The sequence below is a fragment of the Nonomuraea sp. C10 genome, from assembly GCF_008017515.1.
Classification (GTDB): Bacteria; Actinomycetota; Actinomycetes; order Streptosporangiales; family Streptosporangiaceae; genus Nonomuraea; species Nonomuraea ferruginea.
In genome coordinates this window covers 57,672-110,822 of the sequence record NZ_VPFF01000001.1, presented here as the reverse complement: position 1 = coordinate 110,822, position 53,151 = coordinate 57,672, and the positions used below count along the sequence as shown (strand labels likewise).

The 53,151-nt window shown below is 69.9% G+C and carries 63 protein-coding genes and 1 tRNA gene (2 of these 64 running past the window's edge); 29 read left to right on the top strand and 35 right to left on the bottom strand.

Annotated elements, in window-relative coordinates; translation table 11 throughout:
• Window positions 1–245 carry the 3' portion of an NUDIX domain-containing protein gene (locus tag FR742_RS00530; RefSeq protein WP_222708808.1) on the top strand. Its footprint begins 205 nt before the window's first position, so 245 of the gene's 450 nt are visible here — the last part of the coding sequence; its start codon lies off the left edge, out of view; it ends in the stop codon at window positions 243–245.
• A 6-nt stretch (window positions 246–251) separates the two neighbouring features.
• On the opposite strand, the gene FR742_RS00525 is transcribed toward FR742_RS00530, so the two are convergent.
• The 5 genes from FR742_RS00525 to FR742_RS00505 form a co-directional block, all read right to left on the bottom strand.
• Window positions 252–1,088, bottom strand: a complete 837-nt coding sequence (locus tag FR742_RS00525) for a hypothetical protein (RefSeq protein WP_246640920.1) — start codon at window positions 1,086–1,088, stop codon at window positions 252–254.
• Window positions 1,089–1,477: 389 nt separating this feature from the next.
• Window positions 1,478–2,059 (bottom strand): dienelactone hydrolase family protein, encoded by a 582-nt coding sequence (locus FR742_RS00520; protein WP_148029072.1) that lies wholly within the window; start codon window positions 2,057–2,059, stop codon window positions 1,478–1,480.
• A gap of 53 nt (window positions 2,060–2,112) precedes the next feature.
• The gene (locus tag FR742_RS00515; protein WP_148029071.1) at window positions 2,113–3,060 is read right to left on the bottom strand and encodes a helix-turn-helix domain-containing protein; all 948 of its coding nucleotides are present in this window, start codon (window positions 3,058–3,060) and stop codon (window positions 2,113–2,115) included.
• A 66-nt stretch (window positions 3,061–3,126) separates the two neighbouring features.
• Window positions 3,127–4,575, bottom strand: a complete 1,449-nt coding sequence (argG, locus tag FR742_RS00510; RefSeq protein WP_148029070.1) for an argininosuccinate synthase — start codon at window positions 4,573–4,575, stop codon at window positions 3,127–3,129.
• A gap of 81 nt (window positions 4,576–4,656) precedes the next feature.
• Window positions 4,657–5,763, bottom strand: a complete 1,107-nt coding sequence (locus FR742_RS00505; protein WP_187280928.1) for an SMI1/KNR4 family protein — start codon at window positions 5,761–5,763, stop codon at window positions 4,657–4,659.
• Between the two features lie 76 nt (window positions 5,764–5,839).
• Here FR742_RS00505 and FR742_RS00500 point away from each other — a divergent pair, with 76 nt between their 5' ends.
• On the top strand, window positions 5,840–6,757 hold the full coding sequence (locus tag FR742_RS00500) for a pentapeptide repeat-containing protein (RefSeq protein WP_148029068.1): 918 nt from the start codon (window positions 5,840–5,842) through the stop codon (window positions 6,755–6,757).
• Here the strand turns inward: FR742_RS00500 and FR742_RS00495 are convergent.
• The 4 genes from FR742_RS00495 to FR742_RS00480 all read right to left on the bottom strand — a co-directional run bounded on the left by FR742_RS00495 (window position 6,684) and on the right by FR742_RS00480 (window position 10,163).
• Entirely contained in the window at window positions 6,684–7,076 is a 393-nt protein-coding gene (locus tag FR742_RS00495) for a hypothetical protein (RefSeq protein WP_148029067.1), read from the bottom strand. The two genes, FR742_RS00500 and FR742_RS00495, sit on opposite strands and share 74 nt — an antisense overlap.
• A gap of 63 nt (window positions 7,077–7,139) precedes the next feature.
• Window positions 7,140–8,519, bottom strand: coding sequence for a glycoside hydrolase family 6 protein (locus FR742_RS00490; RefSeq protein WP_261808287.1), 1,380 nt, complete (start codon window positions 8,517–8,519; stop codon window positions 7,140–7,142).
• Window positions 8,520–8,620: 101 nt separating this feature from the next.
• Window positions 8,621–9,610, bottom strand: a complete 990-nt coding sequence (locus tag FR742_RS00485; RefSeq protein ID WP_148029066.1) for an NAD-dependent epimerase/dehydratase family protein — start codon at window positions 9,608–9,610, stop codon at window positions 8,621–8,623.
• Between the two features lie 43 nt (window positions 9,611–9,653).
• The gene (locus FR742_RS00480) at window positions 9,654–10,163 is read right to left on the bottom strand and encodes a DinB family protein (RefSeq protein WP_148029065.1); all 510 of its coding nucleotides are present in this window, start codon (window positions 10,161–10,163) and stop codon (window positions 9,654–9,656) included.
• A gap of 83 nt (window positions 10,164–10,246) precedes the next feature.
• Here FR742_RS00480 and FR742_RS00475 point away from each other — a divergent pair, with 83 nt between their 5' ends.
• Window positions 10,247–10,903, top strand: coding sequence for a TetR/AcrR family transcriptional regulator (locus tag FR742_RS00475; RefSeq protein WP_148029064.1), 657 nt, complete (start codon window positions 10,247–10,249; stop codon window positions 10,901–10,903).
• A 112-nt stretch (window positions 10,904–11,015) separates the two neighbouring features.
• On the opposite strand, the gene FR742_RS00470 is transcribed toward FR742_RS00475, so the two are convergent.
• The 3 genes from FR742_RS00470 to FR742_RS00460 all read right to left on the bottom strand — a co-directional run bounded on the left by FR742_RS00470 (window position 11,016) and on the right by FR742_RS00460 (window position 14,198).
• Window positions 11,016–11,750, bottom strand: coding sequence for a phosphotransferase family protein (locus FR742_RS00470; protein WP_148029063.1), 735 nt, complete (start codon window positions 11,748–11,750; stop codon window positions 11,016–11,018).
• Window positions 11,751–11,782: 32 nt separating this feature from the next.
• A complete protein-coding gene (locus FR742_RS00465; RefSeq protein WP_148029062.1) occupies window positions 11,783–12,913 on the bottom strand; it encodes an NAD(P)/FAD-dependent oxidoreductase in 1,131 nt (376 codons plus the stop codon).
• A gap of 286 nt (window positions 12,914–13,199) precedes the next feature.
• Window positions 13,200–14,198 carry a MerR family transcriptional regulator gene (locus FR742_RS00460; RefSeq protein ID WP_148029061.1) on the bottom strand — a complete coding sequence of 333 codons (999 nt, stop codon included), beginning with the start codon at window positions 14,196–14,198 and terminating at the stop codon, window positions 13,200–13,202.
• A gap of 83 nt (window positions 14,199–14,281) precedes the next feature.
• Between FR742_RS00460 and FR742_RS00455 the strand changes: the two genes are divergently transcribed.
• From FR742_RS00455 to FR742_RS00440, 4 genes are all read left to right on the top strand, one after another.
• Window positions 14,282–14,956 carry a hypothetical protein gene (locus tag FR742_RS00455; protein WP_222708807.1) on the top strand — a complete coding sequence of 225 codons (675 nt, stop codon included), beginning with the start codon at window positions 14,282–14,284 and terminating at the stop codon, window positions 14,954–14,956.
• A gap of 99 nt (window positions 14,957–15,055) precedes the next feature.
• Window positions 15,056–15,592, top strand: a complete 537-nt coding sequence (locus tag FR742_RS00450) for a site-2 protease family protein (protein ID WP_187280927.1) — start codon at window positions 15,056–15,058, stop codon at window positions 15,590–15,592.
• 64 nt (window positions 15,593–15,656) lie between these two features.
• Complete coding sequence (locus tag FR742_RS00445) at window positions 15,657–16,358, top strand: DUF2975 domain-containing protein (protein ID WP_187280926.1); 702 nt, start codon at window positions 15,657–15,659, stop codon at window positions 16,356–16,358.
• Complete coding sequence (locus FR742_RS00440) at window positions 16,358–16,600, top strand: helix-turn-helix transcriptional regulator (protein ID WP_148029059.1); 243 nt, start codon at window positions 16,358–16,360, stop codon at window positions 16,598–16,600. Before FR742_RS00445 ends, FR742_RS00440 begins: the two co-directional genes overlap by 1 nt.
• 25 nt (window positions 16,601–16,625) lie before the next feature.
• Here FR742_RS00440 and FR742_RS00435 read toward each other — a convergent pair whose 3' ends face one another.
• A complete protein-coding gene (locus FR742_RS00435; RefSeq protein WP_148029058.1) occupies window positions 16,626–17,243 on the bottom strand; it encodes a LysE family translocator in 618 nt (205 codons plus the stop codon).
• Window positions 17,240–17,989 (bottom strand): phosphodiesterase, encoded by a 750-nt coding sequence (locus tag FR742_RS00430; RefSeq protein WP_148029057.1) that lies wholly within the window; start codon window positions 17,987–17,989, stop codon window positions 17,240–17,242. Before FR742_RS00430 ends, FR742_RS00435 begins: the two co-directional genes overlap by 4 nt.
• A 90-nt stretch (window positions 17,990–18,079) precedes the next feature.
• On the opposite strand from FR742_RS00430, the gene FR742_RS00425 reads away from it, so the two are divergent.
• From FR742_RS00425 to FR742_RS00405, 5 genes are all read left to right on the top strand, one after another.
• Window positions 18,080–18,685, top strand: coding sequence for an ABATE domain-containing protein (locus FR742_RS00425; protein ID WP_148029056.1), 606 nt, complete (start codon window positions 18,080–18,082; stop codon window positions 18,683–18,685).
• A 78-nt stretch (window positions 18,686–18,763) separates the two neighbouring features.
• Complete coding sequence (locus tag FR742_RS00420) at window positions 18,764–20,188, top strand: hypothetical protein (RefSeq protein WP_148029055.1); 1,425 nt, start codon at window positions 18,764–18,766, stop codon at window positions 20,186–20,188.
• A gap of 252 nt (window positions 20,189–20,440) precedes the next feature.
• Window positions 20,441–21,091, top strand: a complete 651-nt coding sequence (locus tag FR742_RS00415) for a hypothetical protein (RefSeq protein WP_148029054.1) — start codon at window positions 20,441–20,443, stop codon at window positions 21,089–21,091.
• Window positions 21,092–21,126: 35 nt separating this feature from the next.
• Window positions 21,127–21,732, top strand: coding sequence for a DUF2975 domain-containing protein (locus tag FR742_RS00410; protein ID WP_187280925.1), 606 nt, complete (start codon window positions 21,127–21,129; stop codon window positions 21,730–21,732).
• Window positions 21,732–21,956, top strand: coding sequence for a helix-turn-helix transcriptional regulator (locus FR742_RS00405; RefSeq protein ID WP_148029052.1), 225 nt, complete (start codon window positions 21,732–21,734; stop codon window positions 21,954–21,956). Before FR742_RS00410 ends, FR742_RS00405 begins: the two co-directional genes overlap by 1 nt.
• A gap of 40 nt (window positions 21,957–21,996) precedes the next feature.
• Here FR742_RS00405 and FR742_RS00400 read toward each other — a convergent pair whose 3' ends face one another.
• Window positions 21,997–23,055, bottom strand: a complete 1,059-nt coding sequence (locus FR742_RS00400; protein ID WP_222708806.1) for a hypothetical protein — start codon at window positions 23,053–23,055, stop codon at window positions 21,997–21,999.
• 110 nt (window positions 23,056–23,165) lie between these two features.
• Window positions 23,166–23,738, bottom strand: a complete 573-nt coding sequence (locus FR742_RS00395) for a TetR/AcrR family transcriptional regulator (RefSeq protein WP_148029050.1) — start codon at window positions 23,736–23,738, stop codon at window positions 23,166–23,168.
• Between the two features lie 72 nt (window positions 23,739–23,810).
• On the opposite strand from FR742_RS00395, the gene FR742_RS00390 reads away from it, so the two are divergent.
• Entirely contained in the window at window positions 23,811–24,383 is a 573-nt protein-coding gene (locus FR742_RS00390; RefSeq protein WP_148029049.1) for a dihydrofolate reductase family protein, read from the top strand.
• Between the two features lie 68 nt (window positions 24,384–24,451).
• Here FR742_RS00390 and FR742_RS00385 read toward each other — a convergent pair whose 3' ends face one another.
• A complete protein-coding gene (locus FR742_RS00385; RefSeq protein WP_148029048.1) occupies window positions 24,452–26,008 on the bottom strand; it encodes an alpha/beta hydrolase in 1,557 nt (518 codons plus the stop codon).
• 188 nt (window positions 26,009–26,196) lie between these two features.
• Between FR742_RS00385 and FR742_RS00380 the strand changes: the two genes are divergently transcribed.
• Together FR742_RS00380 and FR742_RS00375 are read left to right on the top strand one after the other, a co-directional pair.
• Complete coding sequence (locus FR742_RS00380) at window positions 26,197–27,372, top strand: sensor histidine kinase (protein WP_148029047.1); 1,176 nt, start codon at window positions 26,197–26,199, stop codon at window positions 27,370–27,372.
• Entirely contained in the window at window positions 27,369–28,034 is a 666-nt protein-coding gene (locus FR742_RS00375; RefSeq protein WP_148029046.1) for a response regulator transcription factor, read from the top strand. Before FR742_RS00380 ends, FR742_RS00375 begins: the two co-directional genes overlap by 4 nt.
• A 39-nt stretch (window positions 28,035–28,073) precedes the next feature.
• Here the strand turns inward: FR742_RS00375 and FR742_RS00370 are convergent, their stop codons facing one another.
• Window positions 28,074–28,958, bottom strand: a complete 885-nt coding sequence (locus tag FR742_RS00370) for an NAD(P)-dependent oxidoreductase (protein WP_148029045.1) — start codon at window positions 28,956–28,958, stop codon at window positions 28,074–28,076.
• Window positions 28,959–29,007: 49 nt separating this feature from the next.
• On the opposite strand from FR742_RS00370, the gene FR742_RS00365 reads away from it, so the two are divergent.
• A complete protein-coding gene (locus tag FR742_RS00365) occupies window positions 29,008–29,415 on the top strand; it encodes a MerR family transcriptional regulator (RefSeq protein ID WP_148029044.1) in 408 nt (135 codons plus the stop codon).
• Window positions 29,416–29,518: 103 nt separating this feature from the next.
• On the opposite strand, the gene FR742_RS00360 is transcribed toward FR742_RS00365, so the two are convergent.
• Window positions 29,519–30,142, bottom strand: a complete 624-nt coding sequence (locus FR742_RS00360; RefSeq protein ID WP_148029043.1) for an NAD(P)-dependent oxidoreductase — start codon at window positions 30,140–30,142, stop codon at window positions 29,519–29,521.
• Between the two features lie 102 nt (window positions 30,143–30,244).
• On the opposite strand from FR742_RS00360, the gene FR742_RS00355 reads away from it, so the two are divergent.
• The gene (locus tag FR742_RS00355) at window positions 30,245–30,631 is read left to right on the top strand and encodes a helix-turn-helix domain-containing protein (RefSeq protein ID WP_148029042.1); all 387 of its coding nucleotides are present in this window, start codon (window positions 30,245–30,247) and stop codon (window positions 30,629–30,631) included.
• A gap of 93 nt (window positions 30,632–30,724) precedes the next feature.
• Here FR742_RS00355 and FR742_RS00350 read toward each other — a convergent pair whose 3' ends face one another.
• A complete protein-coding gene (locus tag FR742_RS00350; RefSeq protein ID WP_148029041.1) occupies window positions 30,725–32,194 on the bottom strand; it encodes an MFS transporter in 1,470 nt (489 codons plus the stop codon).
• Window positions 32,191–32,910: a class I SAM-dependent methyltransferase gene (locus tag FR742_RS00345; protein WP_187280924.1), complete on the bottom strand. Its 720-nt coding sequence runs from the start codon at window positions 32,908–32,910 to the stop codon at window positions 32,191–32,193. The genes FR742_RS00350 and FR742_RS00345 overlap by 4 nt, the downstream gene beginning before the upstream one ends.
• A gap of 180 nt (window positions 32,911–33,090) precedes the next feature.
• Here FR742_RS00345 and FR742_RS00340 point away from each other — a divergent pair, with 180 nt between their 5' ends.
• Window positions 33,091–33,591 carry a TetR/AcrR family transcriptional regulator gene (locus FR742_RS00340; RefSeq protein WP_222709089.1) on the top strand — a complete coding sequence of 167 codons (501 nt, stop codon included), beginning with the start codon at window positions 33,091–33,093 and terminating at the stop codon, window positions 33,589–33,591.
• Between the two features lie 31 nt (window positions 33,592–33,622).
• On the opposite strand, the gene FR742_RS00335 is transcribed toward FR742_RS00340, so the two are convergent.
• The 3 genes from FR742_RS00335 to FR742_RS00325 form a co-directional block, all read right to left on the bottom strand.
• On the bottom strand, window positions 33,623–34,192 hold the full coding sequence (locus FR742_RS00335; protein ID WP_148029038.1) for a hypothetical protein: 570 nt from the start codon (window positions 34,190–34,192) through the stop codon (window positions 33,623–33,625).
• A gap of 222 nt (window positions 34,193–34,414) precedes the next feature.
• On the bottom strand, window positions 34,415–34,984 hold the full coding sequence (locus FR742_RS00330; protein WP_148029037.1) for a DUF6461 domain-containing protein: 570 nt from the start codon (window positions 34,982–34,984) through the stop codon (window positions 34,415–34,417).
• A gap of 493 nt (window positions 34,985–35,477) precedes the next feature.
• Complete coding sequence (locus FR742_RS00325; RefSeq protein ID WP_148029036.1) at window positions 35,478–35,750, bottom strand: hypothetical protein; 273 nt, start codon at window positions 35,748–35,750, stop codon at window positions 35,478–35,480.
• 394 nt (window positions 35,751–36,144) lie between these two features.
• On the opposite strand from FR742_RS00325, the gene FR742_RS00320 reads away from it, so the two are divergent.
• The 5 genes from FR742_RS00320 (at window position 36,145) to FR742_RS00300 (ending at window position 39,237) form a co-directional block, all read left to right on the top strand.
• A complete protein-coding gene (locus tag FR742_RS00320) occupies window positions 36,145–36,570 on the top strand; it encodes a hypothetical protein (RefSeq protein WP_187280923.1) in 426 nt (141 codons plus the stop codon).
• Entirely contained in the window at window positions 36,567–36,884 is a 318-nt protein-coding gene (locus tag FR742_RS00315; RefSeq protein WP_222708802.1) for a transposase, read from the top strand. The genes FR742_RS00320 and FR742_RS00315 overlap by 4 nt, the downstream gene beginning before the upstream one ends.
• Window positions 36,881–37,804 carry an IS3 family transposase gene (locus FR742_RS00310; protein WP_148028989.1) on the top strand — a complete coding sequence of 308 codons (924 nt, stop codon included), beginning with the start codon at window positions 36,881–36,883 and terminating at the stop codon, window positions 37,802–37,804. Before FR742_RS00315 ends, FR742_RS00310 begins: the two co-directional genes overlap by 4 nt.
• Window positions 37,805–37,901: 97 nt before the next feature.
• Entirely contained in the window at window positions 37,902–38,144 is a 243-nt protein-coding gene (locus FR742_RS00305; RefSeq protein WP_187280922.1) for a hypothetical protein, read from the top strand.
• A 127-nt stretch (window positions 38,145–38,271) separates the two neighbouring features.
• Window positions 38,272–39,237 (top strand): hypothetical protein, encoded by a 966-nt coding sequence (locus FR742_RS00300; RefSeq protein WP_261808286.1) that lies wholly within the window; start codon window positions 38,272–38,274, stop codon window positions 39,235–39,237.
• A gap of 146 nt (window positions 39,238–39,383) precedes the next feature.
• Here the strand turns inward: FR742_RS00300 and FR742_RS00295 are convergent, their stop codons facing one another.
• The 9 genes from FR742_RS00295 to galU all read right to left on the bottom strand — a co-directional run bounded on the left by FR742_RS00295 (window position 39,384) and on the right by galU (window position 46,116).
• A complete protein-coding gene (locus FR742_RS00295; protein WP_148029034.1) occupies window positions 39,384–40,514 on the bottom strand; it encodes an NADAR family protein in 1,131 nt (376 codons plus the stop codon).
• 535 nt (window positions 40,515–41,049) lie between these two features.
• Window positions 41,050–41,517, bottom strand: coding sequence for a hypothetical protein (locus FR742_RS00290; RefSeq protein WP_148029033.1), 468 nt, complete (start codon window positions 41,515–41,517; stop codon window positions 41,050–41,052).
• Between the two features lie 86 nt (window positions 41,518–41,603).
• Window positions 41,604–41,677, bottom strand: a tRNA-Ala gene (locus FR742_RS00285).
• Between the two features lie 50 nt (window positions 41,678–41,727).
• On the bottom strand, window positions 41,728–42,291 hold the full coding sequence (locus FR742_RS00280) for a hypothetical protein (RefSeq protein ID WP_148029032.1): 564 nt from the start codon (window positions 42,289–42,291) through the stop codon (window positions 41,728–41,730).
• Window positions 42,292–42,415: 124 nt separating this feature from the next.
• On the bottom strand, window positions 42,416–43,048 hold the full coding sequence (locus FR742_RS00275) for a GNAT family N-acetyltransferase (RefSeq protein ID WP_187281380.1): 633 nt from the start codon (window positions 43,046–43,048) through the stop codon (window positions 42,416–42,418).
• A 51-nt stretch (window positions 43,049–43,099) separates the two neighbouring features.
• Entirely contained in the window at window positions 43,100–43,576 is a 477-nt protein-coding gene (locus tag FR742_RS00270; RefSeq protein ID WP_219551122.1) for a molybdenum cofactor biosynthesis protein B, read from the bottom strand.
• A complete protein-coding gene (gene moaC, locus FR742_RS00265; protein WP_148029030.1) occupies window positions 43,573–44,043 on the bottom strand; it encodes a cyclic pyranopterin monophosphate synthase MoaC in 471 nt (156 codons plus the stop codon). Before moaC ends, FR742_RS00270 begins: the two co-directional genes overlap by 4 nt.
• Complete coding sequence (glp, locus tag FR742_RS00260) at window positions 44,040–45,227, bottom strand: gephyrin-like molybdotransferase Glp (RefSeq protein WP_148029029.1); 1,188 nt, start codon at window positions 45,225–45,227, stop codon at window positions 44,040–44,042. The genes moaC and glp overlap by 4 nt, the downstream gene beginning before the upstream one ends.
• Window positions 45,214–46,116, bottom strand: a complete 903-nt coding sequence (gene galU, locus FR742_RS00255) for a UTP--glucose-1-phosphate uridylyltransferase GalU (RefSeq protein ID WP_148029028.1) — start codon at window positions 46,114–46,116, stop codon at window positions 45,214–45,216. Before galU ends, glp begins: the two co-directional genes overlap by 14 nt.
• Before the next feature lie 24 nt (window positions 46,117–46,140).
• Here galU and FR742_RS00250 point away from each other — a divergent pair, with 24 nt between their 5' ends.
• The 3 genes from FR742_RS00250 to FR742_RS00240 all read left to right on the top strand — a co-directional run bounded on the left by FR742_RS00250 (window position 46,141) and on the right by FR742_RS00240 (window position 48,609).
• Window positions 46,141–46,710 carry a 5-formyltetrahydrofolate cyclo-ligase gene (locus FR742_RS00250; protein ID WP_148029027.1) on the top strand — a complete coding sequence of 190 codons (570 nt, stop codon included), beginning with the start codon at window positions 46,141–46,143 and terminating at the stop codon, window positions 46,708–46,710.
• Window positions 46,711–46,734: 24 nt separating this feature from the next.
• The gene (locus tag FR742_RS00245) at window positions 46,735–48,240 is read left to right on the top strand and encodes a potassium/proton antiporter (RefSeq protein WP_148029026.1); all 1,506 of its coding nucleotides are present in this window, start codon (window positions 46,735–46,737) and stop codon (window positions 48,238–48,240) included.
• A 69-nt stretch (window positions 48,241–48,309) separates the two neighbouring features.
• Window positions 48,310–48,609, top strand: a complete 300-nt coding sequence (locus FR742_RS00240) for an FmdB family zinc ribbon protein (protein ID WP_148029025.1) — start codon at window positions 48,310–48,312, stop codon at window positions 48,607–48,609.
• Here the strand turns inward: FR742_RS00240 and FR742_RS00235 are convergent.
• On the bottom strand, window positions 48,606–50,573 hold the full coding sequence (locus FR742_RS00235; protein WP_148029024.1) for an MDR family MFS transporter: 1,968 nt from the start codon (window positions 50,571–50,573) through the stop codon (window positions 48,606–48,608). The two genes, FR742_RS00240 and FR742_RS00235, sit on opposite strands and share 4 nt — an antisense overlap.
• 143 nt (window positions 50,574–50,716) lie before the next feature.
• Here FR742_RS00235 and FR742_RS00230 point away from each other — a divergent pair, with 143 nt between their 5' ends.
• Together FR742_RS00230 and FR742_RS00225 are read left to right on the top strand one after the other, a co-directional pair.
• Window positions 50,717–51,523, top strand: coding sequence for an S-methyl-5'-thioadenosine phosphorylase (locus FR742_RS00230; RefSeq protein WP_148029023.1), 807 nt, complete (start codon window positions 50,717–50,719; stop codon window positions 51,521–51,523).
• Complete coding sequence (locus FR742_RS00225; RefSeq protein WP_148029022.1) at window positions 51,520–52,086, top strand: SAF domain-containing protein; 567 nt, start codon at window positions 51,520–51,522, stop codon at window positions 52,084–52,086. The genes FR742_RS00230 and FR742_RS00225 overlap by 4 nt, the downstream gene beginning before the upstream one ends.
• Here FR742_RS00225 and FR742_RS00220 read toward each other — a convergent pair.
• Window positions 52,073–52,951, bottom strand: coding sequence for an alpha/beta fold hydrolase (locus FR742_RS00220; protein ID WP_148029021.1), 879 nt, complete (start codon window positions 52,949–52,951; stop codon window positions 52,073–52,075). The two genes, FR742_RS00225 and FR742_RS00220, sit on opposite strands and share 14 nt — an antisense overlap.
• Before the next feature lie 85 nt (window positions 52,952–53,036).
• Here FR742_RS00220 and FR742_RS00215 point away from each other — a divergent pair, with 85 nt between their 5' ends.
• On the top strand, window positions 53,037–53,151 hold the 5' portion of the coding sequence (locus tag FR742_RS00215) for a MarR family winged helix-turn-helix transcriptional regulator (RefSeq protein WP_187280921.1). Its footprint extends 362 nt past the window's final position; the window shows 115 of its 477 coding nt (coding positions 1–115); the start codon lies at window positions 53,037–53,039; the stop codon falls past the right edge of the window.

The window sequence follows — 53,151 nt, the reverse complement described above, 5'->3', positions numbered from 1 at the left end:
AGATCGGCGTCGACCTGACCGGCGTTCCCCTCACCTACGCCTCCAGCGGGTTCTTCGTCACCGACGACGGCGACCCGGTGGTCAACGTGGTGTTCGCGGCCCCGATGCCACCGCACGCCGAACCGGTCGCGGCCGCGCCCGCCGAGGTGGCCGGGTTCGTCTGGCTGACGACGGCGGAGGCGGAGGCCGACCCCGCCTGCCCGCCCTGGGTGCTGAGCAGCCTGCGCGACGCCGCGACGGCCTGACGCCCCTCAGCCGGCCGGGCGGAGCAGCGCCCAGCTCCGCTCGTCGCCCCAGACCGAGGCCGGATCCACGTACGGGCGCAGCAGCGCGACGAGTTCGGGGTCGCCGTGCCCGCCCAGCTCGTCCTCCGCGATCCGCCTGGCCACCCCGGCCAGGAAGTCGGCGACCTGCACCCGCGGCTCGTGGAAGGAGTCGGCCAGCCGCAGCCCGGCCAGATCCACCACCCGCTTCAGGTGCGCGACGCGCTCCTCGGTCAGGCCGTTGTGCTCGTCGTGCAGGATCGACACCGGCCGCCGGTCGCGTCCCCAGTGCACGACCGCCCGCATGATGGCCGGGATGAGCGGGTCCAGCGCCGGCATCTCGCCCGGCCGTTCCAGGAAGTCCTCCAGCGGCTGCCTGGACCGGTCGAGCAGGCGCATGATCTCCCCCACCCGCCCGCCGGCCCCGGCGAGCTCCTCGACGGTGAGGAAGAACCGCTCGGCGGGGGCCCGCCGGCGCATCACGTCGTTGAACGACTCCAGGAACGCGGTGAACCGCTCCGGGCCGAGGCTGACCGGCCCCTCACGGTAGAGGTCCGCGGCGAGCGCCCGGTCCCCGCCTGCGCCTGTGTACGCCACGTCCCCGGCGATGAGGTCGGCGATCTTCCGTACCGCGAAGTAGGCCTTGTCGGCCAGGAACACCCGCGCCCGGCCGTAGATGGGCCCCGAGGGGGCGAGCAGCCAGACCAGCACCGCCCGGTGCTTGCCGCGGAGCAAGTGGTTGGCCTTGTACTCGGTGGCGGGGGAACGGATGCGGGCGCGGGTCTCGCGGACGCACTCCGCCGCGGCCTCGGCGCCCAGGAGCACGGCGGCATGCGCGAAGACGGCGGTGTTGCCACCGACGAGCTTCTCCCCTTCCGAGCCGGACTCGTCGCAGGCGATCTCAAGAGGCCACAGCTCAGGAACCTACGCCTGCCCTCCCCCGATCGCCAGACGTTTTCGACCGGCCCCGGTGATCGTGCCCATTCTCGGACGGCTGCGGCAGCGAAGAGGACATGGTGGCGAGAGGCCTGGCCCGGCACCCCATCCTCGACGCCCGCCCGCCCGGCGCCCGCCGCGACGGGGAGCCGCGGGACTCCTGCGAGGAGGACGACGAGATCGTGAGCGTGTCCCAGAGCCCTGTCGGTGGTCCTCGTCGATCCGCCCGGGGCGTACGCCGTTTCGCTCGAAGCGTCGGTGAACAACGGCGGCGGTTGCTACGACTGGATCCGGTTGAGGAAGCCCAGCACCCGCTCCATCATCAGCCTGGCCGCCGGCTCGTCGTAGGAAGGCAGGCTGCCGTCGGCGAACAGGTGGTCCTTGCCTTCGTAGAGGAACAGCTCCGCGCCCGGAGTCGACTCCACGAGGGCGCGAGCCGCCTCCACATCGCCCTCTCCGACGAAGAACGGGTCGCCCTCCATGCCGTGGACCTGCACCGGCACGCCCTCCGGCCAGGACTCGCCGAACTCCGTGACCGGCACGCACGAGTGGAACAGCAGCGCGCCCTTCGCCCCCGCCCGCGTCTGGGCCAGCTGCTGCGCCGGCAGCACCCCGAGGGAGAACCCGGCGTAGACCAGCTCGCCCGGCAGCCATGCGGCGAAGGACCCCCCGCGCTCGATGATCGTCTCGAACCCGGTCTCCTGCGCGTAACCGCCGCCCTCGTCGAGCGACTCGAAGACGCGCCCCTCGTACAGGTCGGGCACGTGCACCGTGTGGCCCGCCCGCCTGAGCTCCTCCGCGAACTCCCGCACCCCGGACGTCAGCCCCTGGGCGTGATGGAACAACAGCACCTCGGCCATGTCTCTCCCTTCGCCGCGCTCAGCATGCCCCACGCCGCCGACAGTTTCCGTAGTCAGCCGGGCGCGCGGAAGGTCCGCCGGTAGGTGTCGGGCGAGACGCCGACGGCGCGGGTGAAGTGCCTGCGCAGGGTCGCCGCCGTGCCCATCCCGGTGCGGGCCGCGATCTGCTCCACGCCGGCGTCGGTGGTCTCCAGCAACTCCTGTGCCCGGTGCACCCGCTGGGCGTGCAGCCAGTGCAGCGGGGTGACGCCGAGGGCGCGGTGGAAGTGGCGGGCGAGGTTGCGGGTGCTCATCCCGGCGCGGCGGGCCAGGTCGCGTACGGTCAGCGGTTCGTGCAGGTGGGCCTGCGCCCACTGGAGGACGTCGGCGAGCCCGTACTGGCCGGCCTGGTCCGGCACCGGCGCGGTCACGTACTGCGCCTGCCCGCCGGCCCGGTGCGGCGGCACGACCAGGCGGCGGGCCAGCGCGTTCGCCACCGCCGCGCCGTGGTCCTTCCTGACGACGTGCAGGCACAGGTCGAGCCCCGCCCCCTTGCCCGCCGAGGTCAGGACGGTCCCCTCGTCGATGTAGAGGACGTCGGGATCGACCCGTACGCGGGGATAACGGGTGGCGAGCAGCGCGGCGTGCATCCAATGGGTGGTCGCCCCCCGCCCGTCCAGGATCCCGGCCTCGGCGAGCACGAAGGCCCCGGTGCACAGCGACACGATCCGGGCCCCGCGCTCGTGGGCGGCCCGGACGGCGTCCACCGCGTCACCCGGCGGCGGCCCGATCTCCACGTCGCAGGAGGACACCACCACCGTGTCGGCGTCCACCACCGCGTCCAGGCTGTGCGGGGTGTCCACCCGCAGCCAGTCGCCCACCCGGCCCCGGCTCGGGCCGCACACGCGGAAGTCGTACCACGGCTCGGCCAGGTCGGACCGGTCGATCCCGAACACCTCGACGGCCGCGGCGGCCTCGAACAGCATGGCGCCGTCGTACAGGGCGAGCGCCACGGAGTGCATGTCCGGAATTGTACGCATACCGCCATTACGGCCGGGCCGGCCCGCGGGGCACGGCCCGGTTCGCGGTCAGTCGGTGCCGAACTCCATCGCGGCGCGGTCGAGCAGCTCGTCGTCGTCCGCGACGTCGCCGCGTGAGGCGATGGCCTCGGCGCCGCCCTCCGGCATGTCGCCGATGAGCTCGGTCGGGGCCGCCGGCGGGGCCTCGATGAGCGCGGAGTGGCTGGTGCCGACCATGCCCATGCTGGCGTACTGCTCCAGCTTGGTGCGCGAGTCGGCGATGTCCAGGTTGCGCATGGTGAGCTGGCCGATCCGGTCGACCGGGCCGAACGCCGAGTCCTCCGTACGCTCCATCGACAGCTTGTCCGGGTGGTAGCTGAAGGCCGGGCCCGAGGTGTCGAGGATCGAATAGTCCTCGCCGCGCCGCAGCCGCAGCGTGACCTCGCCGGTGATCGCCGTGCCGACCCAGCGCTGCAGCGACTCGCGGAGCATCAGCGCCTGCGGGTCGAGCCAGCGGCCCTCGTACATCAGCCTGCCGAGCCGCCGTCCCTCGTTGTGGTAGTACGCCAGCGTGTCCTCGTTGTGAATCGCGTTGACCAGCCGCTCGTACGCGGCGTGGAGCAACGCCATGCCGGGCGCTTCGTAGATGCCACGGCTCTTGGCCTCGATGATCCGGTTCTCGATCTGGTCGGACATGCCCAGGCCGTGCCGTCCGCCGATGGCGTTGGCCTCCATCACCAGGTCGACCGGGGTGGCGAACTCCTTGCCGTTGATCGACACCGGGCGGCCCTGCTCGAAGGCGATGGTCACGTCCTCGGCCGGGATCTCCACCCCGAGGTCCCAGAACCGCACGCCCATGATCGGCTCGACGGTCTCGATGCCGGCGTCGAGGTGCTCCAGCGTCTTGGCCTCGTGGGTGGCGCCCCAGATGTTGGCGTCCGTGGAGTACGCCTTCTCGGTGCTGTCACGGTAGGGCAGGTCGTGGGCGAGCAGCCACTCCGACATCTCCTTGCGGCCGCCGAGCTCGGTCACGAAGTCCGCGTCGAGCCAGGGCTTGTAGACCCGCAGGTGCGGGTTGGCGAGGAGACCGTAGCGGTAGAACCGCTCGATGTCGTTGCCCTTGAACGTCGATCCGTCGCCCCAGATCTGCACGTCGTCCTCGAGCATCGCCCGCACCAGGAGGGTCCCCGTGACGGCGCGGCCGAGCGGCGTGGTGTTGAAGTAGGCCCGCCCGCCGGAGCGGATGTGGAACGCGCCGCAGGCGAGCGCGGCCAGCCCCTCTTCCACCAGCACCGCGCGGCAGTCGACCAGCCGGGCGACCTCGGCGCCGTACGCCACCGCACGGCCGGGCACCGAGGCGATGTCGGGCTCGTCGTACTGGCCGATGTCGGCCGTGTAGGCGCAGGGGACAGCGCCCTTGTCGCGCATCCACGCGACGGCGACGGAGGTGTCGAGACCACCCGAGAAGGCGATGCCGACACGCTCGCCGATGGGCAGAGAGGTGAGAACCTTGGACATAAGAGAAGAGTATGCATTGTGGCGTATGGTTATGCAAAGCCCCCCTCCTGAAGAGCCCCTTCATCCGCCTCGGGCAGCGGCTTACAGGACCTTCCATTCGAGTTCGCCGTCGACCACCTCGGGCTTCCACCAGCCGATGGAACCGCCGCTCTCCAGGGCGTCGGCGGTGGTTCTCAGCAGGGCGTGGTACGAGCGGATCCGGGTCCCGCCCGGCTCGAAGCTCATGGTGCCCTCGTGGTCGGTGTAGCCGATGTCACGCCGCGCCGAGTCGACCACCAGGTGGTCGCCCGAGCCGTTGGCGCCGACGGGGATCATCCGCCCGTCCCACCAGTCGTCGCGCGGCCCGGCCCGGTCCACGCTGTCGATCTCGCAGAGCATCCGCCAGGTGTCGCGGATCTCACGGACGCCCATGTTCCCGTTGCCCAGGAAGCCGAACCCCCAGGTGTCCCGGACGGGCACGACCCCGTTGTGGCGCAGCAGCGAGGCCTTCAGGTCGTCGGGGAACCGCAGGCCCATCTGCGCCTCCGCCACCGCGATGGTCCCGGCCTTCGCGGGCTTGCCCAGCGTGCGGTAGCTCCTGGGGGCGTTAGCCTTCAGCCAGGTCTCGATCCGCCGCCACTGCCGGTTCACGGCCCGGGTCACCTTCGGGTCGGGCCTCCGCACGCGCGGGGTGGCGCTCCCGGGCCCGCAGTCCGCGTCGGCCGGGTCCTCCACGTACGCCTCGCGGACCTCCGTGTACCGCGCGGCGTCCTCCGGCACCTGGGCGTACGGGGACATCACGACGGGCTCCGCGACCACGTCGGCGTCCTCCTTGGAGAAGACCGCGGACTCCATCAGGTAAGTGCCGGCGGCCAGCACGGCGAGCGCGAGCCCGGCGACGCCCCACCTGGTCAGGTTGCGCCGGGTGGGCGCGTCGAGCGGCGGTCCGGGCTCGCGCGGCTCCAGGAACTTGGCGACCGCGGGGCGGTCGAAGAAGGAGGGCCTGTGGACGTAACGCCGGAGATCCTCGGCGGTGGGCGTGCCGAGGATCGGCACGGGCGGCCACTGCGCCACGGGCGGCGGAGCCGGGGGAGGGTCCGGGACGACTGCCTTCGGGCGGCGGGAGCGGACGACCGCCACGATCACCACCGCCGCGACGGCAGCGGACAGCGCAAGCCATACCCCACGAGATGTGATCAATCGCCGCACGTCCGGCAGGGTATCCGGAATCAGCCCTGATCGTGATCGAAAGCGTTCTGTCGGGGCTGACTGCGATACTCCGCGCATGCGCGAACCTCCCTGCGCGGACACCCCGTTCAGCCTCCAGCCCGGCCCGGAGCCGTGGCAGACCTCCTGGATCGCCCGCGGCGAGCTCCGCGACCAGCGGTTCGAGCCGCCCGCCGGGGGCACCGAGGTGACCTTCGACCGGGCGCGGCTGACGAACGTCGACTTCTCCGGCACGCGGTTCTCGGAGTTCCGCGTCCACGGGAGCGAGTTCGAAGGCTGCGACTTCACCGGCGCGGCCTTCGACCAGCTGTCCCTGGGCGACACGTGCCTGCGGGGACCGTGGGACGGCGCCCGCTGGCCGCGGTCGGTCTTCCGCGGCTGCGTGTTCCGCCGCACCCGCTTCGCGCCGCACACCTTCTTCGGCAACGCCCGGTTCGAGAAGTGCCTGTTCGACCGGTCCCGGCTGCGAGACCAGACATCCACGTTCGAGGCCGAGTTCGTCGACTGCGTCTTCCTCGGCCGCGTACGGGAGGTCAACTTCTGGGGCCGTCCGCACGACGACGACCGGGCCGCGCTGGGCCGTGACCGCAACGACTTCACCGGCAACGACTTCACCGGCGCGGAGATCGACTATGTCGGCTTCCACCACATCGACCTCCGGGCCCAGCGCCTGCCGGGGCCGCCCCGCTACGCGCTTCTCGACCGGATCAGCGAGCGGGTGGAGGCGGTGCTGCCCCTGGTGGAGCGCCTGCCGGAGGAGCGCCACCGCGAGGAGGCGGACTCCAGCCTGGAGTTCCTCGCCGACCATGCCCTGGAGTACAACGACGACCAGGCGTTGGTGAGCCCGCTGGACATGGGCAGGAGACTGCCGCCCGCGCTCCGCGAGGAGCTGTTCGAGGCGCTCAGGCGCACGTCCAGCGATACATCCCCTGGTCGAGCCGGGCCGCCTCGCGGGCCAGGTCCCGCAGGGCCGTGACGCGCTCGCGCTCGTACTCGTCGAGGAGCTCCTCCTCGGCATACTCGCGCAGCCGCGCGTCGTCCACCGCGGCGAGGGCGGCGACGGTCCCGGCCGTCATCCGCTCCAGGCCGGCCGACTCGCCGTCGTCCGCCAGGACCTCGCTGTCGCCGAACTCGCTGAGGTCGCGTCCGCTCAGCTCGGCGGCGAGCGTGTCGAGCTCGTCGAGCCATCCCTTGCAGTCGACGTACGGCAGCTTCGCGCCCGCCGGCCCGCCGTCGAGGGCCAGCCGGGCGGACTGGTCGGAAGCCGCGGTGAAGTAGTCGACGAGCACACCCATGCGGGCGAATCTACTGCACCCGGACAGAGGCCCGTCCGGGCAGCCGGACGGGCCTCGCGGGGGTCAGGTGCCGTCGATCAGGCGGATCGCGATGTCCGGGCTGAACTGCCCGGCCGGGGTGCCCGGGGCGATGCCGCAGTTGCCGTCGGAGTCGCCGGGGATCTTCACCCACAGCAGCATCTCCGTCCCGCCGTCACCGCCGAGCTGGGCGGGGGTGCCGATCTGGCGGCCGGCGGGGTTGCACCACTCGCCGTTGGAGCCCTTGCCGTTGCGGCTGGTGTCGATCACCCACTTCGCGCCGCCACCGAGAGCGGTGTTGACCGCGGACGCGTAGGTGGCCGACTGGCCGGTCGGGTAGTAGTTGGAGACGTTCACGGCGAAGCCTCGGATGTTGCCGACGCCCGCATCGCCCAGCCGCGCCGCCATCGTCGCGGCCGGCACCCAACCGGCGTTGCCGGCGTCGAGGTAGGCCCAGGTGTTGGGGGCCCGGTCGCGGAACTGCTCGGTCGCGTACGTCAGCATGCGGTTGCGCGCCTGGATCGCGGCGGCGTCCATGCAGGCGAAGTCGCCGAGGGAGTCGGGCTCGATGACGACGACCGCCGGCCGGTCGCCGATGCCGGACGCGAACGCGGAGATCCACGCCCGGTACTCGGCCTCGCTGCCGGCCCCGCCGCCGGAGTGCCCGCCGCACGCGTCGCGGCCCGGGATGTTGTACGCGACCAGGACGGGGAGCTTGTCGGCCGAGTCCGCGGCGGACACGTACGCCAAGACGGAGGCGCCGACGTCACCGCTCCAGCCGCCGACCCAGCGGGCCATCGGCTTGGACGCGATGGACGACTGGATGCGCGCCGCCCGGGAGTCACCCGGGTTGTTCCGCACCCAGGTCGCCGGGTTGGAGTTCGGGTCGACGTAGAAGCCGTTCGTCATGCCGACCGGGCCCGAGGCGCCCTGCTCGGTCAGCGACACGTTGTCCAGGAAGAAGCTGAAACCGGCGCCGCCGCCGAGCTGGAACGACACCTGCCCGGCCGGCGTGCCGAGGCCCGAGGTGAAGGGGAAGCTGAAGCGCTTGCTCGTGGTGGTGAGCGAGATCGCCTTGGTCAGCGTGTTGGTGTACGGGGCGTCCGCGAGCTGCACGGTGGTGACCGCGCTGACCGGGGCCGAGGCCGAGGCGTCGAACGAGAGGGTGTACGACTTGCCCTGGGTCAGGGGGATGGCGTTCTGGGCCACCATCGCGTCCCACGGGTTGGCGGTGCCGCCGGTCACGTTGACGCGCAGCCGGCCGGACTCCACGGTCATCGAGGTGTTCGCCGAGTTCCACCAGGGTGCGGTGCCGGCGGCGAACGTGCCGTTGACCACGAGCTGGGGCGCCGCGGTGGCGGGCGCCGCTGATAACGCGATGACGGCCGAGGCCGCGACCGCCATCGAACGGGTTAACAGTCGCACGTAGTACTTCCCTTCTGGGATTCCACGATCACACGATGATCCAGAATCACAGAGATCAGCAAATTTCGTGACAACTTGTGAAAAGTACCTACGTGCGGCGATCAGCGCCCGAGCGCGTCGAGCAGCTCGCGCTCGCGCCCGGCGCTCAGGCCGGCCCGCCTGACCCGCTCCAGCCCTTGCTCGCGCTCCCACAGCAGGGTGTCGGCCAGCAGTTCGGCCCGGGGCCGATGACGCAGCCCGGCGGCGACAGCCGCGGACCCGTCGCGGGCCGACCACCCTTCCCAGCCCGGCTCGACGAGCCACATCGGCAGCGACTCGTCGCCCATGTACTCGGTCACGCCGTTCTCCAGCAGCCATGCCGGGGCGGCGGTGACCACCGGCCCGGTGTGCCCGGCGGCGGCGCGGGCGAGCTCGATCCACTCCCCGAACGGCACGACCGGGCCGACCGCGTTGAAGGTGCCGGCGGTTCCCTTCTCCGCCGCGTCCAGCAACCAGGCCACGAGGTCCCGTACGTCCACCACCTGCGTGGGTATGTCCGGCGTGTCGGGAACCAGCATCGGCCCTCGCGGGTCACGGGCGGCCCGGGCCACCCAGTAGCCGGAGCGCCCGCTGTGGTCACCCGGCCCGCCGATGAGCCCGGCGCGCGCGACGAGGAGCCGGTCGCCCACCGCGTCCGCGGACGCCTGCTCGCAGGCCGCCTTCGCCTCCCCGTACAGCTCCCGGCCGACCTCGCGCCGGTCGGTCGGCGGCAGGAGCGGCGCGGACTCGTCGGCGCCCGGCGTCGCATGGGAGGCGTAGACGTTGCCGGAGGAGACGTAGGTCCAGTGGCGGGCCCGGCCGCCCAGCGCGCCGAGCGCCTCACGCACGAACCCCGGCTGCCAGGACACCTCGAAGACCGCGTCCCACGTACGGTCCGGCAACGCGTCGTACGCGGCGGGATCGCGCCGGTCGGCGGCCACCAGCGTCGCGCCCGCCGCGACCTCCCCGCTCTCGCCGCGCGCCAGGCACGTCACCCGATGACCGCGCTCCATCGCCAGCCGCGACAGCTCCCTGCCCACCCACGCCGTGCCACCCAGCACCAAGACATCCATCCCGACACCCAAGCAGCCCGACCGGCCGGAGATCCAGCCTGATTCACTCACAGCGGAGCAGCCGGAGTTGCCCGATCTCCGCGACGTTCTTCATCAGCTCGGCGTTCACCCAGCCGATCATGTGGGCGACCGTGTGGCCGGTGTCATCGGGCCACGGGAAGGGAGCGGTGGCGTCCAGGTCGGCGTCGGTGAGCCGGTCCAGGGCGGTCAGCCACTCCTGACGGAGGTCGCGCAGCCAGGCGACAGCCGCATCGCCGTCTCCCGGCCAGGCGATCTCCGCCCGCTCGCGAGGCTCCCGCCCCTGGACGTGATCCAGGGTCACGCTCCACCACCAGCCGATGTGCCAGCTCACCCAGGCGATCGTGGGAACGGGCACCGGCTCGGGCTCGGCGTCCTCCCAGTCCGGCGCCCATGTCCCGTCGGCGGTCCGGCGCACCGTCCAGCAGTTGGACGTGGGCTCCCACAGGAAGTCCTCGGGCTTGAGCCGCTCCAGGTGGTAGTCGAACAAGGACCAGACCAGGTCGAACTGCCAGCGCAGCAGATCACGTCGCATCGTCGTTTCCCCTCATGTGTCGGCGAAGACCATAACGCTCCCCAAACTTGGAGCGCACTCCAATTTCCTCGTAGACTCCACGCATGGGTACGGAAGGACTGCGGGAGCGCAAGAAGCGGCAGACCCGGCAGCGCATCTCCGACACGGCCCTCGAGCTCTTCGTGGAGCGCGGTTTCGAGCAGGTGACGATCTCCGAGGTCGCGGCGGCGGCCGAGGTGTCGGTCAACACGGTCTACAACTACTTCGACACCAAGGAGGACCTCGTCCTGCCGCCTGACGAGGCCTCCCCGCGACGGCTGGCCGAGATCGTCCGGCAGCGCCGGCCGGGCGAGTCGGCGGCCGGCGCGGTGCTGGCCCGCCTCCGGGAGGAGGTGCGCGACCGGGAACGCCGGGTCGGCCTCACCGCCGGGTTCGGCCGCGTGCTGGAGATGATGCGTGCCGCGCCCACGCTGACCGCCCGCCTGGAGGACCTCGGCCGCCAGATGACGGACGCCCTGGCGATCGTGCTGGCCGAGGAGACCGGGACCCGCCAGGACGACCCACTCCCCCGCACGGTCGCCTGGCACATCGGCTCCCTGCACGCCCTGGTCATGACCGAGATCGGCAGGCGGACGTCGGCGGGCGAGCGTCCCGACGTGATCGCCGACGCCGTGCTGGAGCTGCTGGACGTCATCGAGAGCCTGCTCGGCGACCGGATCCTGCGCTATGCCGTACGAGAGGAGCCAAGCTGTCCAGAGTGACGATCAGAGGCGAGTTCGAAGACCTCGACGCCGCCCGGCTCCGCCACAAGGGCCGCGTCCAACGCCGGTGAGGTTCGCCGAGGCGCTGGTCCCCGGCCGTGAACGACGGCTGTCAGAGGTGCCGTTCCAGGGCGTGGCGGTGTTCCGTGACCCATCGCCGGGCGTCGCGCACCGTACGGACGACGCCCTCGTCCCTCAGGCGCGTCATCGCCGGATCACCGGCGGCCGCACCGGCGGCGATCCCGAGCGAGCAGCGGTCCTGCCACCACAGGATCGTCTCGACGAGCCGTTCCTTGCCGTCCAGGCCGTAGACGTCGCAGACCAGCCGCAGCGACCGCGCCGCCTCGCCCACGTCCGCGATCTCCGGCCCCAGGTTCACGTACTGCCAGCACACGTGCGCGACGTCATGGATGCGCGCGCCCGGCGCGGCGATGTCCCAGTCGATGAAGGCCATCGCCCGCGGGCCGCCGTCGCGCTCCCGGTACACGGTGTTCTTCGGCGACAGGTCGTTGTGGCAGACCACTTCCCCGCCCTCGGCGAGCGGGGTTCCCGCCGTCAGGTCGTGGAACTCCCGTACGAGCTCCACGACGGAGACCAGGCCGGCCTCCGAGGCCACCCGCAGGCTCTGATCCGGCTGCCAGGCGACGAGTCCGGGCAGGTAGCCCAGCATCTCCCGGCCCTGCCCGTCCGTCCCCAGGAACCGGGGCGCCCCCGCCCACCCCCGACGCTCGAACAGCTCCAGCAGCTCATGCACGAAGCCGCTCCGGGGCGTCAGGGCCCGGCGCACGGTGTCACCGACCCGGACGACCTCGTTGACGAACCCTCCCGGCAACCGCTCTTCCCGCACATGTCCCCCTGACCGCGACACAGCACATGACTTCAGGCGCTTCGGACCGGGCCCGCGAGCCGTGGACCGACATCGGGGAACGAACCGTCGCCGAACAAGATCCGCGCCGCCAGCGTACGCCCGGCACGGCCGCGCAGCGCGGTCACCGCCGCCTCGGCCGCCGCCGGGGACCGGATGCCGGCGAAGACCCGGCGCAGCAGCAGCCGCCCCCGGAACCGGGCACGCAACGCGCCTCCGTCGTACCGGCTCAGCACGCGGGTGTCCCCCGTACGCAGGTAGTCGGCGGCGACCGCCGCGGCCAGCTCGGACATGCGCAAACAGGGGTCCAGCCCACCGGCCGTCAGCGGCGACACCGCGCCCGCGGCGTCCCCGACGAGCAGCCCCGCCGGGCACGCCAGCCGCCGCAGCACGCCGCCCACCGGGATCGGCCCGCCCCGGCGCTCGACCGGCCCGGTCGGCGCCGAGCGGCCGGGCGCGTCCTCGGCGAAGGCGTCCAGCAGGTGCCGGATCCCGGTACGCATCGCGCCCGGATACCCCGCGACCCCGACATGCGCATGCCATCCGTCGTCGATCACCCAGCCCAGATATCCGGGGGCGACCCGCGGATCCAGCACGCAGTGGAAGGCCGGGGCGGTCGCGCCCGGCGCGATCGGATGGACGATCTCGGCGCCGACGAGCAGGCGGCGGTTCACGTCGAGCCCCAGATCACGGGCCACCCGCGACCGGGCCCCGTCGGCGCCGACGACGAACCGGGCCGTCACCGGCTCCGCACCCACGAACCGCACCAGCCCCGCCGACATGCCGTCGTACCGTACGCCCAGCAGCACCCGCGCCCCGGCCGACTCCGCCGCGCGCCGCGCGTGCTCGTAGACGGCCGCCATGTCGGCCACCCGGTACTCGTCCCGGTCACTGGTGAGCCGGACCGGCGACCGCCGCGACGGCGGATACAGCAGCACGTCCCTGATGCCGGGCCCGAGCAGCCGGTCCGGCAGGTCGAAGTCGTCGAGGGTGCGCCGTACGAAGATCCCCGTCGTACGGATCCCGGCCGACAGCGACCTGCGGCGGTCGGCCACCATCACGTCCAGGCCCCGCCGCGCGAGCAGGCGAGCCGTGTGCAGGCCGGCCAGGCCCGCGCCCACGACGAGTACGTCCACTGTCTGCATATCCTGCGACGTTAGGCGCGGCACCCCGCCCATCCGGCCGTTTGCACGCTATCCGCCCGATACCTCCACAACGCCGCCACATGGACGGGTCACTTGACCACGCGTCCCGTGATCTTCTGCCCGTCCAAGGGGGCGGCCAGGCAGTACACGGTCCTGGTGCGGCGTCATCTCCGCTCCCGGATACGGCCCTTCCGGGAGGACGTACGTGGTGGCGAACTCGGCCGAGTGCGGCACATCGCAGGGAACGGCGAAGAGGGTGACAGCTCCAGATCAGCTTGCGCCAGGTTCAACGGGCCGAGGCGCGGAGGGCCGCCGCGATCCAGGCGAAGAGCGCGGGGCCGTCGTCGCCCGTGTCGGGCGGGGTCCCGTTGATCACGGCCACCAGGGACAGGTATCTGCCGTGGGTGGCGTCGTACCGGGCGTTCTCTTCCGCATCCGAGCGCTGGATCTCCTCGACCATGAGGAAGGCCGTGGCCAGCCGCTCACGTGACTCGGCCGTGGAGCGCCCGCCGGCGAGGGCCCCGGCGGTCGCGTCCGCCATGCCGACGACCAGCTCCCGCGACCGCGGGGAGTCGGCCGGCAGCCCCGAACGATACGCCTCCAGGACCTCCTTCCCGATCTCCATCCCCTCCTGGTGGATGAAGTCCCACACCGGCGCGTCGGCCAGCCGCCGTCCCGGGAACGTGCCGTAGGTGTCCTGGAGCCAGGAGCGGACCGCGCCGCGGAACTCCTCGCCCCGCACCAGGTCGGCCAGCTCGATCCAGGCTTCGAGCTGGGCGGCCGTGGGGTCCTCCGGCAGGCGCGGCCGCATCGTGCGCAACCGCTCGACGAAGCCGGGAGGCACGTCCAGGTTCTCGCCGACCTCGTTCCAGAAGTCGTCGATCAGCCGCTCGCGTTCCTCGTCGGGCATCGAGACGAGCTTGTGCATCAGGGCGACCTTGGCGGCCGTGCCGCCTTGCTTGACCAGGGTCCTGAGCACGGCCCGCCTGGCCCGGAGGTCACGTTCCTGACGCTCGACGAGCTCCAGGTGCGTCGCGAGGAGACCGTGCAGCGACGTCTCGCCGCCGAGCAGCCGGCGGATGTCGTCCAGCCCCGCGTCCAGGTCCCGAAGGGTACGGATGAGCTCCAGCCGGGCGATGGCCCGGACATCGTACAGTCGGTAGCCCGCCTCGGTCACGTGGGTGGGCGCGATGACCCCGGCGTCGGAGTAGTAGCGGATGGCGCTGACGCTCAGACCGGTCCGGCGCGCCACGTCCCCGATGGGGTATGTCTCGTTGTCGTCCATGCCCGTCACTATGGAGTCTCAAGCGGCCTGAGACTCAAGCCCCGCTCCCGCACCGTCGCGCCCCCACCACAGGAGGAAACCTGGTGACCAGCCACGACGCCCAGACCTGGGACCCCTTCGGCACGCTGCGCCGCGCGTTGTGGATCGGCGGCGGCCAATGGGCCGGCAAGTCGACCGTCGCACGGCTCCTGGCCGTCCAGTACGGCGTCACCGTCTACCACTACGACTACCACGACGCGCGCGGCCACAACGACCGCCGGATCGCCCGCCGCGTCGGCCGCGGCGAGCCGGTCACCGGTCCCGACCCGGACCGGATGTGGGTCCACACCACTCCGGAGAAGATGGCCGCCGAGACGCTGGCCGGATTCCCGGACCGGTTCGAGTGGGCCCTGGACGACCTGCGCGCACTCGTCTCGGGTCACCCGATCATCGCCGAAGGCTGGGGGCTCCGCCCCGAACTCGTCGCGCCCGTCATCGACTCACCACGCCGGATGGTCGTCATCGTGCCCACCCCGGAGTTCCGCCTGCGCCAGGTCCAGGAGCTCCCCCGGGCCGCCTCCCTCGGGCACCGCGTCAGCGACCCGGCCCGGGCGCAGGCCAACCGCCTCACCCGTGATCGCCTCGTGGCGGAGGACGCCGTCCGCACCGCCCAGCGGATCGGCATCCGTGTGATCGAGGTCGACGGTTCCCGCGACGCCGCCGCGATCGCCGAGCTCGTCGCCGACCACTTCAGCCCTTACCTTCCACGGAAGCTCTGAAAGACGGTCACCGGCCCCACTTCTCCGGCTCCCGTCGTCCGTACTCGACCAGGAGCTCCAGGGCCCGCCGCTGCCCTGGGCTCATCCGCGCTGACCCTGGTGCCCGAGGGCGACGACCGCCCCGGCGAGGAGCGCGAAGCCGTACGCACCGCACCCATCCAGTTCCGCCGCTGGATGGGCGGCGTGAGCCAGAGGCCGGCCCGCCCGTTCTTCGGCCCGGTGGCCTGGACCGTCTACGCCGCCTGCGCCCTGTTCTCCGCCGGCGTCTTCGTCCTCTCGCCCTCGCTGTTCCCCCAGCCGGCGCGGGACGCGTTCCCGCTCGGCGACATCGGCCTGAGCGCGCTCCTCCTCGCGCCCTTCGCCCTGGTCTCGACGGCCCTGCACGAGTGCGGGCACTGGCTGGCCGCCCGCGCGGCCGGGGTCAGGTCCCGGTTCGGGATCGACCGCCGCATGATGCTGCTCGTCTTCGAGACCGTGCTCCAGTGGACCGCCGCCGGTCTGGCCCCCGACCCTCTCACGGGCCGGTTCTGGTACGCCCTCCTCTGCGCCGCCCTGCTCCTCAGCCCTCAGACACTCGCCGCCGCTCTGGCCGTCAAGGAGTACGCCCGCCGGTTCCGCCTCCGGCGACAGGCTTGACTGCATATCGTTTTTCGATACTATCGAATCTCAATAATATCGAACAACGATGTGGAGCCGTACCGTGCCCCTCAACAGATCCAACCCCCTGAAGTGGACGGCGATCGTCGTCCGCGTCTTCCTGGTGCTGTTCGCCGTGACCACGGCCTCCGAGGTCGGGCGCGCGGTCTTGACCGGCGGAGAGAACGCGTGGGGTTCTCTCGGCACCCAGAGCCTGGTGTGCGTGTCATCACCGAACATCCTCGACGTGGAGGGCAACGTCGCCGAGGACCCCCAACGCCGGAAGGCCGTGGAGGCGACCGACGGCCTCGAAGTCGACCCCTATCCCGTGGAGAAGGGAGTCGAGTTCTTCTACGAGCTGCCCCGGATCTGCAAGGACGACTCCAGCCTCGGCACGCAGCTGCTGTACCAGACGTCGCGGTTCGCCACCGAGCTCGTCCTGCTCGTATCGATCCTCCTCCTCGACCGGCTGATCAGAGGCGTACGGCGGGAGAACGGTTTCGATAAGGTGGTCGTCCGCAGGCTGTGGTTCCTCGGCGTGTTCCTCATGGCCGGCACAGTCGCGGCGTCGCTCTACACGACCCTCGTCGAGACCGGCCTGGCCGTGTCGATGGTGGCCGGCTCCATCAGGGACGTGTGGGAGATGGCCCTGTTCGGCTGGAACGTCCCGTGGGCGTTCCTGCTCGCCGGGCTCGGGCTCGTGGTGATGTCGAAGGTCGTACGCGTCGGCGCGCACATGCGCGAGGAACTCGAAGGAACAGTCTGATGTCGCCCGCCGAGAACTCCGAGCACACCATCGAGGTGCACCTGGACAGGTTGCTCGAAGAGCGCGGCATGACGGTGGTCGAGCTGGCCGACAGGGTCGGCATCACCAACGTGAACCTCTCCATCCTCAAGAACAACCGCGCCAAGGCGATCCGCTTCTCCACCCTGAGCAAGCTCTGCGAGGTCCTCGACTGCCAGCCCGGCGACCTCCTGTCCTTCACCCCCCGCTCCACCACGGACTGACCGCGCGAGGCGGCCGCCCTGGCGCCTACGCCGCGGCGGCCCGGAGGCCGAGGACGACGAGGACGACCGCCGACATCCTGCCCACCGCACGCCTGAATCCGGCCCCGCGCACGAGGTGCGCCCCTCGGTGGAGGAGGCCCGTCCAGGTCAGCAACCACACCGCCATCAGCAGGGCGTGCGCGGTGGCCAGCGTGAGGATCTGCCCGCCGAGATGACGGCCGGGCAGGACGAACTGCGGGACCAGGGTCAGATAGATCGAGGCCGCCTTGGGGTTGAGCACGTTCGCGAGCAGGGCTTGCGTATAGCCGGAGCCGGACCGTTCCGGCTGGTCCGTCAGCGCGGGAGGCGAGGGCAGGGATGTCGAGCGCCACGTCCACAGACCCAGGCACACGAGATAGACCGCGCCGAGGAGCTTGACGGCGGTGAAGGCCTGGCTGGAGTGCATGACCAGCGCCGACAGCCCGGCGGCGGCCAGGGTGGCGTGCCCGTACAGGCCGGTGACCGTACCGAGGATGACGGGGAGAGCCTGACGACGCCCGCCGGCGGTGACGCGCTGGATCAGCAGGGTCAGGCTGGCTCCCGGGGTGGCGATGACGGGCAGGATCGCCAGGAGGAACGCGGCGATCGCGGACGGGTGGATCATGCCTGGAGCACGACGCGGAAATGGGTGGTCAGGCGGCCGTCGTCGTCCAGGACGTGGAAGGCGAGGCCGGGCGGTTGCTCGCGGTCGGCGGGCCGGTCACCCTCCCACGGCAGGCGCAGGGTCCAGGTGACGGCCGGCGCGACGATCAGCGGGCGGCCCGCGAAGGTGGACGCGGCCGCGGTGTGAGCGTGCCCGGTGAGCACGGCGGCGACCCGCGGGTGGGCGTCGAGCAGCGCGGCCAGGTCGCCGGGCTCCTCCAGCCGGGAGGAGTCGGGCAACGGGTGGTGGAGCTCGACGGGCGGCTGGTGGAAGGCGATCAGCGCGGGCGTGCCCGGGGCGAGCCCGTCGAGGGTGGCGTGCATCCAGGCCAGGGTCTCGGGGTCGAGCCGGCCCTCGTCGTGGCCGGGGATGGTGGAGTCGCACATCAGGATGGCGGTGCCGGCGATGTGGTGCACCTGGTTGACGGGGCCGGGGCCGGGCGGCTTCCGCAGCAGCGCCTTGCGGTAGGCCGGGCGGGCGTCGTGGTTGCCCGGACAGGTGAGCACCGGGAAGGGGGCGGCCAGGATCCGGGCGGCCTGCTCGTACTCGGCCTCCTCGCCGTGATCGGCGATGTCGCCGGTGACCAGCACGGCGTCGACCGGGCGAGGAAGCGCCCGCAGGTGGTCCATGACCCGGGTGGCGCGCCGCGTCGCCCGGTCGGTGCCGTCGAGGTGCAGGTCGCTGATCTGAGCCAGCAACAACGTCATCGTGTCACCCTTTCGTCTAATGGTTAAATAAAATTTACCGTTAGAGACCGTAGGGTACGGAAGAGGAGCGGGCAACCGGAAGGGGTTGGAGTGGAACGCTGGCCGGCCTTGGAACTGGCGAGCACGATCCGCCATGACGGTAACGGTGGTGTCACCGACGACCTGGCCACGCCGCAGAGCATGACCCGCTGGATCGGCCGGCAGGCGGAGCTGCTGGCCGGCCACGTCGACGTCGCGCAGCTCACCGGGGACGAGCAGCTGAGAAGCGAGATGGTCGAACTGCGCCGGGCCGTGCGGGCGCTGTTCGCGCGAGCGGTCAGCCCGGCGCCGCCGAGCCGGGCCGACGCCCACCGGCTGATGCCCGCCGAGCAGGCGCTGGCTCTCCTCAACGCGGCGGCCGCCCGCGAGGCGATCGTCCCTCAACTGCACTGGCCCTCGGACGCCGAGCCCAGCACAGGGGTGCTGTCGGCCGAGCCCGACGCCGACGTCCGGCTGATCGCGACCCTGGCGCGGGCCGCCATCGACTTCCTGAGCGGCCCGCAGCGCGAGCGCCTGCGGGCCTGCGACGCGCCTCGCTGCGTGCGCTACTTCGTCCAGAGCCATGGGCGGCAGGAGTGGTGCAAGCCGTCATGCGGCAACCGAGCCCGCGCGGCCCGCCACTACCAGCGCCACAACGCCGCTCTCCCCGAGGCCTGAGCGTGCCGGGGCGAGGGGGTTGGCCGGAAGACCATGATCGTGTTTTCTGGAGGCACCCCCCCGACCTGAGGACAGCCGATGCCCCAGCCCCTCACAGCGCTCGCCGCTGTGCTCGCCACCGTGCTCCTGTCCGCCCTGCTGACCGCCGGTCCCGCCGGCGCGGCGGCGGACCCGCCCTTACCCTCGGCGATCTTCCGCGCCACCCACAACAGCTACTCCGGCGACCTGGACGGCACCAGGGGCTCGATCACCCGCCAGCTCGACCAGGGCGTCCGCTTCATCGAGCTCGACATCCACGACAACGGCTACGCCACCGCCCGCGACTACGCGATCGGCCACGACGCCCCCGGCGACCTCGTGGACCGCGCCGGCAACCCGGCCTCGAACCTCCTGCGCGACTGGCTCACCGTGATCGACACCTGGTCCACGAACCATCCCACCGCCGCGCCCATCACCGTCGCGCTCGACATCAAGGACGACCTGACCGACAACACCTCGTACGCCGCGGGCAACCTCGCCGCGCTCAACCAGGAGCTCGTCTCCGTCTTCGGCGCCAAGCTGCTGCGCGCGTCCGACTACCCGGCCACCCCGCCGACCGTGGGCGCGCTGCGCGGCCGCGTCCTCGCGCTGCTCTCCGGCAACGCCAGGACCCGCGCCCTCTACAAGCGCGACTCCGGCACCAGTCCCGCCGTCGCGATGAACGGGCGCGGCCAGGTCGTCGAGGTGCACGACTCGGGCTCGGGCGACCTCTGGTACTGGAGCGGCACGTACGGGCCGGACGGCACGGTGACCTGGCTGCGCCACGGCCGCTACGACTCCGGCATGACCCCCGCCGTGGCCCTCAACGACGACGGCGACCTGGTCGAGGTCCACCGCTCCCAGAACGCGACCACCCTGTGGTACCGCGTCGGGCGGCTCGCCGCCGACGGCGAGATCACCTGGTCACCGAGCCGCCAGTACGACAACGGCGTCCTGCCCACGATCCGGTTCGACGCCACGGGCACCCGGCTGCGCGAGATCCACCGCAGCCAGAGCAACAGCCAGAACTGGACCTGGGCCGGCGCCCTCGACCCCGCCGCGCGCACGGTCACCTGGACGGGCAACGCCAAGACCGCCGACCCCCGCTACGACAAGACCACCTCGGCCGCCGGCGAGTCCAGCGTGCGCGTCTGGACCGGCGCCGACGGCCCGACCCCGGCCCAGACCCTGCGCGTCGACACGGCCCAGCGCACCGGTGACCGCATCCGCTACCAGCAGATCGCCTTCGACGAGTTCCAGCAGGGCGACAGCGCCGAGCTCCAGCAGGGCGCGCTGTACTACGCCGCCCCCGCCAGTCAGTCGTCGTTCATCACCGCGGCCCGGCAGGCCGGACGGCTCGTCCGCGGCTGGAACCTGGACTCGGCCTCACAGGCGACCGATCCGCTGGCCAACTTCCCGGCCACCAATCACCCGTACGCCACCTGGTACCAGAACCTTCTCAGCCAAGCCGGCGCCGTCCAATGAGCGGCGAGAACCGGCGCGTGCCGTTCGAAGGGGACGGCGAAGTGCTCCGGGTCGTCCCGGGACCGGGCGATCACCGTGGCGTCGTCGGTCACCGTCACGCCTGCCGGGTGCCCGCTCTGATGTCGCATGTCCATGCCTTTCGGATCTCAGCTGACATCAGTGATTGCCGTGGGCGCGGGTACCGGTTCCCCTGAATCTCCCGCGTACGGTGATCATGCGAACTTGTCGCGAAGGCCGCACATCTCATGATTCGTGATCAAAAAGACGATGGTCGTGGCATTGGCGATCGGCTCGACCCTGGCGGGAACGAGCGCTGTCCACGCCACCGCCACCAAGATCCCCAAGAACTTCCTGCTGACCGAGCGCACGGCCGCCGAGGGAACGGTCGTCGAGGACGAGGAGTGGTGGAAGATCAGCGACAGCCTGTCCCGGCAGCTCGCATTCAATCCCTGCCGCTCGAAGCGGAAATCCCGCGACGGCCGGGTGGCGATGCGCACCATCACCCACCTCACCAGCGCACCATCGAGCGCCGGCGAACAGCTCGTGCTGTACAGGAATGCCAGAGCCGCCCAGGCCGCCTTCCGTAAGCTCCGCGCCGACCTGGCCAGGTGCTCGAAGCCGGCCGTGGTGAAGCGCGACCGGTTCGGCTACGTGGGCAGGCCGTTGCGCGTGGGAGACGAGGCCCTGTCGGTGGCCGGTTACGACTACGACACGAAGGGCCGGCGCCTGTCTCCGTCCGACGACCTGGCTGTCGTCGGCCGTCGAGGCGCCGCCCTGTTCCTCTACACCGCCAACGCCAGGGGCCGGGGAGCGAAGAAGGAGATCACCGGTCAGGCCGGAAAGATGGCGAAGAAGGTATGCGGCCTTCCCGGCGTGTGCGGCAAGAAGACCGGCTCCCACTGACCCCGCCCTTAGGTGTGGACATAACGATTATCGTTATGTCCACGAAATGGCTCACCCGCCTCGAGAACTTACTGACCCTCCTGTTCGTCCTGGCCTGCCTGGGCGCCCTGGGCCTGCTGCTCTCCACCGGCCTGATCGCCTTCAGCGGCACCGCCAGCGGCGTCGGCGTCCCCCTGCGGATCTTCGACGTACCGGTCACCGGCATGGCGGCCCCGGATGCCGCGATCATCAGCGCGAGCGCCGACGTGACGGTCCGCCATCAGGGTCCGGCGCCGCTGGTCGGCCTGCTCTATCTGCTCGTGTGGGCGCCGGGCGTCACGACGACCCTGCTCGCCATGTTCACCGTCGTGCGCGCGCTGCGCAGGGCCAGATCGGGAGACAGGATGCTGTTCTCCGCGGTCACCGCCGCTCACCTGCGGCGCCTCGGCTGGATTCTGATCGTCGGCTCGCTCGCCACGGGTCTGCTCGGTATGGTGGCCGAGCCGATTCTGGCCTCCATGCTGCTGGCCAAGAGCTACTCGTTCTACCCCCCGTCGGGCGAAGAGGTGGCCGGGGTTGTGACAGGAGTCGCGGTGCTGGCCGTCTCGGAGATCGTACGGCGGGGCCTGGTGCTGCTCGAAGAGGTCGAGGCCACTATCTGATGGCCGACCCGACCATCCGGGTACGACTGGACGAACTCCTCAAGGAACGCGGCATGACGCTCACCGAGCTGTCACACCGGGTCCAGATCACCGTCGTCAACCTGTCCATCCTGAAGAACGGCCACGCCAGAGCGATCCGCTTCTCCACCCTGGTCCGCCTGTGCGACGCCCTCGACTGCCAACCTGGCGATCTCCTCCAGTACGACCGCCCGACCCGAACCTGACGGGCCTCCGTATCGGTGCGCCGCCACTGTCCTTTTCGGATCACGATGCGCCGTGGTCCTCGTGCCAGAGTTCGGCGCCGTCCTTGTCGTAGCCGATGATCCGTCTGGTTCCCGCCTTGACGGTCGTGCCGTCCTTGAAGACCAGTCCGACGCGGACGGTCTCGGTGCTCGTGATGCCGAACCAGTGCTCCTCGTGGTCGCCCAGTTCCACCTTCGTCGGCTTGCCGTCCATGTCGATCAAGGGTTCGCCGGGTCCGCCTCTCTCGATCACGTGCATGGGGCCGACGGCCTGACCGTTCAGCTTCCAGATCAGGGTCTCGCCGGGTGTCTCGTACAGGCCCGCGACCAGCTTGCCCGGCATCTCCACGGTCGGGCCCAGCGGCTTGGCGTCGGCTTCCGGAATGACGAACCGCTGCTGCCGCTCGATCCGCGTGATCGTCTCGCCCTCGCGGCCCGCGAACTCGAACGCCGTCACCGTCCTGTCCGAGGGAACGGTCACCGTCCAGATGCCCTGGGGGGTGTCCTCGGGCTGCAGGACAGTCCCGTTGACCTTGCCCGCGTCGGTGAGAGCGGTAACGCGGGCGACCCTGTCCCCCGCGGTGCCGAAGTACATCACCAGCCCTGTGGCCGGGGCGGGGAAAGTCTCTGTGGAGCCCTGCTCGGTCGCCTCCTCGGCGCCGAGAGGCCGGCCGCATCCCGCCGAGAGGGAACCGGTCCTGTTGTGCACCCGCTCGCACAGGACCGTCCCGTTGTCGGTCCTGGCGTACCAAAGGGAGATGGGGCGCTTCTGGGAGGGATTGTCGATCGTCAGGACCTCGCCGATCCGGTACTCGTCGCCGGTGTAGTCCTTGGGAGGCACAGTCGGGGTGATGGGGACGATGGTGGCGACGTCGCCGCGCTCCGTTCCGTACGCGGCCATCAGGCCGGCCGGGAGGGCGATCGCCGCGACACAGATCCCTGCCACCAGCGCGTTCCTTGTCGTCCTACGCCTGCGCGAACGCGAGACCACCTCGGCCGGGAAACGCGGCGGCGCCTTCGGGGCACGCTCGGCAGCACGTCCGAGCTTCGTGCGCAGATACGACTCCAGCTCGTCGGTCATGCGGAGTTCCCGTTCGTAGCGCTCATCCAACGAGCTCCGCCTTTCCACGGTTTCGTCTTGGGATAGAGCACTCCGCCGGGTCGGACTGTTGAATCGCCGCAGAGAACAGGTCAGGCCTTCATCGACCTGCGCACGGCGGCGTCCACCAGTTCCCGCATCTCCTGCTCGGTGAAGATGTCGGGCAGGGTCAGCCGCTCCACGATGAGCCAGTTCAGCGTGAGGTAGAGGAGCACCACCCCGGTCGAGTCGCCGGGCAGCCCTGAGGCCGCGTGGTAGCCGATGTTGTCGTCGATGTCCTGGCGGATGCGCTTGGTCAGCACGGCGCGCAGCTCAGGGCGCCGGGTGGACTCCAGCCGGAGCTCCAACAGGGCCAGGTAGCCGGAGTTGAAGGCGGAGACCCGCTCCACGAGTTCGTGCATGAGCTCGGTGTAGCGGGTCTCGTCCTGCACGCCCTCCATGCCGCGGGCCATCGTGGCCTCGTCGGGCAGCAGCCGCTCATAGATGCGTCCGCCGACCTGGGTGAACAGGTCGTCGCGGTTGGCGAAGTAGTTGGACGCCGTGCCAGGGGGCACCGCCGCCTCCGCATCCACGGCCCGGAAGGTCAGCCCTCGCGCGCCCTCCTTGGCCAGCACCTCGATGGCCGCGTCGATCAGCGCCAGCCGCCGCTCGGGATTCCTCCGCACTTGACACCACTCCGTTTGTAGTACTACGTTCTGACCACTCCAAGCAGAGTACTACATCGAGAGTGATTGAATATGCGAAAGCTTGTCTACTACATCGCCGTCTCGCTCGACGGCTACATCGCCGGCCCCAACGCCGAGTTCGACTTCTACCCCGTGTCGGACCAGATGGCCGCCTGGATCAACGACCGTTACCCCGAGACGCTCCCGACCCATGTCCGCAAGCTCGTCGGCCTGGAAGGCACGCCCAACAAGGTCTTCGACACCCTGGTGATGGGCCGCGGCACCTACGAGCCGGCCCTGGAAGTCCCCACCACCAGCCCGTACGCCCACCTGCGCCAGTACGTCGTCTCCAGCACGCTGACGATCGACGACCCCACGGTGCGGGTGGAGACCGGCGACCCGGTCGAGCTCATCCGGCGGTTGAAGGCCGAGGACACCGGCATGGACATCTACCTCTGCGGCGGCGGCAAACTCGCCGCCTCCCTGCTCCCGGAGATCGACGAGATCATTCTCAAGAGCTACCCCGTGGTGGCCGGCGCGGGCATCCCCATGTTCTCCGGACAGTTCAGCCCGACCCTGTTCACCCCCACCCGGCGCGAGTCCTTCGACAACGGCGCCCAGGTCACCTGGCTCACCAGGGCATAGCACCCCAACCTCTCCCGCCGCCCCCGGTCGTGGACCGGAGGCTGAAGGGCGGGGCCACGGCTTGACGGTCAGGACCGAGGACCGACGCAAGCGAGGTCCTTGCCCGGCAGGGTTCCCTTCGTCAGGAACGCGACGGTGGCCTTGTCGGCGCAGGTCGAGCCGGTGCCGTAGACGTAGTGACCGCCGTTGTCGACACCGACGAAGCCGGCGCGATCCCCCAGTGCCTCGCGCATTCCCCGCCCCGCGGCCCACGGCGTGGCGTTGTCGCGGCGGTTCTGCAGGATCAGGACGTTACGCGGACCGTGCGAGGTGACCTTGACCAGCGGCTCGACCGGCTTGGTGGACCAGAACGCGCACGACCGGATGTTGTTGGGCATGCCGGCGCTCAGCGGGTACTTCGCGCGGGCGGCCGAGGTGGCGCCGGCGTAGGAGTCCACGTCGCGCGACCAGGTGGTGTCCCCGCACATCAGGGCCAGAGCCATGGTGACCTGGTTGTCCACCGGCACGCCCGGCTCGGCTACGGCGTCGGCCAAGACCTGCTTGAGCACGGCGACGCCCGCGTCTGTCGGGGCCTTGCCGGCGGACAGGTCGGCCGCCGCCTTCCAGAACTGGGTGAGCGGGGCGAGCGTCTCGTTGTGCAGCAACATCTGGTAGGTGATGGCGCGCAGCAGCGCGCCGTTGACGGCCGCCGGCGTGCCCGGCACCGCGGCCGGTTTCCGGTCGAGGTGGTCGGCCAGCGTGAGGAAGGTGTCGGTGACCTCGTCGACGGTGCCGCCCAGCCCGAGCTCGGTGTCGTTCGCGGCGGCGACGCGGGCGGCGTCCGGGAACCGGTCGTTCATGCCCTGGTTCCACGTGTCCAGCATCTTCGCCCACGCCTTGCTCGGGTCGACGTTGCTCTCCAGCACCATCCGGTCGGTGTTGTGAGGGAACAGCGAGGTATAGACCGCGCCGAGGTAGGTGCCGAAGGACTGGCCCCAATAGGAGATCTTCCGCGCGCCGAGTGCCTGGCGGATCCGGTCCATGTCGCGGGCGGTGTTCGCGGTGGTGAAGAACCGGAGCTTGTCACCGACCGCGGCGCACTGCTCGGCGGCGGCGCGCGCGCTGGTGACGTTGCCCTCGATCGAGCCGCCGGCGCCGGGGTAGGCGAACACGTTGAGGAAGCCGGAGTCGGTCAGGCCGCAACTCATCGGGGTGCTGTGGCCGACGCCGCGTGGGTCGAACCCGATCAGGTCGTAGGAGTTCAGCACCGACTTCGGCAGCGTGGGTGCCATCTTGCCGGGCATGTCCAGGCCCCCGAGTCCCGGGCCGCCCGGGTTGAACAGCAAGGCGCCGCGCTTCTTGCCGGGCTTGGCGGTGGCGATCCTGGAGACCGCGACGGTGATGGTCTCTCCCTGGGGATGGCGGTAGTCCAGGGGCACCTTGACCGTGCCGCAGGTCTGCCTGGGGTCCCGTTTGACGCCCGGCGCGAGTTCCGGACAGCCGCCCCACTTGATCGAGGTCTGGACGTGGCCGGCGCCCACCTCGGCCGCGGCGCTCCTTGGCTGTCCGCCGACCGTCGCCCCCGTCGCCGCGAGCGTGGCCAGGATGCCGGCGACGACGATTCGTCCGCGGTTGCTGCTTCCCATGGTGCTCTCCTCCGAAGTGCCGTTGTGCCGCGACCTGGTTCGCGGTTTGACCGTGGTTCCGGCCGCTGGCAAGAAAGGTAGGAGTTGAGAGCCCTGTCCCGAATCACCGCGCTGCGGACATTCCGTGTAGCTCATTTGAGGGACAAACGCGGTAAAACCGGAGGCCAGAGATCGCTAGGCTCAGCACCATGGGGGGGACCAGGGTCGGCGACCTGTCGCGCAGGTTGCGGGACCGGTGGCGCGTCCACGACGCCGCGGTGAGGGACCTGTGGCCGGCCGTCGCGTTCACCGGGCTGGCGTTCGTCCCGGCGCTGTCGGTCATGAGCGCCCAGCTCGGTGACCTGCCAAGACGCCCGGCTGACGCGTTCGCGATCGTCCTCGTCCTGGCACAGACATTGCCCCTCGCGATGCGTACCCGGTGGCCCGCCGCGTGCCTGGCGATCATCGGCGCGTCGTTCGCGGTCCACGAGGCGGCCGGCTACCCGCACCAGTTCGGCACCGTGACGATCTACCTCGCGCTGTACTCGGTGGGCGCGCACCAGGAGCGGTTCCGGCGCCTCATCGCCGTCGTGGCGTCGGCCGCGTACGTCGTGCTGTGCGTGGCCGTACACCTGCTCGGCTCACCGAACGCGCTGAGCGAGTTCCTGGTGTTCTACCTGGTTCTCGTCGCCTGCTGGGTGCTCGGCGTCGTCGTACGCGGGCGACGGCTCGACGAGGCCGAACAACGGAGGCGCGCCGCCCTGGCCGCGGCCGCCGCCGAGCGGGCCCGCATCGCCCGGGAGCTGCACGACGTGGTGACCCACCACGTCACCGGCATCGTCGTGCAGGCCGACGCCACGCAGTTCCTGGCCACGTCGCCGGACCGCGTGGTCACCGCACTGTCCACGATCGGCCACGCCGGCCGCCGAGCCCTGGCCGAACTGCGGTACCTGCTGGAGGTGCTGGAGGCGACCGGAGAGTCGGCCGTGCCCGTCGCGGGAACCGTGCGAGATCTGGTGGCACAGACCCGAAACGGCGGCCAACCGGTCGACCTGGTGGGGGACGGCGACCGGCTCGCACTCCCGGCCGGCGTGGGGCTGGCCATGTACCGGGTGGTGCAGGAGGGCCTGACGAACGCCGTCAAGTACGCCGAAGGCCGCCCGACCACGGTGCGCGTCGACTACCGGGACGACCGGGTGGAGGTCGAAGTGACGAACGCCGCCGCCGCGGTTTCCGTAGGCGCCGGAAGCGACCTCTCCGGCGGCCGCGGCCTGGCCGGACTGCGCGACCGGGTGGGCGCGCTGGGCGGCGAGCTGACCGCGGGCGAGCAACCGGACGGCGGCTTCCGGCTGCACGCGTCGATCCCCGTAGGCGGTGCCGAATGACCATTCGCGTCGCGATCTGCGAGGACCAGGAGATCGTCCGCACCGGCTACATGACGGCGTTCGACGCACAGCCGGACATGGAAGTGGTCGGCGTGGCCGCCGACGGCCCAGCCGCGCTCGAGGTGGTCACGAACCTGAAACCGGACGTGGTGGTCATGGACATCCACATGCCGCTGATGGACGGCATCGAGGTGACGAGGCGCATCGCCGGCCCCGGTGTCGTCGCCCCGCCGAAGGTGCTGGTGGTGACCACGTTCAACGTGGACGAGTACGTCTACGAAGCCCTGCGCGCCGGAGCCAGCGGCTTCCTGCTCAAGGACGCCCCCCTGCTGGAGCTGGTGAACGGCGTCCGCACCGTCGCCCGCGGCGAGTCCCTGCTGTCCCCCGCCGTGACCCGCACCCTCATAGGCCGCTTCGCCGAGCGCGTCCACCCGGCGAACCCCACCCCGGCCGAGGACCCGCTGGCCGCGCTGGCCCCCCGCGAACGCGAGGTACTGCGCCTGATCGCGCGCGGCCTGTCCAACGCCGAGATAGCCGCGGAACTGGTGATCAGCGTCGAGACCGTCCGCACCTACGTCTCCCGAATCCTGTCCAAACTGGACCTACGCGACCGCGTCCAAGCCGTGGTCTTCGCCTACCGCACAGGCTTCGCCCACCGCTGAAAAGATTCCGGAACCGGACCTTCCGACCTGATGGGGTGTTCACGAGTCGCGGGGCTTGCTGAATTCTTCGATCAGCACGGGATACTGTTCCCCGCCGTGTCCTGCGGCGATCGAGCGGTCAGCCATAGCCTTGATCAACTTCGGCAGCTCGGCGTTGACACCCACCGCCTCGCTCTCCTCGATCAGGTGTGCCATCGCCCGCACGTCGGTCTCCAGGGCCGACACCTCGGCCGGGAAGGAGCCGCTGTCGATCTGCTCGGCATACCCGGGCAGCCATTCGGCCACACCGGCAGCGATCTGCCGCGCGAACGGCGCATACGTCGCGGCGTCGACACCGGCCGTTCTGAGCATGGCCGTGCCCTGGAGCCAGGCGTTCAGGACGCTCCACATCATGGCGAGGCCGGCCACGTCGTACAGGGACGCCAGCCCATGGTCCGCACCAAGGTAGGTGACGGTGCCGAGAGCGTCGAGCGTTGACTTGTGCGCGTCGAAGTCCGGCTGCGGCCCGCTGTGCAGAATCACCGCTTCGGCGGTCCCGATCGCCGACGGGATGGCCATGATGGCGCCGTCCAGGTAGCGGGCGCCGCGCTGCTCGGCCCATCGAGCGGCCGCCCGGGCCTGGGCCGAGTCACCCGAGGTCAGGTTGATCACCATCGTGCCGTCCAGCTCGATGTCGCTCGCGCCGAGCAGCTCGTGCATGGCCTGGTAATCGGTGACGCAGATGATCGTCAGGGAGCTTGCCTTGAGCGCGTCACCGACCGTCGGCGCCCGCCGCGCACCCTCGGCTACCAGCTGGTCGGACTTGGAGGTTGTACGGTTCCACACGGTTGTGGGATGCCCGGCTTTCAGGAAGGCGCCGGCGAGCGCGCGGCCCATCAGTCCGAGTCCGATGACTGTCACGGGTGCATTGGTTGTGCTGTCCATGGCAGCATCGTCAACGTTGATACCGGTATGAAGGTCAAGTGAGGTTTCGGTGCTGATCGGGGAATTGAGTCGCCGGACGGGTGTGAACGCCCATCAGTTGCGCTACTACGAAGCCCAGGGGCTGCTGGCGGCAGACCGGGGCGCGAACGGTTACCGCGAGTACGACGAGGACGCCGTGCTGCGGGTGAAGCAGATCCGGCACCTGCTCGGTGCCGGATTGTCCTCTGAGGACATCGCGTACCTGCTGCCCTGTGCGGTCGGAGAGGCCCCCGAGCTGCTCGGATGTCCCGAGCTGCTGGCCGCGATGAGGTCACGGCTGCGGCGACTGGACGATCAGATGGACCGGCTCGCCCAATCCCGCGTCGCTCTTGCCGACTACATCGATGCGGCCGAGCGCATGGCCGGCGAGAACTATCCCCCCTTTCACGATGCCGACCAGGAGCCCGTACCCGCCTGAGCGATCTGCTGGGTTTCCTGCCACCGGGGTCCCCGTCTTGACCCGTTCGCGCCGGATGGCGGTCCGCGCCGCGGTCGGAAGCCACCTGGATGTACCTAGGGCATCACGCCTCCCCGATGCTGACGGCGGCACGGCGGGGATGCGGGGCCTCGATCTCGTCGAGCAGCGCCACCGCGAAGTCCGCGTACGTGATCCTGCTGGCCGGGTCCGCATGGTCGGCGATCCGGTACCGGCCGGTGCGCGTTCCGGCATGGTCGAAGTCGCCTGCCGGAGCGACGTACGCCCAGTCGAGGTCGCACTCCTGAAGCACGGCGAGACCCGCCGCGTGGCCGAGGTAGAAGGCGCGGTATTCGTTGGGGTAACCGGGCTCGTCCATCAGCGGAGCACCCGAAGCCCCGGGCATGATCGATGCCAGGCCGACCACCGCCAGCCGGCGCACGCCCGCCTTCGCCAGACCGGTGGTCAGGGCGCGGGCCGACGCGGTGAAGAACTCGTGAGGCGGCGCGGACAGGTCAGCGGCGGCGCTGATGGCCGCGTCATGGCCCGCGGCCGCATGTGCGACGCTCGTCCCGTCCGTGACGTCACCCGCCACCACGCGTACGTCGGTCAGATCGCCGTGGCTCGCGGGGTCGCGCACCACGGCGGTGACCCGGTGCCCCCGCCGGCACGCCTCGGCGACGGCCTGCCTACCGGCTCTGCCGCCCGCGCCGAAGACCACGATGTTCATGGAGAACCGCCTTTCACCGGGGCCGGGTCCCGTTCGCCCGGCCGCTTCCCGGACGCTACCGAGGGCTGCGGTTACCACGGGGATACCGGTTATCGTGAGGCCATGAGGGAACCTCTGCCCGCCGACATGTTCGACGAGCTGTGCCCGTCCTCGCTCAATCCGATTCGGTTCGGCGACAAGTGGGCGGCGCTCGTCATCCGTTGCCTCGAGCACGGGCCGCGCCGGTTCTCCGAGCTGCGTGTGCCGCTGAGCCGCGTCACCCCCAAGGTCCTCACCCAGTCGCTGCGCTCCCTCGAACGGGACGGTCTGGTCGAACGCACCGTCTACACCGGCGCCGCCCCGCATGTCGAGTACGGGCTGACCCCGCTCGGCCGTAGCATGCTCGGGCCGATGGCGATCGCCTGCGCCTGGACGCAGGAACACTGGGACGAACTGCTCGACGCCCGCGAGTCGTACGACAACAGCTCTCGTCTCGACCGCGCCGGCTGACGCGGCGGACTTCACGGCCTGGCCGATCGCATAGCCGTTGGACAAGGCCGAGTCGCTGGTGCCGATCGAGTCCCGGAGGAAGCCACGTTTGGGTCATTCGTCGAAACCGGGCTGGCTGAGCCTGCTCATGTCCACCCGCTCGCCGCGCCCGTGGTCGCGGAGCATGAGCGCCGCCGCGGTCGCCGCGGCGACCATGAGCCCGGCGGTCATGGCGAAACCCACCCCGAAGCCCGAGGTCAGGGCGAGCGCCGGTGATTCCCCGGCGGCCAGCAGGTCCGTGGTGCGGGTGGTGACGACGCTGGAGAGAACGGCGAGGCCGAGGGCCCCGCCGAGTTGGAGGCTGACGTTCTGCAGCGCGGACACGATGCCGGTGTCTGCTTGCGGGACGTCGTTCAGGGCGGCGATCGTGGACGGGACGATGACGATCGCGAGGCCGGTGCACACGATCAGGGACGGCAGGATCACATTGCTCCAGACCGATCCCTGCGGCGCGATGGTGGCGAAGAGCGCCAGCCCGCCCGCCGCGAGCAGAGAGCCGAGGACCACTGCCATGCGGATGCCGATCCAGCGCACGAGCGTCGGCCCGAGTGCCGAGGCGGCGACGAGGATCACGGTCATCGGCAGGTAGTTGAGTCCGGTCTGCAATGCGGACAGGTGCAGCACCTGCTGCTGGTAGAGCGTGGCGAAGTAGAACAGTGCGAACATCGCTGAGCCGCGAAAGACCGAGACGATGGTCGCTCCGGCCACTCCGGGCAGCCGGAACAGCGTGAACGAGACCAACGGCTCTGCCACCCGGAGCTCGTTCATCACGAACCAGCCGAGCAGAGCCGCCGACACCAGCACGAGCCCGATCGTCCTGGCCGATCCCCAGGGGTGATCGGCGGTGTCGAGGACCGCGTACACGAGCAGCCCGATCCCCGCCGTCGACGTCACAGCGCCGACGATGTCGAAGCGGTGGTGCCGGCGGCGTGGCTGGTCGGCGGGCACGAAGAGCATGGTCAGCACGAGCAGGACGACGCCGATCGGGAGGTTGACGAAGAAGATCCACCGCCAGCCCGGGCCGTCGGTCAGTGCTCCGCCGAGCAGGAGGCCGAGAGCGCTGCTGACGCCGTAGGAGGCCGCCCAGGCGGCGAAGGCGCGGTTCCGCGGCGGCCCTGATGGGAAGATGACTCCGATCAGCGCGAGAGTCATCGGCGCGATCAGTGCGGCCGCGAGTCCTTGCACCGCTCGCGCGCCGATGAGGGTTTCCGGGTTCTGCGCGAGAGCGCTGACTAGCGAGGCCGCAGCGAACAGCGAGATGCCGCCGACGAGCACCTTGCGACGGCCACGCAGGTCCCCGAGTCGTCCGCCGAGCAGGAGGAACCCGCCGAAGGGGACCATGTAGGCATTGATCACCCAGGGGAGGGCTGCCTCCGAGAAGCCGAGGTCTGACGCGATCGCGGGCAGTGCGACGTTCACGACCGTCACGTCGACGCCGTCGAGGACCTGGGCCGTACACAGCACCAGCAGCCCGACCACGTGCGCCGGAGTCCAGCGGAAGGCCCGGGTCTCCTGCGTCGTCATCGCGTGCGCCCTTGGTGATCGCCGTGACGCACGGAGTCGGCCTGTGCCGGGAGCGTGGCCCTCCAGTGCGTCATGGTGCCGAGGACGCTGCTGGACGCGCTGACTTGGGACACCTCGGTGAAGCCGGCCGCGCGCATCAGCGTAGGGATCGCCCCTGAGACGTTGGCCGCGACGCGTTCGCCGCCGAGTGCGCGCAGAGGGAGGGACACGAGCTTCATCAGCGCTGTGCTGGGTGGTCCGAGGTCGGCGACGTGCAGTTGTCCGCCCGGTCGCAGGAGGCGCTGACAGGCGGCGAGCATCGACCGCTTCTCCTCGGTGGTCAGATGGTGCAGCACGAAGGTCGTCAGGATCCGGTCGAAGGACCTGGGCGGGAACTCAGCGGTCTCGATCGTGCCCTGATGCAGCTCGGCGTCGACATGGGCGCGTGCGAGCACCTCGCGAGCGACCTCGAGGACGGCCGGGTCCACGTCGAGCCCGATGACCCTCGTCGTCGGATAAGCCTGTTTGATCAGCAGAGCGAGTGTCCCGGTGCCGCAGCCCAGGTCGAGGACCGTCATATCCGGCTCGATGCCGGTTCGACGCAGGAAGCGGCGCAGCGTCGGCCTTGTCATCCCGCTCAGCGCCGCATAGAGCGGCGTGAGCGCCGCGTGGCCGAGGGCGGGTACGAAGGACGACGGGCGGGCGCCTTCATGGACATCAGTACGGTTAGTGAACATACTGTTCATGATTGATGTGCTTCGGAGGTGAGCTCAAGAAGCAGTTCGCCGGATCCGTCCGCTACCGGACAGATCTCCCGAACTGGCCTTGAACGGGCGGAGGAAGCCATGCAGCGAGACGGCGACAGGCGAGTGCGCCGGACTCGCGCACTCCTGCACCAGTCTCTGATCGAGCTCATCATGGCCAAGGGCTACACACGCGTCACCGTGCAGGACATCCTCGACCACGCCGATGTCGGCCGATCCACCTTCTACAGCCACTACAACAGCAAGGACGACCTCCTGGTCGAGAGCGGCAGCGATCATCTCCGCGCGATGATCGCCAAAGCCTCTGCCGGTCCAGGCGATCCTTCGGCCGCCGATGACGATCCACTGCTTCCTGCGCTGCTCATCTTCCGGCTGGCCGGGGCCAACCGTCAGCTCTACCAGTCCCTGATCGGAGGCCGGGGTAGTGCCAAGGTCGTCTCCATCGCGAAAGGAATGCTGACCGAGGTCTTCACCGATCACCTGCGGCGAGCACGGCCGGCTACGGACGCAATCGAGCTCGAACCGACCGTGGCATTCCTGGTCAACGGATTGATGGGGCTGCTCATCTGGTGGCTGGATACCCGGCCCGACCTCGCCCCGGAAGAGGTCTACCGCCGATTCGTCCACCTCGCCACCTGTGGCGTCCTGACGTGAGCGGGGCTCCATCGATGTGCCATCGGGATCATCAGGATCGCGCGTGGGTGGCCAACGCTGCTCCACGAACCCGAACTCCGCCGATCAACAGCACGACCACACTGCCGAAACTGACCATCAGAAGCAAACGCCACATCATCCATGGGAGCCGTCCCTCCCACCCCCCACAGCTGAGCATCAGCCAATACGAGAACGCCATGAACGCCCAGTGAAGCGCGACCCCCGCCACGACCGGGGCTCCCAGCAGCCCCACTACCGTCCCGAGCCACCGCTTCGACCATGCGGCGACCAAACCAGAGAGCAGGACGCTCACCATAGGCGCACCGTTCAGAACCAGATACCGCCCGTGCGTACCCGCAATCTCCTGCCTGACATCGAGCCACATGACTTCCAAGACCGACCACAACCTCGTCAGACCCGATGGAAGAGGGCCATAACCCGCACAACCCACCGCTCCATCACCCTCGAAGAGCGCGGGCAGCCATAAGGACAGAAAGCTCAGCAGACTGACCACAAATGCGGCCAGCCACCATCGAAGATAGCGCCATCGCGACATGGCATACTTCCCACAAAGATGATCAGAGGGCAGCCAGTGTTCCATCAAACTCGTGTCGCCGTGAACGGATGTCGCACTCACCGCGTAGCGGCAGCGGGCCGGGGACGGAGCGGCTTGATGACGTGGGGAAGGTCCCGAACCGGATGGCGAAGCCCATCTCACGGGTCCAGGTCCTTGGTCTATGCGTCCGCCTGATGTGGAGCTGCTTGGACTCGGCGGCCCGCCGGTGATACGGCTTCAGGAGGAAAGACTCACCATTGATCAACGTCACGACGTGGCCGGTTCCGGAACGACACCCCACATGAACGTGGAGCTCTTGAGCAGCTGCTCCGTCACCCTGATCCCGGTCAGGTGCTCGACGAGCAGGAAGGCCGGCCCTTTGTAGAGGCGGGGACCCGATGGGTACAGCCTGTCGATCTCCGCCATCGTGTCGACCAGTTCGGCCGGGATCTCCGTCAGATATCCCTCATCGCCACCCCAGGCGCATCGGATCTCGCCGTCCTCACACCAGTAGAAGTAGTCCAGGCACTTGATGGCGAGTGCGGCTTGAGAGACAAGGCGAGTGCCCTCGGAGAGTCTGGTGATCACGTCTTCGCGGGTGCCGAGCCAGTCGGGGTCGAAAACGAACGTCCAATCACCGATGGAGGCGACGCCGAGAGGTCCAGCGTGCGAGTAGTAATCCGGGTCGTCGGGGAAGGGACCCGGCGTGAAGTCCTCCCATCGGCCGCCGAGGCGGGCGATCACCTGTTCGGGCGTGGCACGGACGTAGATGAAGCTGTACAACTCCTCGGCGTATTCGCCGCAGAGCCAAGTAATATCGGGGGGCTGCATGGTCATGTCGTCATGCTGCCAGCCGGAACCGACAGACCCCGGACGTCACAAGACGATGGGCTGGGCCCGATACGGCGTGACGCACCTCGGCCTCACCCAGGAACGTCTCCAACGGCATGCGCTGGAACGGATCGAGAGCGGGCTACCGGTGAGGGGAAGTTCAACCCAGTCGTCGGCGTACTACAAACCCCCGAAGTGGCGCCGGTCAGCAGCCGGATGGGGCGTCGAGACCAGCAACCCCCGGGTAGCCCAGCAAGCCCCTCTGAACAGCACGAAGGCCCGTCCGATCACCCCGGACGGGCCTTGCTGTGTCTGGTGGAGATGAGGGGATTCGAACCCCTGACCCCTTCGATGCGAAACACTCGGATTGATCGCTTTTCCTGGCGTGAGCAGGTCAACCGGTTTGCCTGTGTGCATCGACGTGCATGTTTGAGTGGCCTGAGGCATCCCTGATATCACTCAGTTTGTCAATCAATCCAGTGCTTGCCCGATCGATTCATCAGTCCAGGGATGCGACGAACGATAGGGGCAGCAGACCCACCAGGCCCATGGCGATGCCGGACAGGATGGCGGCAGCGTCTCTGCGATAGATGAGGGCGAGCACGAAGGCTGGCGGTGGAGCAAACAGCCACACCAACCCCGTCGCTGTAATCAACGGGTCAGGCATGTCGATCATGCCATGGAGCTGTCGGACTAACTGGAACGTGGCGGCAAGCCACAGAATTGCGAACCCGAGCAGGCTGTATGAGACCCACCGTCCGTTTGTCGTCATGAGGCGCCATTATGAATGTCCCACCGCCCTGCGGTACAGATCATGGTCGCCTTGACAGGCGTGGTCTTCGCAGACTGCACGATCCTAAAGAGCTGGAGCGTCAAGGAGCGGTTGACGCTAAAGGGTGTGCGACACTCCTGCCTGCCCGTCTGCCGTCGTCCCACCCGAAGGGGTAGCGGGGGCTGCCCGGCCGCGCGCCCGGCACCAGGTCGTGATGGGCCTGAGTTCTGCAACGCCATCCGTCGTCAAGTGCCGAGAGGATGGCATCCGTTGCTCTCTACTGCGCTCCCGTGTCAGCAAGTTCGCTGGCTCCCCTGACCTTCCAACCTGCCGGCGAGCCCTCCTCGTACCTCCAGCAACGACACGTACGCGCTATGCCTGGATACTGCCAGCCATGGTCATCGTTGAAGTCGTCCTGGAGACCGACGACGCGGTGGACTTCACGGCTTGGCCGATCGCGGAGCCGTTGAGTGACTGCCTTCTCGCCCTGTCCGAGCGGATGTCTCTCGCCGACGTCGGGACGGCCATGGCCGTCATCTTCAGCTACAACAACATCCCCGTCACGCACGCCGGCGACCTGACCGAGATGCATCTGCAAGGACATCTCGCCGAAGCGGAAGGCCTGAGCGCTCCGGGCGGTCTGCGCTTCCGCGACACCACCACCAACGTCACCGTCTCGCCCGGTTGCTGTTTCGGCTTGGAGAACTGGCGGGACTGGTGGGCTTCCCCTCGTAACGTGGAGACCGAACCAGGAAAGGTTTGGTCGTGGCAGGAGTCACGAGGCGTCGCTTTGATCCGGAGTTCCGGGCTGGGGCGGTGAGGATCGTCAGGGAGACCGGCAAGCCCGTCGCGCACGTCGCGCGGGATCTGGGCATCAACGAGTACACGCTGTACAACTGGGTGCAGATGGACCGGCTCGCGGCAGGGCAGGCCGGTGGCGACAGCGGAGGCGGGACGCTGAAGGAGTCGGCGGAGGAGGAGCTGGCGCGGCTGCGGCGGGAGAAGGCCGAGTTGGCCCGGCAGCACGCCAAGGAGAAGGCGGCCTGGGAGAAGGAACGCGCGGAGCTGGAGGACGAGCGTGATGTCCTCAAGCGTTCCGTGGTCTTGTGGGTGAAAGAGGCGATGGGCCGGTGAGCGTGGCGGCCTTCATCTGCTCCCAGAAGACCGACTACGGCATCGACCACGCGATCTCCTGCCGGGCGCTGGAGGTCTCCCAGTCGTGGTTCTACAAGTGGAAGAACCGCATCGGGGCGAATTCGCCGACCGCCCGCCAGCAGCGGCGGGCCCGGTTAGATGCGGAGATCAAGCGCCTGTTCGCGGCCTCGGGCGGTACGTACGGCTCACCGCGGATCACCCAGGACCTGCACGAGGCGGGCTGGCGTGTGTCAGAGAACACCGTGGCCAGGCGGATGGCCGAACTCGGCTTGGCTGGGCGGGCGCCGAAGAAGCCTCGTTCGCTGACCCGGCAGGGCAAGCGGCCGGCCGCGCCGGATCTGGTGCGGCGGAAGTTCACCGCGGTCGCTCCGGACGTGCTGTGGGTCGGCGACGTCACAATGATCCACACCGATGAGGGGCCACTGTACTTGGCCTCGGTGGAGGATCTGTTCTCCCGTCGGCTGCTGGGCTACGCCATGTCCGAGCATCACGACGCGGCGCTGACGGTCGCCTCGCTGCAGATGGCGGTCGCCACCAGGGGCGGCGACGTGGACGGGGTGATCTTCCATTCGGACCGCGGGTCGGAGTACACCGCTGCCCGCTACCAGGCCGAATGCCGCAAGCACGGGGTGGTGCAGTCCATGGGCCGGGTCGGGTGCGCGCTCGACAACGGGGCTGCCGAGTCGCTCAACAGCACGCTGAAGGTCGAGTTTGTGCACCGTCACCACTTCCGTACCAGGGCGGAGGCCCGGCTGAAGATCGCGACCTGGATCGCGGACTTCTACAACGTCAAGCGGAGGCACAGCGCCAACGACGGGCTGCCGCCTGTCACATTCGAGCGTCAGATGATCGAGACGAGGCAAGCATCATCGGCCCTGGTGAGGGCCGCTGTGGCATAGGACCGTCTCCACGGTTTGAGGGGATTGACACTGGTGGGACGTGGCTCGCGGGCAAGAATCTTGGCTCGGGCACGACCCCACGCCACACATCACACACGTGGGTCACGTCATCCAGCTCCGGCAGGACGATGAAGACTCTCCGTCCATCGAGATTACTCGCGGCGAGCTCTCCGGCCTGCTCGCTACAGCCCAACAGCACTTCTCCGGGTTCCTCGGCCTCGCCCAGCAATGGGCGGCGGTCACCACCCCAGGGTTGGCCGACCTGCTCATCTCAGTACTCGACCAATACTTCGCGATAACTGAAGCCTTTTCATCCTCGGGCGGCCTTGAGACACAGTGATTCTGAACGCTTCCACGCGAGGCGGGATGTTGTGCCACCATGATCGCCTTGTTACGACGAAGGAGGCTGCTTGGTCGTTTTCTCCTGTGCGGGGTGCGGCGCTGTGATGACCGCGAGGGTGGCGCGGGTGGCGCTTCCCGACCACTCTGGTCAGAAGTACAGCCATGACCTGCTCCCCGGTCTTCTGGAGCCAGGAACGTACGCGGTGGACCCTGGAGACGACCGGCCTTGGGAACCAAGGAAGCCCGAGTTGGAAGAGCATGGCGTCCGACTCCAGATGTACGGCATTACGGGACCCCCGAACAGGATCGGGATCGCGCCGGGCGACGTCCGCGGAACCGTCTTCATCCCGGAGCGGTTAGGCGGCTGCTGTTGTGGCTGGGACGGCCAGTACGGTCCCAACCTGGCGTGCGCGGAGTGCGGCTGTCCGGTGGCGACGCGCGTCGACGACTGCGGGTTCTGGCAGGTGGTGTGGCTGGAGCCGGACGCCGTATGTCCTGTCGCCGTCGATGGCCCCGTCCAGCGGGTGATGGACTGGGCGGAACTGCCGAGCACCCCGCCCGTTGATTCGCGTGGTTTCTGGAGCCCGGTGTGGGAGGCCGCGGTCGCGGTGGCACTGGCGCACCTGCTGGTGGTTTCGGGTGGTAGGCGGGCGTCTCTCCCTGATGGGCCTGTCGCAGAGGCGTTTCGCCGGGCGATCGACAGTCTTCTCCCTCCGGGATCACCGGAACGACACCTCGTCCTGGCCGGGCCCGGGCTGTCCGCCGCGATCACGGACATCGCACTGGCGCCGAAGCATCCGCAGACCGGTGAGATATGGCCGTGTGACGCAGGAACGGTGGTGCCGCTGGCTGCGGACGTGTGGACGTACCTTGCCTTCAACGATGACCGGCGGCTCATGCCGGCGGCGTACGGGATGCCAGCCGTCGTTCGCCGTGATGATCCGCCCCCGCTGCTGCCACACACTCTTTTCTGTCCCGATGGGCGAGTGTTCCTCCGCACGCTGGAGCGGCTGACGGCGGTTCAGCAGCCGTGGTTGCGCCGCATCTATGACCGGGTAAGAGACCGCCCGTACATCGATCCGTTCTCGTAGACGCGCGAGCAGGGCGATGATCTCGCGGATGTGGCGCCCAGGGACTCGCGACACACGGCGGCGTGGGAGCCGTAGTCGGCGATCGTCACGGCCACAGCTCATCACCGAGTACCGATTAAGAATCTTACTGAGCCCTATTCGCAGACTCAGCCATCCGTCGCGAGCCCAAGTCGTTCGGCATGGAGTTCAGCTCTGACCAGTTCCAGCAGGCGGCCCATCCAGTTACGGCCCCGCTCCCCTGCCTCGTGCCAATAGTCCGACCCCGTGCCGGTGTAGTGGATGCGGGCGGTCCCCGTGCCGACCAAGATCTCAGCAAGGGCCGGATGCTGAGTGAACTTGGCGCGCAGCAGTCGCATCATGACGGCTGCCCGGACGGTCGCCCAACCGTCGACGCGGTCGGTCTCCTTGGCGAGGGTTTCAGCGTCGTAAGGGCGCTCGGCCGTCATGATCTGCTCGCGCGCCGCCTGGTCCGCCGTGGACAGGGCCCAATAGGCATGGGTGACCGTCGGATAGGAAACACTCCCGACCTCGATGTCGGCCGGGTACTCGTTGCGCAGGACCAGGATGCCCGGATCTTCCGGCCACCCGTGCGGGAAGACGGTCTGGTACAGGGTGATCGCGCCTGCTTCTACGGGCTCGGGGTCATCAGGCGGAGCAGGCCGCGGAGTCTTCCGATAACTGAGAACCTCCTCAAAGTAGCGAATCGCCTCTGCCCGGTAGTCTTCGGTCACCACCTCGGGGTCGTATGGCTGCCACTGCACCGGCAGAGGCTCACCGAGTTCAGCGATCAAGACCCGGAGCGGCACGTCTTTGCGGTCCATGTCCCCCAGAACATAGATCCGATCGATCTCCGGAATGGCTTGGTACGCCTGCCGCAGCGCACGCCGAACCTCCTCGGACCTGGTGTCCAAGTACTTCTCGATCGCCAGCCAGCACCGCCGGGAGGAGTCCGGGCGCCCGTTGAGCTGCTCGATCGCATCGGCTACCTGGCCCAACAGGTCGTCCGCCGTCACGGACATCGACGGCTCCGCCAGCTTCCAGGACGCAAGTTGATGAGCGGACGCCCACTGCCCTGGCTTCAGCGACGTCGCGACCCAGCCGGTCTCCAAATGCCGTCGCAGCCCATCCAGATCCGTCAGGCCCCAGGCGTCGATTGCGCCATCGGCATAGATCACCAGATCGGTCAGGAAGTATCGGCCGGCGTTGCGGATGAACACCGGCCGTGACACGCCCTCGACCCGTTCCCCATCAACTTCCCGAAACGTTCGTCGCGGCATGGCGAACAGCCTAGGTCTTCGTGATCAACGCGACTACGGCTTGCGGAGGTGTTCCTGCACCCCTTCAGAGACATGTACGTCTTCCAGCCACGTCCGTACGCGACGGGTGGCCGGGCGGGGCCCGGCCCGGAGAGTCCGCACGCCCGCCCGGACCGCCCGGCCGCCCGCCGCCCAAAGTGCGGCGGCTTGATGACGTAGGGAAGGTTTGAATCACGCTTCGCCCTGCACTGCTGTCGATCTTGTTCCGCTACTGCTGCTCGACCAGGTAGGCGATGCTCACCGGCCCCAGCTTGGGTGAGGAGCCTGTCGGCCTTTCCCGGCTCGTTGGCGTAGGCGGCCGCCGCGCCCCCGCTGCCCAGCCTGCGCCGAGACCTACCGCTTCGTCTCGCTGCTCTCCGACTCCGGCATGCCCATCGAGGCCATCTCACGGCTGGTCGGCCATCGCAACACCAGCGTGACGGAGACCGTCTACCGCAAGCAGCTCCGCCCCGTCCTTCTGGGGCGTCGAGGCAATGGACCGGATCTTCGACCCAGGTCAGTGATCTTTGAGCCAGGATTCCAGCACGTTCAGCTCGCGCAGTGGGAAGGCTTGTCCTCCCCACTGCCGGGCGTACTCCTCCTCGCCCATCTCGAAGAGCAGTCGCCTGATCGAGCGGACTACCGCTCGCACCAAAGGGCCTACCTCGCTCTGCAGCGCGAACACCTCTCGCCCTGCCTCGTCCGGTTCGGATCTCCTCCCGTCACGGAACCTGAGGATGCGCACTCGGACCGTATCGTCCTCATGCGTGAACATCCATCGGTACTCGGTGAGCTCGTCATCCCAAGAAAAGCGGATGTCGTCGCCCTGAGTGACCCGCACCAGGCTGTACAGGAGGTCCCGGAGAGCATCGGTCACATAGGACACGACCATCCGGGCCTCACGCCCTTCATGGGCGATGGTGACCACAGACCATCCATGCTCTGGCGCTCCATAGGAGAACTCGATCCGCGACATGGTGGTCATCGTCGCAGAACAGATAGTCACTCACTTTGTCACTCAGAAGATCAAAAAGGCCACTTCCGATGACTGGAAGTGGCCCTTGACCTGGGTGGAGATGAGGGGATTCGAACCCCTGACCCCTTCGATGCGAACGAAGTGCGCTACCGGACTGCGCTACATCCCCAAGACCTCGACCAGATTAGCAAACAACCGAGGGTCCTCGCGCCACAGTATTCAGTCACCCACCGCTCGCCGAGGCGGTTCGGCGTACTGGTCGAAGAGAACGTCCTCCTGCGCCCCGGTGAACTCGATGACCTCTGCCTCCCTGGCCGCGAGTTCCTCGGCGCGGCGGCGGGCGCGGATGCGGCGGGTGCGCTCGCGGGCCTGGAGGGCGCGCTGGCGGCGTTCGCGGTCGACCTTGACGGCGATGCGCAGGAACACGAGGTAGAGCAACATGACGGCGCCGGACGGCGCGACGCCCCACCAGGGGATCATCTGGACCGAGGCCGTGACCACCGAGGCCACCACCAGCAGGACGGTGAAGAACAGCAACCGCCGCCGGCGCGCTACGATGATCGCCCGCCGCCGGTAACGGAACTGGCGCGGGTCGACGCGTTCGGTCTCCACCGGCTCCTCGTCGGGCGCGGTGGTGAGGTCGGGGATCTGGTGTTCGCCGGTGTAGTGCTCTTCGAGCTCGGCCAGTTCGGCGAGGTTGGATTTGTCCCGGCGCAGCCACATGGGCACCAGCACGCAGAGCCACATGATGACGATGGCGAGGTAGAGGAGAGCACCGCTCACAGGCACCTCCGGGCAGCACGAGAACGCCTCGGTGCGTCGGGCGTTCTCATTGTGCTCACGTCACGCACCGTAAGACCGCGTGTCACTGATTGACGAGCATTCGATGCGGTGTGTCGCGAGATCGTCAAACCTCTTCCACGGACGACCGGGCGCGACGCCACTGTACGAGCAGGCCGCCGGGGACGTCCTCCGCGGTCAGCGCGTAGCAGATGTGGTCGCGCCAGGCTCCGTCGATGTGGAGTTGGCGACGCCGAATGCCTTCTTCCCGGAAGCCCAGTTTCTCAACCACTCTACGGCTGGCTTGGTTCTCGGGGCGGATGTTCGCCTCGATCCGGTGCAGGCCGGTGGTGAAGAAGCAGTGGTCGACGGCCATGGCGAGGGCGGTCGGCGTGATGCCGCGGCCGGCGAGCGCGCCGTCGATCCAGTAGCCGACCTGGGCGGATCGGGCCGAGCCCCAGACGATGGCGCCGATGGTGAGCTGCCCGGCGAAGCGGCCGCGGTAGGTGACCACCCAGGGCAGGGCGAGGCCTTGCCGGGCCTCGCGACGCAGGGTGGCGACCATGGTGATGTACGGGCCGAGCCCGGTGCGGAAGAGCGGTGTCTCGGGGTTGCTCGGCTCCCAGGGGCGCAGCCAGTCGGCGTTGCGCACCCGGGTGTCGCGCCAGACGCGTACGTCGCTCAGCCGGAGCGGCCTGAGGGACACCGGGCCCTCGGTCAGCGTCGCAGGCCAGCCGCGTAGTCGATCCACATCTGACATCATCCCCCGATTCGGCGCGATGCCGCCACGGGTCTGGTGGCGCATCTGAGGTCAGCGTGGGTGGTCGCCGCCGCGGATCTGGTCGACGGCGTGCTTGAGCACGGGGGCGAGCACGGCGACGCCGTCGCGTACGCCTCCGCTGGAGCCGGGCAGGTTGACGATGAGGGTGTGGCCTGCCTGGCCGGCGAGGCCGCGGGAGAGGATCGCGGTGGGCACCTGGTCGCGGTTGGCGGCGCGGATGGTCTCGGCGATGCCGGGGATCTCCCGGGTGATCACGCGGGCGGTCATCTCGGGGGTCAGGTCGGTGGGGGTGAGGCCGGTGCCGCCGGTCGTGACGATCACGTCGTACTCCTGGGCGACGCCGTCGCGCAGGGCGGCCTCGACGGGGTCGCCGTCGGGGACGACCACCGGGCCCTCGACGGTGCAGCCGGCCTCGGTGAGCAGGGAAACCAGGAGCGGTCCTGACTTATCGGCATAAATCCCGGCGGACGCCCGGTTCGACACCGTCACCACCAGCGCCCTGATCACGCCCGCCTCCACTCGCCGGTCTTGCCGCCCGTCTTCTCCTCGACCCGGATGTCGGTGATCACCGCTGCCGGATCGGCCGCCTTCACCATGTCGAACAGCGCCAGCGCCGCCGTCGACACCGCCGTGAGCGCCTCCATCTCCACGCCGGTGCGGTCGGCGGTCTTGACCCGGGCGGTGATCGTCACCCCCCAGTCGGCCACGTCGAGCGTCACCTTGACGCCGTGGATGGCGATGGGGTGGCACAGCGGGATGAGGTCGGGTGTCCGCTTGGCGCCCATGATGCCGGCGATGCGGGCCACGCCGAGCGCGTCGCCCTTGGGCACGTCGCCGGACCGCAGCAGCGCCACCACCTCGGGCGACAGCAGCACCCGGCCGGTGGCCGTCGCGGTGCGGGCGCTGACGTCCTTGGCGGACACGTCCACCATGCGCGCGGCGCCGGTCTCGTCGACGTGCGTCAGCTCGCTCACAGCCTGATCACCTCCACCTGCTCGCCGGCGGGCACCTCGGTCACGTCCTCCGGCACCACGATGAGCGCGTTGGCGGAGGCCAGGGCGGCGAGCTGGTGTGATCCCTGGCCGTGCACGGGGGCGACGGAGCCGTCGGAACCGAGCATGCCACGCAGGAACGACCTCTTGCCGGCAGGGGAGCGCAGCGACGCCGTGGTGCGGACGGTGACGGTGGCGGGCGGCCCCGCCGGGAGGCCGCGCATCTTGTCGAGCGCGGGCCGGACGAAGAGCGTGAACGACACGAACGACGAGACGGGGTTGCCGGGCAGCGCGAAGATCGGCACCTGGTCGTCGCCGACGGTGCCGAACCCCTGGGGCATGCCGGGCTGCATGGCGACCTTGTCGAACCGTACGGTGCCGAGCGGGCCGAGGGCTTCCTTGACCGGCTCGTACGCGCCCATGGACACCCCGCCGCTGGTCACGACGGCGTCGGCGCGGACGAGCTGGGCGTCGAGACGCTCCAGGAACGCGGCCGGGTCGTCGCCCACGGTGGGGGCGCGGAAGCCGTCGGCGCCGGCGGAGCGGGCGGCGGCGGTGAGCGTGAAGCTGTTGGAGTCCCAGATCTGGCCGGGGCCGAGCGGCAGCCCCGGCTCGATCAGCTCGGCGCCGGTCGCGAGCACGACGACGCGCGGCCTGGGCCGGGCCAGGACGCGGCGGCGGCCGACGCCGGCGATGATGCCGAGCTGGGCGGGGCCGATGACGGTGCCGGGCTTGAGCACGACCGCGCCGGCCTGCACGTCCTCGCCGGCCAGGCGGATGGCGTTGCCCTCCCGCACGGTCTCGTCGATGCGGACCTGGACGGTGCCGCCGTCGGTCAGCTCGACGGGCACGACGGTGTCGGCCCCCGAGGGCATCGGGCCACCGGTCATGATGCGGACGGCGTGGCCGGGGCCGACGGCGAGCAGTTCGCCGGCCCCGGCCGCCACGTCGTCGATCACGGGCAGCGTGACCGGCGCGTCCGCGATGTCGCTCGCTCGTACGGCATATCCGTCCATGGCGGAGTTGGCGAACGGCGGGAGCGGCACCGGGGAGGTGATCTCCTCCGCGAGCGTGGCGCCGAGGGCCTGCTCCAGCTCCAGTTCCAGCGGCGCGAGCGGGCGCACCGTGGCGAGGATGTCGGCCAGGTGCGCGTCAACCGATTTCATCGAGGAACTCCCGCAGCCAGGGCAGGAAGTCGGGGGCGAGGTCGGGCCGGTCGGCCGCGAACTTCACGACCGTGCGCAGGTAGTCGAGCTTGTCGCCGGTGTCGTAGCGGCGGCCGCGGAACAGCACGCCGTGCACCGGGCCGCCCTTGTCGGCGTCGCGGCCGGCGAGGGTGCGCAGCGCGTCGGTGAGCTGGATCTCGCCGCCGCGGCCCGGCGGGGTCTCCTCCAGCACGGCGAAGACCTCCGGGTCGAGCACGTAGCGCCCGATGATCGCCCAGTTGGAGGGCGCCTCCTCGACCGGAGGCTTCTCCACCAGGTCGACGACCTTGACGACGTCGTCCTCGCCGGTCGCCTCGATGGTCGCGACCCCGTACAGCGAGACCTGCTCCCTGGGGACCTCCATCAGCGCGATCACGCTGCCGCCGTACGCGCCGCGCACCTCGATCATGCGCTGCAGCAGCGGGTCGCGCCGGTCGATCAGGTCGTCGCCGAGCAGGCAGGCGAACGGGTGGTCGCCGACGTGCTGCTTGGCGCAGAGGACCGCGTGCCCGAGCCCCTTGGGCTCGCCCTGCCGCACGTAGTGCAGGGTCGCCAGTGAGGCCGGCTCGCGGACCTGGGACAACCGGTGCTCGTCGCCCTTCGCCTCGAGCACGTCCTCCAGCTCGTACGCGCGGTCGAAATGATCCTCTATGGACCGCTTGTTCTTGCCAGTGACCATCAGCACGTCGAGCAGGCCAGCGGAGGCGGCCTCCTCGACGACATACTGGATGGCGGGCTTGTCGACGATGGGCAACATCTCCTTGGGTGTCGCCTTGGTCGCCGGAAGGAACCGGGTGCCCAGACCCGCGGCGGGCACGACGGCTTTCGTCACAGGGTCGAAGTCAGCCATGCCTAGACCCTAGTGGAGGTACCTGTGGACAAGCCGCACCTGCGTCGCGAACTGCTCGCGGCGCGCGCCTCGCTCACCCCCGATCAGCTCCGCGCGAACGCCACCAAAGTCCGCGAAACCCTGCTCGACCAGCCCTGGGTCCAGATGGCCGGGCTGGTCGCCTGCTACTGGTCGATCGGCGCCGAGCCCGGGACGCACGGGCTGGTGTTCGCGCTGTGGAAGCACGGCGCGACCGTGATGCTGCCGGTCCTGCGCGAGGACGACGACCTCGACTGGGCGGTGTACGACGGGCCTGACACCCTGGCGCCGGGCCGGTTCGGCCTGATGGAGCCGGTCGACACGCGGCGCGGGGTCGACGCGATCCGCACGGCCGCGCTGGTGATCGCGCCCGCGCTGGCCGTGGACCGGCGCACCGGGGTGCGGCTGGGCCGCGGCGGCGGGTCGTTCGACCGGGCGCTGGCCCGGGTCGGGCCGAACGTGCCGACCGTCGCGCCGCTGCACGAGGGCGAGCTGAGGGACGACATCCCGGCGGAACCGCACGATCGGGCCGTCCGCTTTGCGATCACACCTTCGGGACTAATTAAACTTACCTAGACACAGGTGATCAAAGGGGGCCAGATGACGCTGGATGTCTGGCTCCTCGTCAGTGCCGTCATCGTCATCGCCGCCGTCATCTCGGTACGGGTCGCGCACCGCAGCGGGCTGCCCAGTCTGCTGCTGTTCCTCGGGTTCGGGCTGGTCCTGGGAGACGCCGGGTTCGGCATCCCGTTCGCCGATCCCGGCCTGGCCAAGGACATCGGCTTCCTGGCGCTGGCGGTGATCCTGGCCGAGGGCGGCCTGACCACGAACTGGAGTCAGGTCCGCCGATCGGTCCCGCTGGCGCTGATCCTGGCCACGGTCGGCGTCGCGGTCAGCATCCTGGCCGTGGCCATCCCCGTCCGTTACCTGCTGGGCGTCGACACCATCACCGCGCTGATCATCGGCGCGGTGCTGGCGCCGACGGACGCCGCCGCGGTGTTCTCCGTCCTGCGCCGGCTGCCCCTGCCGCCCCGGCTGGCGGGCATCCTGGAGGCGGAGTCCGGCTTCAACGACGCCCCGACGGTGCTCGCCGTGGTGCTGCTGAGCGGCACCGTCCACGCGTCGCCCGATCTTGGCTCGTTCCTCGTCGAGACCGGCAGCGAGCTGGCCATCGGCGCCGCCGTCGGGCTGGCGATCGGCCCGGCGGGCGCGTTCGCGCTGCGCCGCATCGCGCTGCCCGTCTCGGGCCTCTACCCGATCGCGGTGCTGGGCCTCACCCTCTTCTCGTACGCGGGAGGGGCGCTGCTGCACGGCTCCGGCTTCCTCGCGATCTACTTGACCGCGCTCGTCCTGGGCAACTCGAAGCTGCCGCACCGCGCCGCCACCCGGGGGTTCGCGGAGGGCATGGCGTGGCTGGCGCAGATCGGGCTGTTCGTGATGCTGGGCCTGCTGGCCAGCCCGATGGAGATGTCGTCGGCGATCGTGCCGGGGCTCATCGCCGGCACGGTCATGGTGGTGCTGGCACGGCCGCTGGCGGTGCTGGTCAGCGCGTCTCTCGGGCGGCTGATCGGGCAGGGCTGGGTGCCGTGGCGGGAGCAGGCCTTCCTGTCGTGGGCGGGGCTGCGCGGCGCGATCCCGATCGTGCTGGCCACGATCCCGTGGGCCGCCGGGGTCGAGGGCTCCAAGGACATCTTCAACGAGGTGTTCGTGATCGTCATCGTGTTCACCCTGCTCCAGGGGCCGACGCTGCCGTGGGCCGCCCGCCTGCTCAAGGTGACCACACCCGTCGAGGCGCACGAGCTGGAGGTGGAGGCGGCTCCGCTGGAGGAGCTGAACGCCGACCTGCTGCAGGTGTCGGTGCCACCCGGGTCACGGTTGCACGGGGTGGAGATCTTCGAGCTGCGGCTGCCGCGCGACGCCCAGGTGACGCTGGTCGTGCGCGACGGCAGGTCGTTCGTGCCCGGCGAGACCACTCAGATCAGGGCCGACGACCAGCTCCTGCTCGTCACCACCGCCGCCACCCGTGACCAGGTCGAACACCGGTTACGCGCCGTCAGCCGCCGCGGCAAGCTCGCCGGATGGTACGGGGACCGGGGATTGGAATAGGCGTTTGACCGCATCGGTTACCATTAGCAGTCGCAAGGCATGAGTGCCAAAGCCTGCTAGGAGGAACGCGTGCCGACCTACCAGTACGCCTGCAACGACTGCGCCGAGCAGCTCGAGGTCGTTCAGAAATTCAGTGACGACGCGTTGACCGTGTGCCCCGCGTGCGAGGGGCAGCTGCGCAAGGTGTTCTCGGCGGTCGGGATCGTCTTCAAGGGCTCGGGCTTCTACAAGACCGACAACCGCTCGTCGTCGAGCTCCTCCTCGTCCTCTTCCTCGAAGTCCGACAGCTCGTCCTCTTCGAAGTCCGAGTCGAAGTCGGACAGCAAGCCCGCCGAGTCGGCCCCCGCCCCCGCCGCCGCCTCCAACTAGCGCGGGCGGTCCACCAGGGCTCCGAGCAGATCCGGAGCGACCCGGTCGAGCAGCTCCTCCAGCTGCGGATGCGGCCCCCAGTCGGCGACCGACCTGCTCAGCGCCTCGCGTGAGCAACGCAGCAGCCGCAGCGCGGCTTCCTGGCCGCGCTCGGTGAGCCGCAGCATCTCGCCGTCCGCCGAACGCTCCAGGAACCCGTCGTCGACGAGCTGGTCGGCGTACGGTCTGCCCTGCTCCCTGCTGACCCGCGCCCGCTCCGCCAGGGCGGCGGCCGACACCCAGCCCTTGCCGCCCAGCCGGGCGATGATCCACACCCCTTCCGGCCTCATGCCCGCCAGCCCGGCCAGATCGCCCATCCGGGTGTAGTAGCCCGTGCGCAGCTCGGCGTCGGCGAGCCGGACCAGGCCGCGCTCCACCTCCTCCAGCGACGAACGCTCGGCCGACGTCGCGCCCAGGCATTCGCCCAGGTCGGCCGCCTTCGTCGTCTCCCTGAGCCGCTGCTGCGGGATGAACCACGACAGCAGGAACGCCACCAGCATGACCGGCGCCGCCACCCGGAACACCATGGCGATCGAGTCGGCGTACGCGTGGAGGAACTCGGCCGCGAGGCCGGGCGGCAGCCGCCGGACCACCGTGGGATCCTTCTGCACCTCGGCCGGGTCGAACCCCGGCGGCAGCGACGACCTGGCCAGCACCTCGCGCACATCCTGCGCGAGCCGCCCGGTGAAGACCGCCCCGAGCGCCGCGACCCCGAACGACCCGCCGATCGACCGGAAGAACGTCGCCCCCGACGTGGCCACCCCCAGGTCCTTGAACGAGACCGCGTTCTGCACCACGATCACCAGCACCTGCATGGTCATGCCGATGCCCACGCCGAGGATCAGCAGGTAGACCGCCAGGGCCGGCATGCCGCTCGACTCGGTCAGCGTCGACAGCAGGAACATCCCCACGGTCGCGATGCCCGTGCCCGCGATCGGCAGGAAGCGGTATTTACCGGTCTTCGAGATGACGAACCCGCTCACGATCGACAGCGTGAGCATGCCGGCCATCATCGGCAGCAGGTAGACCCCCGACAGCGTGGCGCTCACCCCGTGGACCACCTGCAGGTAGAGAGGCAGGTACGTGAGCGCGCCGAACATCCCGAACCCGACCACGAACCCCACCACCGACGACGCCGCGAACGCCTGGTTCCTGAACAGGGCGAGCGGCAGCACCGGCTCACGCGCCCGGCGCTCGGCCGCCACCCAGCCGGCCAGCATCACGACCGCCGCCACCGCCAGCCCGACGATCACCGGGTCGGCCCACGGGTAGACGGTGCCGCCCCAGGTGGCGATCAGCACCAGGCAGGACGTCGCGCCGCCCAGCAGGACCACGCCCGCGTAGTCGATGGTGTGGCGGGCGCGCTGGCGGTCGCCGGGCAGCGCGGCGGTGATCACGAGCAGCGCGACGGCGCCGAGCGGCAGGTTGACATAGAACACCCAGTGCCACGACAGATGGTCGACGAACAGGCCGCCGACCAGCGGCCCGACGACGCTCGACACGGCGAACACGGCGCCGAAGAACCCCTGGTACTTCCCCCGGTCGCGGGCCGAGACCACGTCGCCCACGATGGCCTGGGCCAGCACCATCAGCCCGCCGCCGCCGAGACCCTGGAGGCCGCGGAAGCCGATCAGCTCGCCCATGTTACGGCTGAGCCCGCACAGCGCCGAGCCGGTCAGGAAGATCACGATGGCGGCGATGAACAGCCGCTTGCGCCCGTACTGGTCGCCGAGCTTGCCCCACAGCGGCGTGGACACCGTCGAGGCGAGGATGTAGGCCGTCACCACCCACGACAGGTGATCGAGCCCGCCAAGGTCGCCGACGATCGTGGGCAGCGCCGTGGACACGATGGTCTGGTCGAGCGCGGCCAGCAGCATGCCGAGCATCAGCGCGATGATGATCAGCCCGAGGCCCCGTTGCCGCATGCGCCGATAATACGCCGCGTATCGCATCGGCCACGTTGGGTGGTCGCGCCTTGTCCACAGCCCTCACCCCGCCCGCCCGCGATATCCACAGAACGAGATTCGGCCTCTTCGACCCCATTCCCCCGCCCGCTACTCTCAGCGCCATGGTCATTCGCGCAGACATCGGCGTCATCGGCGGCTCCGGCTTCTACTCCCTGCTCGACGAGGCGGAGGAGGTGGAGGTCGCCACCCCCTACGGCCCGCCCAGCGACGTCGTCACGGTGGGCCGCATCGGCTCGCGTCCGGTGGCCTTCATCCCCCGCCACGGCCGGGACCACCGGTTCCCGCCCCACCGCATCCCCTACCGCGCCAACCTGTGGGCCCTGCGCTCCCTCGGCGTCCGCCAGGTCCTCGCCCCCAGCGCGGTCGGCTCGCTGAAGCCCGAGCTCGGCCCCGGCGCGATCGTGGTCCCCGACCAGCTCGTCGACCGCACCTCCGGCCGCGTCCAGACCTACTACGACGCCGGCGGCGCGGTCCACGTCTCCTTCGCCGACCCCTACTGCCCGTCGGGCCGCGAGGTCGCCGTCGCCGCCGCCCGCGCCGGCGAGTGGCAGACCGCCGACGGCGGCACGCTCGTGGTCATCGAGGGCCCGCGCTTCTCGACCAGGGCCGAGTCGCAGTGGTTCCAGCGCAACGGCTGGACCATCGTCGGCATGACCGGCTTCCCCGAGGCCGCGCTCGCCCGCGAGCTGGCCCTCTGCTACACCTCGCTGTCGCTGGTGACCGACCACGACGCCGGCGTGGAGGCCGGCGAGGGCGTCACCCACGAAGAGGTCCTGGCGTTCTTCGCCCGCAACGTCGCCCGCATGCGGACCCTCGTCTCCGACACGGTCCAGGCCCTGCCGGAGGAGCGCACGTGCTCCTGCGGCTCCGCCCTCGACGGCATCAAGCTTCCCTTCGAGCTGCCATGATCCGCGCCTGGCTGCGGCTGTGCGAGCGGCGCCGCCGCCTCATCGCCGCGGTCCTGGCCGCCCTCGGCGTCCTGTGCGGCCACCTCGCGCTGCGCCCGCCCGCGGGCCCGGCCGTGCTGGTCGCCGCCCGCGACCTGTCACCCGGCGTGCTCCGCCCCGGCGACCTGCGCGCCGTGCCCATGCCCGCCCCGCCCGACGGCGCCCTCCGCACGGGCGCCACCGGCCGCGTCCTGGCCGCCCCCATGCGCCGCGGCGAGCCGCTCACCGACGCCCGCCTCCTCGACCGGTTACGCCTGCCGCCCGGCATGGTCGCCACCCCCGTACGCATCTCCGACCCCGACGCCGTGCGCCTGATCTCCCCCGGCTCCCGCATCGGCGTCCTCGCCGCCGGCGACACCCAGACCGCCTCCCTGGTCGCCGACGACGTGACCGTGCTGACCATCCCGTCGGCCGACGACGACCACGGCGCCCTCGTCGTCCTGGCCACCACTCTCACCCAGGCGGAGTCCCTGGCAGGCGCCCAGGCGTCGGGCTACCTGTCCATCGCCATCAAACCGGCCTGATGGCCCTTGTGTGATCAAGGATGGCGTCGACGACGGTGTCCCACTGGGCGCGAGGGAAGACCTCGTGACCGGTTTGCTCCATCGCCACGAAGCGTGCGCCGGGGATCTCCTCGGCCAGGGCGCGTCCGTGCTCGATGGGGAACATGGGGTCCTCGGTGCCGTGCAGCACCAACGTCGGCGCGGTGATCTGCCCGAGCCGGCCCCGCCACGGCTCCCCGGCATCGATCATGAAGGGGTTGGTCAGCTGGGCGGCGACGTTCCTGGTGCGTCCGGCCACCCGGGTGGCCATGGCCCGCATGCCCGCCTCGTCGAACGGCCTGGAGGCGGCGGCGAACGGGCGCTCGGCCTCCACCAGGTAGTCGATGACACCGGCCCGGTCGGACCAGTCGGGCCCGGGGTCTTCCTCCGCGAACAGGGCCTGAAGGTCCGCCGACATCCGCGGCAGGTCCGGGTGCTCGTGCCCGGGCCCGCCGGGCGTGGCGGAGGCGAGGGTGAGCGAGGCGACCCGGCCGGGGTGATCGAGCGCCAGAAGCTGACCGACCGCCGCACCCTGCGACATGCCGACGACGTGGGCACTGGTCAGGCCGAGGGCCTCGATCAGGCAGGCGGCATCGGCGACCAGGTCCCGCAGCCCGTACGCCGGCGCTCCCGCCGGATAGTTCGTCGACAGGCCGGCGTCCCGGCTGTCGTAGCGGATGACGTATCGGCCCCCGGCCACCAGTCGCCGGACGAAGTCCTCCTCCCATGCCAGCAGTGAGTGACCCGCGCCATGGACCAGCAGGATCGCGGGATGCTCCGGCCGGCCGAAGGACTCCGTGCTCAGCTCGACCCCGTTGACCTCGATCATGCGCTGCTCGAACGACATCACGCCTCCGCTCTTTGGTTACATGTAACGAAGACGATAGAGGAAGTCTCGTTACATGTCACGAAAATTCCTTACACTGATCCCCATGACGAGACCGCGACCGCAAGAAGAGACCGCGCGCCAGGCCTGGGCGGCCTACCGCAGGCTGCACCTGCTCGTGGACGCGGAGATCGCGCGCGACCTGGAGCGGGACACCGGCC

Bases quoted from the DNA above. Each gene is read 5' to 3' on its own strand.
- FR742_RS00220 (WP_148029021.1), bottom strand. From the start codon at position 52,951: ATGTCGTTCGAGCAGCGCATGATCGAGGTCAACGGGGTCGAGCTGAGC.
- FR742_RS00430 (WP_148029057.1), bottom strand. From the start codon at position 17,989: ATGACGTTGTTGCTGGCTCAGATCAGCGACCTGCACCTCGACGGCACC.
- FR742_RS00460 (WP_148029061.1), bottom strand. From the start codon at position 14,198: ATGGACGACAACGAGACATACCCCATCGGGGACGTGGCGCGCCGGACC.
- FR742_RS00320 (WP_187280923.1), top strand. From the start codon at position 36,145: ATGGTCATCGTTGAAGTCGTCCTGGAGACCGACGACGCGGTGGACTTC.
- FR742_RS00325 (WP_148029036.1), bottom strand. From the start codon at position 35,750: ATGACGACAAACGGACGGTGGGTCTCATACAGCCTGCTCGGGTTCGCA.
- FR742_RS00515 (WP_148029071.1), bottom strand. From the start codon at position 3,060: ATGCACTCCGTGGCGCTCGCCCTGTACGACGGCGCCATGCTGTTCGAG.
- FR742_RS00295 (WP_148029034.1), bottom strand. From the start codon at position 40,514: ATGCCGCGACGAACGTTTCGGGAAGTTGATGGGGAACGGGTCGAGGGC.
- FR742_RS00380 (WP_148029047.1), top strand. From the start codon at position 26,197: ATGGGGGGGACCAGGGTCGGCGACCTGTCGCGCAGGTTGCGGGACCGG.
- FR742_RS00355 (WP_148029042.1), top strand. From the start codon at position 30,245: ATGAGGGAACCTCTGCCCGCCGACATGTTCGACGAGCTGTGCCCGTCC.
- FR742_RS00335 (WP_148029038.1), bottom strand. From the start codon at position 34,192: ATGGAACACTGGCTGCCCTCTGATCATCTTTGTGGGAAGTATGCCATG.
- FR742_RS00475 (WP_148029064.1), top strand. From the start codon at position 10,247: ATGGGTACGGAAGGACTGCGGGAGCGCAAGAAGCGGCAGACCCGGCAG.
- FR742_RS00350 (WP_148029041.1), bottom strand. From the start codon at position 32,194: ATGACGACGCAGGAGACCCGGGCCTTCCGCTGGACTCCGGCGCACGTG.
- FR742_RS00230 (WP_148029023.1), top strand. From the start codon at position 50,717: ATGGTCATTCGCGCAGACATCGGCGTCATCGGCGGCTCCGGCTTCTAC.
- FR742_RS00345 (WP_187280924.1), bottom strand. From the start codon at position 32,910: ATGTTCACTAACCGTACTGATGTCCATGAAGGCGCCCGCCCGTCGTCC.
- FR742_RS00235 (WP_148029024.1), bottom strand. From the start codon at position 50,573: ATGCGGCAACGGGGCCTCGGGCTGATCATCATCGCGCTGATGCTCGGC.
- FR742_RS00360 (WP_148029043.1), bottom strand. From the start codon at position 30,142: ATGAACATCGTGGTCTTCGGCGCGGGCGGCAGAGCCGGTAGGCAGGCC.
- galU (WP_148029028.1), bottom strand. From the start codon at position 46,116: ATGGCTGACTTCGACCCTGTGACGAAAGCCGTCGTGCCCGCCGCGGGT.
- FR742_RS00375 (WP_148029046.1), top strand. From the start codon at position 27,369: ATGACCATTCGCGTCGCGATCTGCGAGGACCAGGAGATCGTCCGCACC.
- argG (WP_148029070.1), bottom strand. From the start codon at position 4,575: ATGTCCAAGGTTCTCACCTCTCTGCCCATCGGCGAGCGTGTCGGCATC.
- FR742_RS00340 (WP_222709089.1), top strand. From the start codon at position 33,091: ATGGCCAAGGGCTACACACGCGTCACCGTGCAGGACATCCTCGACCAC.
- FR742_RS00520 (WP_148029072.1), bottom strand. From the start codon at position 2,059: ATGGCCGAGGTGCTGTTGTTCCATCACGCCCAGGGGCTGACGTCCGGG.
- FR742_RS00420 (WP_148029055.1), top strand. From the start codon at position 18,764: ATGCCCCAGCCCCTCACAGCGCTCGCCGCTGTGCTCGCCACCGTGCTC.
- FR742_RS00435 (WP_148029058.1), bottom strand. From the start codon at position 17,243: ATGATCCACCCGTCCGCGATCGCCGCGTTCCTCCTGGCGATCCTGCCC.
- FR742_RS00390 (WP_148029049.1), top strand. From the start codon at position 23,811: ATGCGAAAGCTTGTCTACTACATCGCCGTCTCGCTCGACGGCTACATC.
- FR742_RS00485 (WP_148029066.1), bottom strand. From the start codon at position 9,610: ATGGATGTCTTGGTGCTGGGTGGCACGGCGTGGGTGGGCAGGGAGCTG.
- FR742_RS00500 (WP_148029068.1), top strand. From the start codon at position 5,840: ATGCGCGAACCTCCCTGCGCGGACACCCCGTTCAGCCTCCAGCCCGGC.
- FR742_RS00385 (WP_148029048.1), bottom strand. From the start codon at position 26,008: ATGGGAAGCAGCAACCGCGGACGAATCGTCGTCGCCGGCATCCTGGCC.
- FR742_RS00370 (WP_148029045.1), bottom strand. From the start codon at position 28,958: ATGGACAGCACAACCAATGCACCCGTGACAGTCATCGGACTCGGACTG.
- FR742_RS00495 (WP_148029067.1), bottom strand. From the start codon at position 7,076: ATGGGTGTGCTCGTCGACTACTTCACCGCGGCTTCCGACCAGTCCGCC.
- FR742_RS00275 (WP_187281380.1), bottom strand. From the start codon at position 43,048: ATGTCAGATGTGGATCGACTACGCGGCTGGCCTGCGACGCTGACCGAG.
- FR742_RS00330 (WP_148029037.1), bottom strand. From the start codon at position 34,984: ATGACCATGCAGCCCCCCGATATTACTTGGCTCTGCGGCGAATACGCC.
- FR742_RS00465 (WP_148029062.1), bottom strand. From the start codon at position 12,913: ATGCAGACAGTGGACGTACTCGTCGTGGGCGCGGGCCTGGCCGGCCTG.
- FR742_RS00290 (WP_148029033.1), bottom strand. From the start codon at position 41,517: ATGACCACCATGTCGCGGATCGAGTTCTCCTATGGAGCGCCAGAGCAT.
- FR742_RS00245 (WP_148029026.1), top strand. From the start codon at position 46,735: ATGACGCTGGATGTCTGGCTCCTCGTCAGTGCCGTCATCGTCATCGCC.
- FR742_RS00400 (WP_222708806.1), bottom strand. From the start codon at position 23,055: ATGACCGACGAGCTGGAGTCGTATCTGCGCACGAAGCTCGGACGTGCT.
- FR742_RS00440 (WP_148029059.1), top strand. From the start codon at position 16,358: ATGTCGCCCGCCGAGAACTCCGAGCACACCATCGAGGTGCACCTGGAC.
- glp (WP_148029029.1), bottom strand. From the start codon at position 45,227: ATGAAATCGGTTGACGCGCACCTGGCCGACATCCTCGCCACGGTGCGC.
- FR742_RS00405 (WP_148029052.1), top strand. From the start codon at position 21,732: ATGGCCGACCCGACCATCCGGGTACGACTGGACGAACTCCTCAAGGAA.
- FR742_RS00480 (WP_148029065.1), bottom strand. From the start codon at position 10,163: ATGCGACGTGATCTGCTGCGCTGGCAGTTCGACCTGGTCTGGTCCTTG.
- FR742_RS00225 (WP_148029022.1), top strand. From the start codon at position 51,520: ATGATCCGCGCCTGGCTGCGGCTGTGCGAGCGGCGCCGCCGCCTCATC.
- FR742_RS00410 (WP_187280925.1), top strand. From the start codon at position 21,127: ATGTCCACGAAATGGCTCACCCGCCTCGAGAACTTACTGACCCTCCTG.